Origin of the sequence: Rhodosalinus sp., from assembly GCF_046542825.1 — a bacterium.
Classification (GTDB): domain Bacteria; phylum Pseudomonadota; class Alphaproteobacteria; order Rhodobacterales; family Rhodobacteraceae; genus Rhodosalinus.
The window spans coordinates 1-42591 of the sequence record NZ_JBKHAQ010000009.1 but is presented as its reverse complement, the minus strand read 5'-3'; the positions used below and the strand labels follow the sequence as shown (position 1 = coordinate 42591).

Genomic DNA, 42591 nt, shown 5'->3' with positions numbered 1-42591 from the left:
CTACGCCATCGTCAGGGAGGGCCGGACATGAAGCTGCGCAGTATCCGGCTGGAGAACGTCCGCCGCTTCGAGGCGGCGGTGCGGCTCGACGATATCGGCGACGGGCTCAATGTGCTCAGCGAACCCAACGAGCACGGCAAGTCCACGCTCTTCGACGCGCTGCAGGCGGTCTTCCTGCGCCCGCACGGCTCGAAGGACAAGGAGATCCGCGCGCTGCGCCCGCATTCCGGCGGCGCGCCCGAGGTCGCGGTGGAGATCGAGACGGCCGAGGGCCGTTTCACGCTGACCAAGCGGTGGTGGTCGAAACCCGTGGCGCGTGTCGAACAGGGCGGGCGCCTGATCGCGCAGGCCGACGCGGCAGAGGACTGGATCGGCCGGCTGATGGGCGGCGACGGGGGCGGTCCCTCGGGGCTCTTGTGGGTGCGGCAGGGGCTCACGGGCCTTGCCGACGGGTCGGGCAGGGAACAGCAGGCGGCGCTGGCCGCGCGCCGTGACCTGCTGTCGTCGGTCACCGGCGAGGTCGAGGCGATGACCGGCGGGCGCCGGATGGACGCGGCGCTGGCACAATGTGCGGCCGAGCTTGCGGACTACGCGACCGGCACGGGGCGGCCGAAAGCCGGCGGCCCCTGGAAGGCGGCCCAGGACGAGGCCGAGCGGCTTGCCGCGGAAGAGGCCGAGCTGGCGGAAACCGCGCGCGCGCTGCACGCGGCGCTCACCGAGCGCAAGCGCAAGCGCCGCGAGCTTGCCGAGATCGAGGATCCCGAGGCCGCCGCGGCGCGCGCGGCGCGGCTGGAGGAGGCAGAGGCGGCATTCCGCGCCGCCGAACGCCACGCCGAGCGGGTAGAGGTCGAGCGCCGCCGCGTGCAGGCGGCCGAGGGACAGCTGCGGGACGCAAAGGCACGGCTCGACGCGCTGCGCGCCGCGCTGGCGGAACGCACGGCCGCCGCCAGGGCCGCGGACGCGGCAATGCAGACGCAGGAGACCGCCCGCACCTCTGCGACAGAGGCCGAGGCGGCGCTCGACGACGCGCGCAAGCAACTGACAGAGCGCGGAGAGGCCCTCGCCAGGGCGGAAGCCGCGCATGGCGCCGCGCTGCGCCGGCAGGCCCAACGCGACGGCGCGGCCCGGCGTGCCGACCTGTCGGAGCGCCTGAAGGCGGCGGAGGCCGCACGCGCCGAGATTGAGGCGGCTGCCGCCCACGCCGCCCAGGGACCGGACGCAAAAACACTGCGCCGGCTGGAAGAGCTCGACGCCGGGGCGCGCACCGCCCGCGCCCTGCGCGATGCCGCCGCGCCGCAGATCGTCATGCACTATGCGGCGGACCGGGCGGGCAGCGTCACCCGCGACGGCGCTGCCCTGCCCGACGGAGAGGCGGTGCCGGTCCCGAAGGGCGCGGACCTCGACCTGCGCGGGCTGGGCAGGCTCACCGTGCGCCCCGGCGCGGGTCCGCAGGCGGCCGACGAGGCAGAGAGCGCCGCGCGCGCGCTGGCAAAGGCGCTGGACGCCGCCGGCGCGGCAACGCTTGCAGAGGCGCGCGAGGCGGCCGCCCGGCGGGCCGAGGCCGAACGGCGCGTGGCCGAGGCGAAGGCGCGCGCGGACGCCTCCGCCCCGGAGGGGATCGACGCCCTGCGCGCCGCGCTCGCCGCGATCCCCGAGGCGCCGAAGGGCGCAGACGAGGACGCGCCCGATCCGGCGGAAACCGAGGCCGCGGCCGCCGCCGCGCGCACTGCCCGGGCCGAAGCCGAAGCCCGCCGCGATGCGCTGGAGGCGGCAGCTTCCGACGCGCGCAGCCGCGCCGCGCGCGCCGAGGCCGCGGCAGAAGCCGCAACAGCCCGCCTCGCCCGGGCCGAGGCCGCGCTGGACCGGCTGGACGATCAGGACGAGACCGCGCTGACCGGGGCGCTGACGCAGGCGACGGCCGCCCTGCGCGCGGCAGAGGCGCTCTTCGAAGAAGCCGCAAGCGATGCGCCGGACCTTCCCGCGGCAGAGGCGGCCATGGCCCGCGCACGCTCGGTCGTCGCGCAGGCGCAGGAGACGGCTGCGCGGCTGCGCCCGGAAATCGCCGCCCTCGACGAACGCATCGCGCGCAGTTCGGGCGACGCCGTGGAAGAGCGCCTTGCCGAGACGCGCGACACCCGCGCCGCGGCGGATACCCGGCTTGCCGCGATCGAACGCGAGGTCGCGGTGCTGCAGCGGCTGGAGAGCGCGCTGCAGGCCGCGCGCTCGGAGGCGCGCGAACGCTACTTCGAGCCGGTGGCGCGCGAATTGCGCCCACTGCTCAACCTGCTCTGGCCGGACGCGGAGCTGGTCTGGGGTGACGACACGCTGCTGCCCCGCGCGCTGATCCGCGACGGCCGGGAGGAACCGATCGAGATCCTGTCGGGGGGCACGCAGGAGCAGGTCGCGCTGCTCGTCCGGCTCGCCTTCGCGCGGATTCTGGCCGCCAGCGGCCGCCACGCCCCGGTGATCCTCGACGACGCGCTGGTATTCACCGACGACGACCGGATCGAGCGGATGTTCGACGCGCTGCACCGCCAGGCGGGCGACCTGCAGATCCTGGTGCTGTCCTGCCGGCAGCGCGCCTTCCGCGCGCTGGGCGGCAAGCTGCTGCGACTGGCAGGCGGGCAGCGCACGGAGACCGCGGCCTGACCCTCGCCTCGCGCGGCGAATCATGCTCCCATGACGTCAATTCCTGTCGGGGAGGCACGGATGAGTTTTCGCAAGGCGACCGATCTTCTGCGCCTCGCCGAAATGGCGGGTGCCCGCTACGGCGGCGTCTCGCTCGACGAGATCGTCGAGACCTTCGGGGTGGACCGGCGCACGGCCCAGCGGATGACCCGCGCGCTCGAGGACACCTTCGGCGGTGTCGAGACCCGCAGCGACCCGGACCGGCGCAAGCACTGGCGGCTGGATACGGGCCGGGCGCGCCTGATCTTCGCCCAGGGCCTGCGCGAAAGCGAACTGACCGCGCTGGAGATGTCGATCCGCCGCGCCGAGCGCGAGGGCGCGGCGGCCGATGCCGCCGCGCTCGCCCGCCTGCGCGACCGGCTGCTGGCGGCGATGCCCGGCCCGCACGCCCGCCGCGTGGAGGCCGACGCGGAGGCGCTGCTCGAGGCGCAGGGCTACGCCTCGCGCCCCGGGCCGCGCGTGCGCGTGGACCCGGGACTGCTGGGCGCGATCGCCGAGGCGCTGAAGGCGCCGCAGCGGCTGTCGATCGAGTATGCGGGTGCGCGCGATACCACGCCGCGGACGCGCCTCGTCGAGCCCTACGGGCTGCTCCTCGGCACCCGGCGCTACCTTGTCGCGCGCGAGCCCGAGGGCGACGAACGGATACGCCACTTCCGCCTCGACCGGATCGCGGCGGCGCGGCTCGAGCCGGAGGTCTTCGCGCGCGATCCGGACTTCGACCTCGCCGGCCACGCCGCGTGTGCCTTCGGCTCCTTCCACGACCCGGCCGAGATCGGAGAGGTTGTCTGGCGCTTCGCCCCCCAGGCCGCCCCGATCGCACGCGCGTTCGTCTTCCACCCGCACCAGCAGATGACCGAGGCACCCGACGGGGCGCTGATCGTGCGCTTCCGCGCCGGCGGCCATCTCGAGATGGCCTGGCACCTCTATCAGTGGGGCGACGCGGTCGAGGTGCTGGAGCCGGAGCCGCTTCGCAGGATGGTCGAGGGCCACCAGCGCGCCGATTTCCCTGCCCTGCCCTGAACACGGGCCGCGTCCCTTGCCGCCGGGCCGGCTGGCCGCGGGATCGGGCCGCGGTCCGGAACACCGGGCGCAATCGCTCCCGGGACATGGTGCCGCCCGCCGGCCCTGCCTGTGCAGGCGCACGCACCGGACTGCCCCCGGTGTGCGGCGCCGGGGCCAGACGGCGCCGGCCCGACCGAAGAGCACAGGGAACGCCCGTGTACATCCCCTACAAGGCCTGCTGGAGCCCCCCTTTGCCCGCTGGCAGGGCAGCCTTGCGCAACTGTTCGCCTTCGAGCTTGCGGGCATCACGGTAGAGCCTGCGCGGACGGCGCGGAGCCCGCCGGGTCCGGCACCGGTGTGCCGGGCCTGACCGCGCCGCAGCACATGAGCTTCTAAGGCTTTCCCCGGCTCGCCGGCACATCGGGCGCGCGCCCCTGCCGCGGGCGAGGTTGCAGCGGGTGCGGAGGCGGTACTGGTGCTGGCGGCCGACCGTGTCTCGAACGCGCCGCATGTCTACGATCCCGCGCCTGCCGGGCCGGGGGCACCTGCAAGTCCGAGGACTGGGTGCTGGACAACTTCGGCCGCGCCCCCTTCGCGAGGACTTCGATGCTGCGGAGGGCCGAGAACGTGGCGGCCCGCATCGGCATCCCGACTGCCCGACGCTGCATTATCGTCGACGGACAGGGGGAAGCGTGAGGGGGCGGCGCCCCCTCGCCCGCACGCAGTGCCAGAAGCCTTGCGGCCGCAAGGCCGCTCCGCTTGAAAACCGCCCCTTCAGTCCGCTGGGGCGGCGAAGCGGCGCGCCTCCTGCATCAGCGCGGCGACGACGGGCGTGGCCGGATCTCGCTCGGGCGCGACGAGGCCGATCAGATGCTCCGCCTCCGGCGCCACCAGCGGCACGGCGTCCAGATCGCCGATCCGGGCAAAAAGCTTCGCCAGCGCGGCGGGCAGCACGGTGGCCAGGCCGCCCTCCACCACATGCGTTACCAGCGTGATGACGGAATTCGCTTCCAGCACCGGGTCCGCCTCGGCGCCCGCCTCGGCCATGTGCTGCGACACGAGACGCCGATTCTGCATCTCGGGCGTCAAGAGCGCAAGCGGCAGCGCAGCCAGCTCTGCCCAGCCAAGGCTCTCGCGCCCGGCGAGTGCCCCGCCGGCGGGCGCCAGCGCCATGTAACGCTCGCGATAGAGCGGCTGGCTGCGCACCCGCCCCAGCGGCTCGCTGTCGAGGTAGGTGACGCCGGCGTCGGCCTCCAGATCCTCCAGCATGATGCGGATCTCGGCCGAGCTGCGCGATACGATGCGGAACCGCACATCGGGGTTGCGGGTGCGAAACGGGGTGGTCAGCGCCGTCACCGCGCTGAGCGCCGTGGGAATCACGGCAAGGCGCAGCACCCCGGTCAGCCCTTGGCGCGCCGCGCGCATCTCTTCGCGCATGGCACGGGTGTCGGCGACGATGCGGCGCGCCCAGTCGAGCACGCGCTCGCCCTCGGGCGTCAGCCCCCGGAACCGCGTGCCGCGCCAGACAAGCATCACGCCCAGCTGTTCCTCCAGTTGCTTCAACCCGGCCGAAAGCGTCGGTTGCGTCACCCCGCACTCCTCCGCCGCGCGCCCGAAGTGGCGCGTGTGCGCGAGTGCTATGAACATTTCCAGCTTGTCGATCATGGGCGCTGCGCTCCGGTCGGTTTGCGGCGTCCACCGCGCTCGAACGAGATCGATAGAGGATTTCTATCAAGCCACGAACCTGCGGCATTGAACCGCAGCCCGTCAAGCGGCATCGTGGAGGCGAAACCCTTGACGGAGCAGGCAGATGGCCCTCGACACCGCCGCAAACCCGCGGCTTGCCCGGCTGGAGGCGATCCTCGACGCGCATGACGGGCGCGAGGGGCCTCTGCTGCCCATCCTGCACGACGTGCAGGCCGCCTTCGGCTGCGTGCCCGCGGAGGTCGTGCCGCGAATCGCCGACAGGCTGAACCTGACCCGCGCCGAGGTGCACGGCGTGGTCAGCTTCTACCACGATTTCCGCGAGGTGCCCGCAGGCCGGGTCGTGGTGAAGCTCTGCCGCTCGGAAGCCTGCAAGGCCACCGGCGCGGACGCGCTGGCCGCCGCGGCCGAGGCGCGGACCGGCGTCGCGATGGGCGAGACCGCGGCAGACGGCTCGGTGACGCTGGAGCCGGTCTATTGCCTGGGCCTCTGCGCCTGCGGCCCTGCGGCGATGGTGGATGGCACGCTCGTCGGGCGGCTCGATGCCGACCGGCTCGACGCGATGCTGACGGAGCGCGGGCTGTGAAGGTCTTTCTCCCCCGAGACGCCGCGGCGAAGGCGCTGGGCGCCGAGGCGGTGGCAGAGGCGCTGGCGGCAGAGGCTGCGCGCCGAGGCATTGCGCTGGACCTGGTGCGCACCGGGACGCGCGGGATGATCTGGCTGGAGCCGCTGGCGGAAGTGGAGATCGACGGTGTGCGCCACGGCATCGGTCCGATGACGCCGGCTGACGTGCCCGCGCTGTTCGACGACGCGAGCAAGCATCCCAGGGCGCTGGGGCCGGTCGAGGACCTCGACTGGATGCGGGCGCAGACGCGGCTGACCTTCGCGCGCTGCGGCGTGATCGACCCGCTCGACCTTGCGGATTACGCGGCGCACGGCGGGCTCGCCGGTCTGCGCCGCGCGCTGGAGATGCCACCGGCCGGGATCGTGCAGGAGGTGACCGAAAGCGGGCTGCGCGGCCGCGGCGGCGCGGGCTTCCCCACGGGCATCAAGTGGTCCACGGTGCTGAAGGCCGAGGCGCCGCAGAAATACATCGTCTGCAACGCCGACGAGGGCGATTCGGGCACCTTCGCCGACCGGATGCTGATGGAGGGCGACCCCTTTACCCTGATCGAGGGGATGGCGATCGCCGGGCTCGGCGTGGGCGCCACCATGGGTTACGTCTACCTCCGCTCGGAATACCCCGACGCGATCGAGGTCATGGAGGCCGCCGTGCGGATCGCCCGCGAGGCGGGGCTTCTGGGCGAAAGCGTGCTGGGCTCCGGCCGCGCCTTCGACATGGAGATCCGCGTGGGCGCGGGCGCCTACGTCTGCGGCGAGGAAACCTCGTTGCTCAATTCGCTGGAAGGCAAGCGCGGGATCGTGCGCGCCAAGCCCCCGCTGCCGGCGATCGAGGGGCTCTTCGGCCGGCCCACGGTGGTCAACAACGTCATCAGCCTGGCCACCGTGCCGGTGATCTTGGAGAAGGGCGCGCAGTACTACGCCGATTTCGGGCTGGGCCGGTCGAAGGGCACGATCCCGCTGCAGATCGCCGGGAACGTCGCGCGCGGCGGGCTGTTCGAGACGGCCTTCGGGATGCAGCTCGGGCAGATCGTCGGGGAGATCGCGGGTGGCACCGCCTCGGGCCGGCCGGTGAAGGCGGTGCAGGTGGGCGGGCCGCTCGGCGCCTACATGCACCCCTCGCAGTTCGACACGCCCTTCGGCTACGAGGAGTTCGACGGCGCGGGCGGGCTGATCGGGCACGCGGGCCTCGTGGTCTTCGACGACAGCGCCGACATGCTGGAGATGGCGCGCTTCGCGATGGAATTCTGCGCGGTCGAGAGCTGCGGGAAATGCACCCCCTGCCGCATTGGCGCGGTGCGCGGCGTCGAGACGCTCGACCGCGTCCGCCAGGGCGACGGGGGCGCCGTCGAGGTGCTGACCGATCTCTGCGAGACCATGAAGGACGGCTCGCTCTGCGCGCTGGGGGGCTTCACCCCCTACCCCGTGATGAGCGCGCTGCAGCATTTCCCCGAGGAGTTCGGGTTGGCGCGGGAGGCGGCGGAATGAGGCGCGGCGCGGGGGTCGAGCGGCGGATCGGGGGGCCAGCCCCCCGAACCCCCCGAGGTATTTTCGGCAAGAGGAAGGACCGGACCGGATGAAGGATTTCGTCATTCCCTGGGACGATGCGGACAAGGGCACGCCCGCGAAGAGCGGCGCGCCGGTGACGCTGAGCGTGGACGGGATCCCGGTGACGGTGCCGGAGGGGACCAGCGTGATGCGCGCCGCCGCAGAGGCGGGCATCAAGGTGCCGAAGCTCTGCGCGACCGACAGCCTGGAGGCCTTCGGCTCATGCCGGCTTTGCGTGGTGGAGATCGAGGGGCGGCGGGGCACGCCGGCCTCCTGCACCACGCCGGTGACCGAGGGCATGGTGGTGCGCACGCAGACCGAGAAGGTCGCGAAGCTGCGCCGCGGTGTGATGGAGCTTTACATCTCCGACCATCCGCTCGACTGCCTGACCTGCTCGGCCAACGGCGACTGCGAACTGCAGGACATGGCCGGCATGGTGGGCCTGCGCGAGGTGCGCTACGGCTACGAGGGCGAAAACCACGTCTTCGCCCGCGCCGGCGGCGAGGCGAACGCGCGCTATCAGCCGAAGGACGACTCGAACCCCTATTTCACCTACGATCCCTCGAAATGCATCGTCTGTTCGCGCTGCGTGCGCGCCTGCGAGGAGGTGCAGGGCACCTTCGCGCTGACGATAGAGGGCCGCGGCTTCGACAGCCGGGTTTCGGCGGGCATGGCGGGCGACGATTTCCTGAGCTCGGAATGCGTGTCCTGCGGGGCCTGCGTTCAGGCCTGCCCGACCGCGACGTTGCAGGAGAAGAGCACGATCGAGCTTGGCACGCCCGACCGCAAGGTGGTGACGACCTGCGCCTATTGCGGGGTCGGCTGCTCCTTCGAGGCGCAGCTGAACGGCGACCAGCTGGTGCGCATGGTGCCCTGGAAGCACGGCAAGGCCAACCGCGGGCATTCCTGCGTCAAGGGCCGCTTCGCCTACGGCTACGCGAGCCACCCCGACCGCATCCTGAACCCGATGATCCGGGAGAGCATCGAACAGCCCTGGCGCGAGGTCACCTGGGAGGAGGCGATCGGCTTCGCCGCGGACCGGCTGCGCGCCATTCAGGAGCGTCACGGGCGGCAGGCCATCGGCGGGATCACCTCGTCGCGCTGCACCAACGAGGAGACCTACCTTGTCCAGAAGATGATCCGCGCGGTCTTCGGCAACAACAACACCGACACCTGCGCGCGGGTCTGCCATTCGCCGACGGGCTACGGGCTCAAGACCACCTTCGGCACCTCCGCCGGCACGCAGGATTTCGACTCGGTCGAGCACGCGGACGTCGTGGTGGTGATCGGCGCGAACCCCACGGACGGGCACCCGGTCTTCGGCTCGCGGCTGAAGAAGCGGCTGCGGCAGGGCGCGCAGCTGATCGTGATCGACCCGCGGCGGATCGATCTCGTGCGCATGCCGCATGTAGAGGCGGCGCATCACCTGCCGTTGCGCCCCGGCACCAATGTCGCCGTCCTGACGGCGATGGCGCATGTGATCGTGACCGAGGGGCTGGTGGATGAGGACTTCGTCGCAACCCGTTGCGATCTGGAGGCTTTCGAGGACTGGGCCGCCTTCGTCGCCGAGGAGCGCAACAGCCCCGAGGCGACCGAGGCGCTGACCGGCGTGCCGGCGGCGGATCTGCGCGCGGCGGCGCGCCTCTACGCCACGGGCGGCAACGGGGCGATCTACTACGGGCTTGGCGTGACCGAGCACAGCCAGGGTTCGACCACCGTCATGGCGATCGCCAACCTCGCCATGGCGACGGGCAACATCGGCCGGCGCGGCGTGGGGGTGAACCCGCTGCGCGGGCAGAACAACGTGCAGGGCTCCTGCGACATGGGGAGCTTTCCGCACGAGCTGCCGGGCTATCGCCATGTCTCGGACGACGCCGCGCGCGCGGTCTTCGAGAAGATCTGGGGCGCGACGATCGACGCCGAGCCTGGGCTGCGGATTCCCAACATGCTGGATGCCGCGGTGGCGGGCGAGTTCAAGGGCATCTACATCCAGGGCGAGGACATCCTGCAGTCCGACCCGGACACGCATCACGTCGCCGCCGGCCTTGCCGCAATGGATTGCGTGATCGTGCACGACCTGTTCCTCAACGAGACGGCGAATTACGCGCATGTCTTCCTGCCCGGCTCCACCTTCCTCGAAAAGGACGGCACCTTCACCAACGCCGAGCGGCGCATCAACCGCGTACGCCGGGTGATGGCGCCGAAGAACGGCTATGCCGACTGGGAGGTGACGCTGCTGCTGGCGAACGCCATGGGCGCGGACTGGGACTACACCCACCCCTCCGAGATCATGGAGGAGATTGCCGCGACCACGCCCAGCTTCGCGGGTGTCACCTATGCGCTGCTGGACGAGAAGGGCTCTGTCCAGTGGCCCTGCAACGAGGCGAAGCCCGAGGGCTCGCCGGTGATGCATGCAGAGGCCTTCGCCAACGGCAAGGGCCGCTTCATGGTCACCGAATACGTGGCCACCGAAGAGCGGACCGGCCCGCGCTTCCCGCTTCTGCTGACGACGGGGCGGATCCTGTCGCAATACAACGTCGGCGCGCAGACGCGGCGCACGGCGAACACCGTCTGGCATGCCGAGGACGTGCTGGAGATCCACCCGCACGACGCCGAGGTGCGCGGCGTGCGCGAGGGCGACTGGGTCAAGGTGGCCTCGCGCAAGGGAGAGACCTCGCTCAGGGCGCATCTGACCGACCGGGTCGCGCCGGGGGTGGTCTATACCACCTTCCACCATCCGGACACGCAGGCCAACGTGGTGACGACCGACCATTCCGACTGGGCCACCAACTGCCCGGAATACAAGGTCACGGCGGTGCAGGTTGCGCCCTCGAACGGGCCGACCGAGTGGCAGCGCGACTATGCCGCGCAGGCCGGGCGCGCCCGCCGTATCCTGCCGGCCGCGGAATGACCGCGGCGGGCCGCCAGACACGCCCCGAGGCGCCGGAGGCCCGGCCGCTGGCCGAAGAGGTGCCGGTGGCCGTGGTCTGCAACGGCACGACGCAGGCAGTTATGATGGCCACGCCTGCGGATCTGGAGGATTTCGCGGCGGGCTTCTGCCTGACCGAGGGGATCGTCACGTCGCTGGCCGAGATCGAGGAGATGGAGGTCGTCCGCCACGAGAGGGGCGCGGAGACGCGCGTCTGGCTGCCCGAGCGCGCGGCGGCACGGCTTGCCGCGCGGCGGCGCGCGATGGCCGGGCCTGTGGGCTGCGGCCTGTGCGGGATCGATTCGATCGAGGCCGCGCTCAGGCCCGCCGCACGGGTGGCGACGGACGATCTGAGGCTCACGGCGATGGACCTGCGGCTGGCACCGGACGCGCTGCGCCGCCGTCAGCCGGGCCACGACGCCACGCGCGCGATGCATGGCGCGGCGCTCTGGATGCCCGGCGAGGGCCTGTGCCATCCGCGCGAGGACGTGGGCCGGCACAACGCGCTCGACAAGGTGGCCGGCGCCTGCCTGCGCGCGGGCGAGACGGGGCGCGGCCGCGCCGTGGTGCTGACCAGCCGTGTCTCGGTCGAGATGGTGCAGAAGGCCGCGGCGCTGGGCGCCGAGGCGATCCTGGCCGTGTCCGCCCCCACCGCGCTCGCCGTCGAGATGGCCCGTGCCGCGGGCCTCACCATGGTCGCCGGGCTCGCGGGCGCAGCGCGGGTCCATGCCCATCCCCACCGCCTTGCACAGGGAACGCTGCCATGAGCCCGGAAAAGCTTGCCCGCATGGCCAACCAGATCGCAACCTTCTTCAAGGCGCAGCCCAAGGCAGACCGCGCGGCGCTGGTCGCGAAGCATCTGGAGGATTTCTGGGAGCCTCGGATGCGCCGGCAGTTGCTGAAGCTGGTGCAGGACGGTGGAGAGAATCTCGACCCGCTGGTCATCGAGGCCGCGGGACGGATGCGCGCGCCGGCCTGAGGGCCGCAGCGCTCGGTGCGCCCGTGCGGGCGCGTCTCGCGAAGAGTTCCGGCCTGTGCCGATAGGCGCCGCTGGCCCGTTCGTCGCAAAAAAGATTTGCACAGCCCCCGAGTTTTGATTCAGATCAACGCGACGGCATGCTATCGTATTCCATCTTTGTCATATGATGCGGAGGAGATGCATGACCGATTCCAGGGATTTCGCGGCCAGCCGCCGCGCCTTTCTGGGTCTTGCTGCCGGCGCGGGCGCGCTGGCGCTGGCAGGCCCGGCTCGCCAGGCGCGTGCGCAGGTGCGCACCAACGCCCATATCGTGATCCTGGGCGCGGGGGCCGCCGGCACGTCGCTCGCCAATCGGCTTGTCGGGCGTCTGGACGGCGCGCGCATCACCATCGTCGATGGCCGCGCGGAGCACTGGTATCAGCCGGGCTTCACCCTGATCGCCGCGGGCTTGAAGCCCGCCGGCTATTCCGTCAGCCGCACGACCGAGTGGCTGCCCGACGGCGTCGATTTCAAGGCCGAGTATGCCGCCGAGATCGACCCTGAGGCGAAACGCGTGGGCCTCGCCAGCGGCGAGAGCCTGGATTACGACTACCTGATCGTCGCCCCGGGTCTCGTGCTGGACTGGTCCGGCATCGAGGGCTTCTCGCTCGACATGGTGGGGCAGAACGGCATCGGCGCGGTCTATGCCGGCCCCGAATATGCCGAGGCGACCTGGCGCGCGTTGGACCGCTTCACCGACGAGGGCGGCGAGGCCGTCTTCACCCGCCCGGCGACCGAGATGAAATGCGCGGGCGCACCGCTGAAATACGCCTTTCTCACCGACGACCACGCGCGCCGCAAGGGCAACCGCGGCACCACGAAGATCACCTATGCCGCGCATTCGGGTATCCTCTTCAGCGTGCCCATCGTGAACGAGAAGGTGCGGATGCTCTTCGAGCGGCAAGAGATCGAGACCGTCTACAACCACGAGCTTCGCGCCATCGACCCGGGGAAGAAGACGCTGACCTTCGCCACGGCCGAGGGGCAGGTCGAGATGCCCTTCGACTTCACCAACGTCATCCCGCCGATGCGCGCGCCCGAGGTGGTGCGTCAGTCGGGCCTGTCCTGGGCGGACAGGTGGGAGGGACAGGGCTGGGTCGAGGTCGATCAGTACACCCTGCGCCACCTGCGTTATCCGGAGGTCTTCGCCGCCGGCGACGTGGCCGGCGTGCCCAAGGGCAAGACCGCGGCCAGCGTCAAGTGGCAGGTTCCGGTGATCGAGGAACATCTCGTGGCGCAGATCGCGGGCGACACCACCGACGCCGCCTACAACGGCTACACCTCCTGCCCGCTCATCACGCGGGTGGGCCGGGCGATGATGATCGAGTTCGACTACAACGACAATCTTGTCCCCAGCTTCCCGGGCGTCATCGCGCCGCTGGAGGAGTTGTGGATCAGCTGGCTGATGAAGGAGGTGGCGCTCAAGGCCACCTACAACGCCATGCTGCGCGGCGCAGCCTGAGGAGAGCACGATGGAAGAGCTTACCTTCACCACGATGATCGCCGTGTTCGAAGAGATGTTCGGGCCATGGCTGTTCTGGGCCATGGTCGTCGCCGCACTCGTGATCACCCTGCTCTACGTCTACGTGCTGATCCGCGACCATTCCGTGAGCTGGCGCAAGTTCCTGCTGGCGCAGCTCGCGATGCCGGTAGGCGCCATCGCGGCGGTGCTGTTCGTCTTCTGGGTGACCAATTCCGGCTTCGGCGACCTGGGCGGTCCGATCGATATCATCGTGCTGCTGGGGGTCGCCGCCGCGGGCGCGGTGGGCGCGGCGATCCTCGTCTACACGGTTCAGTCGATGGTCGCACCGCCTGAACGCGAGAGCTGAGTTTCCTCCCGCCGCCGCTCTGTCACTCCCCTCGATCATGGCGGCGGGAGCTTCGCGGCGGGGCCGGGCAAGTCTGCCTGTCCCCTCGGCGCCCCGCCCCGCCGCGGCCCTTTTCGCCTCGGCAACAGCTGCGAGGCCGCAGCCGAAACGCGGGCTTGAGGCCGCGCGCCGGGCTGGCTATGTCCCGCCACACGCAAGGGAGATGCCTGTGCCCCAGTTCCTCGACACGACCGACCCCGATTTCGAGACCGGCTTCAAAGCCCTTCTCGGCGCCAAGCGCGAGGAAAGCGCAGATGTCGGCGCGGCGGTTGCCGGCATCCTGGCCGATGTCCGTGCACGCGGCGACGCGGCGCTGATCGACCTGACCGCCCGCTTCGACCGGCTGGAGCTGACGCCCGACACGCTGGCCTTTTCGGAGGCGGAGATCGACGCGCTCTGCGCGCAGGTCTCGGCAGAGGACCGCGCGGCGCTGGAGCAGGCGGCCGAGCGCATCCGCGCCTACCACGCCCGCCAGGTGCCCGAGGACGCCGAGTGGACCGACCCCGAGGGCGCGACGCTGGGCTGGCGGTGGCGCCCCGTCTCGGCGGCGGGGCTCTACGTGCCCGGCGGGCTGGCCTCCTATCCCTCGTCGCTGCTGATGAACGCGATCCCTGCGCGCGTGGCGGGCGTGCCGCGGCTGGCCGTGGCCGTGCCCACCCCGGACGGGGCGGCCAACCCGCTGGTGATGATGGCCGCGCGCATCGCGGGCGTCGACGAGATCTATCGCGTGGGCGGCGCGCAGGCGATCGCGGCCTTCGCGTACGGCACCGCGACGATCCCCGCGGTGGACAAGATCGCCGGCCCCGGCAACGCCTATGTGGCAGAGGCCAAGCGGCAGGTCTTCGGCCGCGTGGGCATCGACATGATCGCGGGGCCGTCGGAGATTCTGGTGATCGCGGACGGCGAGACCGATCCCGACTGGATCGCGCTCGACCTGCTCAGCCAGGCCGAGCACGACGAGAGCGCGCAGTCGATCCTGATCACCACCGACGCAGGCTTCGCCCGTGCGGTCGGAGAAGCCGTCGAGGCGCGGCTGGAGACGCTGGAGCGGCGCGCCATCGCGGGAGCCAGCTGGCGCGACTTCGGCGCGATGATCGTGGTGCGCGACCTTGAGGAGGCCGCGGCGCTGGCCGACCGCGTCGCGCCCGAGCACCTGGAGCTTTGCGTGGCGGACCCGGAGGCGCTGGCCGACCGGATCAGCCACGCCGGCGCGATCTTCCTTGGCCAGTGGACGCCCGAGGCGATCGGCGACTACCTGGGCGGCCCCAACCACGTCCTGCCCACCGCACGCTCGGCGCGCTTCTCCTCGGGCCTGTCGGTGCTGGACTTCCTCAAGCGCACGACCACCGCGCGCATGAGCCCGCAGGCCCTGCGCGCCATCGGCCCGGCAGCCGAACGGCTGGCGAGGGCGGAAAGCCTGGAAGCGCACGGGCTTTCCGTTGCGGCGCGGCTGGCGAAGCTGAACGGTTAGCCGGCAGCACATTGTGCGCCCCGCGCGGGCGGGCTAGTCAGGGCGCCAGACCCAGGAAAGACCGCGCGCTCATGTCCCGCATCAGCCACATCGAGATCGACGACTCGAACCTGCCGCCGCCCACGCCCGAGATCGAGCAGGAGCGCAAGGTGGCGATGTTCGACCTGATGGAAGACAACAGCTTCGCGCTGCCCCCGCGCGAGGGGCGCGCGACGCCGCCCGGCCCCTATCGCCTGACCCTCGCGATCCGCGAAAAGCGGCTGGTCTTCGACATCGCCACCGAGGCGGGCGAGAAGGCGGCCGAGTTCCACCTGTCGCTCAGCCCCTTCCGGCAGGTGGTGAAGGACTATTTCCAGATCTGCGAAAGCTACTTCGACGCGGTGAAGTCCCTGCCGCCCAGCCAGATCGAGACCATCGACATGGCCCGCCGCGGCATCCACAACGAGGGCTCGCGCATCCTGATCGAACGGCTCGCGGGCAAGGCCGAGGTCGACGAGGACACCGCGCGCCGGCTCTTCACCCTGATCTGCGTGCTGCACTGGGGGGGCTGATCCGGTGGTGCGGGACCTGCCCCAGTCGGTCCTCTTCTGCTGCGATCACAACGCCGTCCGCTCGCCCATGGCGGAAGGCATCATGAAGAAGTTCTATGGCTTCGAGACCTACGTGCAGTCCGCGGGCGTGCTGTCGGAAATGGACATCGACGGCTTTGCCATCGCCGTCTGCGCCGAGATCGGCGTGGAACTGTCGCGGCATCGGGTGCGCAGCTTCGACGAGATGCAGCAATGGGGCGACGACCTGTCGTCCTTCGACCTTGTCGTTGCACTGTCGCCCGCGAGCCGGCACAAGGCGCTGGATCTCACGCGCTACTTCCACCTCGAGGTGATCTACTGGCCGATCATGGACCCCACGGGCATCGGCGACACGCGCGAGACCAGTCTCGCCGCCTACCGCCAGAGCCGCGACCAGATCGCGGCGAAACTGATCGAAACCTTCGGCCCCCCCATGGAGCACCCAGACGCATGAGCGAGACCGTCAGGCGCTATTTCGAGGCCTTCAACGCGGGCGACGTGCCCGCCATGCTCGCCTGCCTCGACCCGGACGTGGAGCACCACGTCAACGAAGGCCGCGTGCGGGTGGGCAAGATCGCCTTCGCCGAGTTCTGCGCGCACATGAGCCATTGCTACGAGGAGCGGCTGACCGACATGGTGCTCTTCGAGGCCGAGGGCGGGACGCGCGCCGCGGCGGAATATGTGGTGGAGGGCCGGTATCTGGCGACCGACCAGGGCCTGCCCGAGGCACGCGGCCAGACCTACCGCCTGCCGGCAGGCTCGTTCTTTTCGCTGAAGGACGGGCGGATCACGCGGGTGGTCACCTACTACAACCTCGCCGACTGGGTCCGGCAGGTCTCGTGATGCGGGTGGAGGCACTCACGGGACCGGCGCTGGAGGCCGCGCTCGACGATGTGGCGCGGCTGCGGATCGAGGTATTCCGCGCCTTTCCCTACCTCTACGACGGAGACCTCGACTACGAGCGGCGGTATTTGGAGCCCTACCGCGACAGCGCGGATGCGATCCTCGTGGGCGCCTTCGACGGCGACCGGCTGGTGGGGGCCGCGACCGGCACGCCGATGCAGGACCACGCCGAGGATTTCGCGGCGGCCTTCGCGGACAGCGGCCTCGACCTCTCGACGCTCTTCTACTGCGCCGAATCCGTCCTGCTGCCCGAGTATCGCGGGCGCGGGATCGGGCACCGCTTCTTCGACCTGCGCGAGGATCACGCGCGGCGCCTGGGCTTCGCGCGCTGCTGCTTCTGCGGGGTCGTGCGGCCGGAGGATCATCCGCTGCGCCCCGCAGGCTACCGCCCGCTCGACGCCTTCTGGCGCAAGCGCGGCTATGCGAAACTGCCCGGCGTGGTCGCGCATTTCGCATGGAAGGATGTGGACCAGGCGGAAGAGACCGAAAAGCCGCTCCAGTTCTGGATGCGCGACCTCCGAGCCGGGGCCGGGCCCGTTGGAACGGGCGTGGCTCAGCGGCTTGCAAGCCGCTTGCCCGGCGCGACCCAAGGAGACCCGAGATGAAGATCGCCACCGCCGCCTATCCGATGGATTTCCTCGATTCCTGGGCGGCTTACGAAGACAAGCTCGCGCGATGGGTGAGCGAGGCCGCGGCGCAGGGCGCCGACCTGCTGGTCTTTCCCGAATACGGCGCGATGGAGCTTGCCACGCTCGCGGGGAAAGAGGCGGCATGGGATCTGGAACGCTCGCTGCACGCGGTCTCGGAACGGATGCCCGAGGCCAACGCGCTGCACGCCCGGCTGGCCGCCGGGCACGGCGTGCATGTCCTTGGCGCTTCTGCCCCGGTGTTCGACCCCGCGCTGGGCGCCCGCCCGGTCAACCGCGCGCATCTCTTCGCGCCCTCGGGCGCCACGGGCCACCAGGACAAGCAGATCATGACCCGCTTCGAACGCGAGGAATGGTCGGTCGCCCCCGGCGGGCCGCTCACGCTGTTCGACACCGCACTGGGGAAGATCGGCATCCTGATCTGCTATGACGCCGAATACCCGCTCTTCGCCCGCGCGCTGGTCGAGGCGGGCGCGGAGATCATCCTCGTTCCTTCCTGCACCGAGAAGCGGCGCGGCTACTGGCGGGTGCGCATCGGCGCCATGGCGCGCGCGCTCGAGCAGCAGTGCGTCACCGTCATGTCCTCGACCGTGGGCGAGGCCGCCTGGTCCTATGCGGTGGACACGAATTCCGGCGCGGGTGGCGTCTTCGGCCCGCCGGACACCGGCTTTCCCGAGGATGGCGTGCTGGCGGCGGGGGCACTCGACCGCCCCGGCTGGACCTTCGCCGAGGTTGATCCCGCGGCCATCGCCCACGTCCGCGCCGACGGCGTGGTGCTCAACATGACCCACTGGGCCGAGCAGCATCCGCGCATCAGTGATGTGACGCGATTCGCGCTGACGTGATTCGCATCTTGAAAAACGCGCGGTTTGCGCTCATTTACACGGCGTCCGCGGCTCGCGCGGGCGGCGAAGACAGGAGAGACCATGGCCAAGGAAGACACGCTCGAATTCCCCGGTGTCGTCAAGGAACTCCTGCCGAACGCGACATTCAGGGTCGAGCTTGAGAACGGCCATGAGATCATCGCGCATACGGCAGGAAAGATGCGCAAGAACCGGATCCGCGTTCTTGCCGGCGACAAGGTGCAGGTCGAGATGACCCCCTACGATCTGACCAAGGGTCGGATCAACTATCGCTTCAAGTAGGCCCTTGCGGCTGATCCTGGGTTCGGCAAGCCCGCGCCGGCAGGAGCTTCTGGCGCGACTGGGCGTCGTGCCGGATGCCGTGCGCCCCGCCGACATCGACGAGACCCCGCGGCGCGGCGAACTGCCCCGGCCCTACACCGCGCGCATGGCGCGCGAGAAGGCCGCGGCGCTCGACGCCGGGCCGGACGACCTGATCCTCACCGCGGACACCACCGTGGCCGCCGGGCGCCGCATCCTTGGCAAGCCTGCGGACGCGGCCGAGGCGCGCGCGTTTCTGGAGCTGCTGTCGGGACGCCGGCACAGGGTCATCACGGCCGTGGCGCTGCGCCACGGCGACCGGCTTTGGGAACGGCAGGTGGAAAGCGCGGTGAAGATGAAGCGCCTCTCCGAGCCGGAGATCGCAGGCTATCTTGCCAGCGGCGAATGGCAGGGCAAGGCCGGCGGCTACGCGATCCAGGGGCTGGCAGAGGCCTTCATCCCCTGGATGCAGGGCAGTTACTCGGGCGTCATGGGCCTGCCGCTGGCGGAAACGGCGGCTCTGCTGCAAGGTGCCGGCTGGCCGCTCTGGGCGGGGCGGGCGTGAAGGGCCGGACGGTCGTCCTGGGCGATTGGCAGGGCCGCGAGGCGGCGGCGCTGATGGTGGACGGCCGGCTTGACGACCTGATCGTGGACGCCGATGCCCCCCGCCCCGGCACGATCTATCGCGCCCGTCCCGACCGGCCGATGAAGGGACAGGGCGGGCTGTTCCTGAGCACGCCGGAGGGCCGCGTCTTTCTGCGGCAGGCGAAGGGCGCGAGCCCGCGCGCGCCGCTGCTGGTGCAGGTCACGGGATACGCCGAGCCCGGCAAGGCGCCGCCGGTGACCACCCGGCTCGCGCTCAAGGGCCGCTTCGTCGTGCTCACGCCGGGTGCGCCGGGGGTGAACCCCAGCCGCGCGATCCGCGACCCCGACCGGCGCGCGGCACTGGTCGCGCTGGCAGAGGGCGCGCTGCCCGGCGAGACGGGCCTCATCCTGCGCTCGGCCTGCGCCGCTGCGGAAGATGCCGAAATCGCAGAGGAACTGGGCGCCCTGGCCGATGCGCTTGGACAGATTCTGAGCGATTCGAACAAGGACACCGCCCTTCTGCTCGAGGGCGACGGACCACACGCGCTGGCCTGGCGCGACTGGGTGGATCCGGCAGAGGTGGAACGTGGCACGGGCGTCTTCGAGCGGCTGGGCTTGGCCGAGGCGATCGAGGCGCTGGCCGACCCGACAGAGACGCTGACCGGCGGGGCGCGCATGACGGTCGAGGCCACGCGCGCCCTTGTCGCCGTGGACGTGGACACCGGGACCGACACCTCGCCCGCTGCCGCGCTGAAGGCGAATCTCGCGATGGCGCAGGCCCTGCCCCGTGCCTTGCGGCTGCGCGGACTGGGCGGGCAGATCGTCGTCGATCCTGCGCCCAGCCCCAAGCGCGACCGGCGGCAGGTAGAGACCGCGCTCAAGGCCGCGCTGCGCGACGATCCGGTGCAGACGGCCCTGCTGGGCTGGACCGCGCTGGGCCACATCGAGCTTCAGCGTCAGCGCGCCCGCCCGCCCCTGCCGCTCTGAGGCGGGGTTGCGCAACGGGTCCGGCGGGGCCAGTTTGCCCCCGATGACCTGCCCGATCTGCGACAAACCCACCGATCCCGCCTACCGCCCCTTCTGCTCGAAGCGTTGCGCGGACGTGGACCTCGCCCGCTGGCTGACGGGCCGCTACGCGGTGCCCGGTCCGCCGCTCGACGAAAACGACGCCGAAGACCCGGCCGACCCGGAACGATAAGCATCTGCAGCCGGGTGACGCTCTTCGGTCCCTCCGGTCCCTCATCGCGAGAAGCGCCCGCACGGGCGCGACCGAGCGGCGCCTCAGCCCCGCGATGCCCCCGGCGAGGGCAGCGGCGCCGGCACCTCCGGGATCGTGACGCGGCGCTCCTCGGTACAGAAGGCCTCGGCAGCCAACCCTACCCCTCGCGCCCCACGCCGGAGGCCTCGTGGTCGCCGAAGGGCGCACGCAGCTCGCGCATCATCGGCGTGTTCCACCAGAAGACGCCAGCGCTTAGCGCCTCGGTCATCGTCATCACCGTAGGCAGGTGATCGGACCAGACATTGGCCACCAGACCGCAGGCCGATTTGATCGCGATCGCCTCTTCGGCCGTGTCGAAGGGCAGGAAGGTCGCGAAGGGTCCGAAGATTTCCTCCTGCGCGCCCTTCGCGGCATTCGACGGCGCCATGCGCGTCTACCGCGAGACGACCGGCCGGGAGCCCGGGGCTGGCTCTCCTCCAGCCTGCGCTTTCCGCCCGCCATGGTCGACCTGATCTCCGAAGAGGGGCTGAACTTCACCTGGAACCTCTTGAACGCCGACTGGCTTATCCTCGTGCAGACCCGCTCGGGCACGCCGATCGTTTCGATCCCCTGCTCCTCCGACGTCAACGACTTCATCGTCTTCATGCGGCAGGGCCAGGACGCCGACGGCGGCTTCGCGGTCTTCCGCGAACAGGTCGATCGGCTCTGCAAGGAAGCCGCCACCGGCGCGCGGCACATCTGCATCGGCCCGCACCCGCATGTCATCGGGCAGCCCTTCCGGATGCGCGCTCACCCGGTTCCCCGACCACGCGCGCCGGTTCGACGACACCTGGTGGACCACCGGCAAGGAAATCGCCAAATGATACCTGCGGCACCACGCAGACCACATCTGCCGGCGGCCTGCCCCCGCGTCCAGCGCCCGCCCCTTGCCACACCCGTGACAGCGCCCCGGTCCTTCCTCTTGCCGGAAATACCCTCGGGGGGTGAATGCCGCGACAGCGGCAGAGGGGGGCAGACAGCCCCCCTTCCCCCCTCAGCCTTCGGGCGGCCCCGCCTGGGTCAGCCGCGAGCGATAGACGAAGCGATCCCTGTCGGGGTGCCAGTTGAACGAGGCGATGAGCACCCGCTGCGCGGTCTCGTAGCGGCGCAGGATGCACAGCGTGATCGCCCCGGCCTCCAGTCCCAGCGCGCGCGCTACGTCCCCGGGCATCTCGCCTGCGGCCACCTCCTGCACCATCTCGGTCACGCGCTCGCCGATAGCCTCCTCAAGGAAGGGGTAGAAGGGCGGCTTCACCTTCTCGATCGCCGCAGCATGGGCGCGCAAGGCAGGCGGCACGTAGCTTTCGATGAGCGCCAGTGCCTCGCCGGTGTCGCGCCGGAGGCGAAGGCCGCGCAGGCAGGTCCAGACCTCGCCCTCCGCCCCGCCGATGCGCGCGGCCAGATCCGCGTCGATGCGTTCCTCCGTGCAGGAGATCCGGCGATAATCGGTCTCGCGGGCGAACTGCAGGATCTGGTCGATGGTGCCGTAGCTTTGCACGAAGGCGCCGCGCGCGCTCTGGCGGATCACGGTGCTGCCGGCGCCCTGCCGGCGCGCGACCAGCCCCTCGTTCTGCAGCCGGCGCAGCGCCTCGCGCACGGTGAAGCGGCTGGCGCCGAACTCACGGCAGAGCTCGGCCTCCGACGGCAGGCTGCCGCCCACGGCATAGTCGCCTCGTCCGATGCGCGCCCGCAGGGTGTCGAGGATCTCCTGGTAGCGTACGGTCCTGCGTTCCCGTTCCATGGTTCCGGCCCCGGAGCAGACCGATTTCTGCCCGCATCCGCGCGATATCCGCCCGCAGGCGCGATGGCAAAGCAGTTTCGCGCCGGCAGACCGGCGCTCAGGCCATCGCCGCCAGGTCGCTCAGCGACTGGATCATCGAGGGGCGCATGATGTCCATCGCCCCCTGCCTTCGCCCCGGTCATCCTTGCATCAGCGGCCATCGTATCTTGCGACCCGGGGGTGTCAAAGGAAAAATTGTCTGGACAAGTTTGCGGAGATGTCGACGATGAGGTCAAGCACAAGCGGCAGGGCGCCGCGGGGAGGCAAGATGCGCAAGGCACAGGCGACATGCTGATCGTGCAGCAGGCCCTGAACGGGGTGATGCTGGGCGGCATCCAAAGAGGGCTTCGTGACCCTCGCGGGCTTTCACACCCGCGTGACACCGCTGGAAGAGACGACGGCAGACGCGGTCGACGGGGTCATGGCCGACAACCTCCGCAGCGCCTCTCTCGCCGCGCGCGCCGCCCTGCCCGGCCTCCGCGCGGGGCGCGGCGCGATGGTCAACAAGGTGGTCTCGGGCCTTGCCGGGAACGTGCGGTCGGGCTGCGGCCTTTACGGTGCCAACAAGGCCGCGACGGTGCATTTGACCGGGACGCGCGCCGGAGGCCGCGCCGCCGGTGCGCGTCAACGCCATGGGACCTGCCGCGGTGGACACGGCCTTCCTGTGCGGCGGCACGGGACGCTCGGACGAGGATGCGCACACCGCGCGCGACGTCGAGGCCCGAGCGCGGATGACGCCGTTGGGCCGGCGCGCGCAGCCGGCGGATGTGGTGGGGCCGATCCTGATCCTGCTCGGGCCGGAAAGCGCCTTCATGCCGGGACAGCTGCTCTGGGTGAACGGCGGGGGATACATGCAATGACCGATGCATCGCTGAAGGGTCGGGTGGTCCTGATTACCGGGGGGTCGCGGGGGCTGGGGCGCGAGATGGCGCTGGCGCTGGCGGAAGCGGGCGCGCGACTCTGCGTCACCGGCGCCGCCCCCACGCCGGAACTCGACAGCACGGCGGAGGAACTGGCGGCGATGACCGGCGCGCACAACGTGCTGGCCCATGCCGCCGATGTGGCCGACCCGCGGGCGGCAGAGGCCGCGGTCACCGCCTGCGTCCGCCGCTTCGGGCGGATCGACGTGCTGGTCAACAACGCCGGCCGGGGGATGCGCCTGATCTCGGAAACCTTCAACACCGCGCCCACGAAGTTCTGGGAGGCGACGCCGGACGCCTGGCGCACCATCGTGGACATCAACGTGAACGGCCCCTTCCTGATGACGCGGGCGGCGGTGCCGCGCATGATCGCGCAGGGCTTCGGCAAGATCGTCAACGTCTCGACCTCCGACCGGACGATGGTGCGGCGGGGCTATTCGCCCTACGGGCCGTCGAAGGCCTTTCTCGAGGCCGCCTCGCGCGTCTGGGCGCAGGATCTCGACGGAACCGGCGTGGACATCAACGTGCTGTTGCCCGGCGGCGCGGCGGACACCGACCTGCTGCCCCCCTCGCCCGACCGCAAGGGCGCCGACGGCAACCTGCTGTCTCCGGCCGTGATGCGCGAGGCGATCCTCTGGCTCGCCTCGGACGCCTCGAACGGTGTGACGGGCGCACGCTTCATCGGCAGGCTCTGGGACGGGCCCGAGGCCGCGCGCGACCGGCCTGTCGAGACGCCGAAGATCATGTGAGGGCGCGATGGACCGGCTGACCCTGGGCGCGCTCCAGATCGCGGGGGCTGACCGACCTCGCGCGCTTCGACATCCCGCCCGCGCAGATCATGCCGGGCGCGGATGCTGCCGCGCTGGAGGGCCTCGACAGGATCGGGGCCGAGGTGCCTTCTGACGGTATCCTGCACCTTGCGATGCGCTCATGGCCCGGAGCTTTCCAGCCCGATGCCCCCGGCCCGTGACGCTGGCGATAGAGCTGGCCCATCGTCAGGATCGCGGTCCTCAGGATCGCCGTCATCACGAGGCCCACGATGAGCCAGAAGAGATCCGACTTGCCACCTGAGTGGTAACCGAGCCCTCGCGATAGCCCTGGTCGGAGAAGGTCAGGAACAGCATATCGAAGGTGTTGCCGCCGATGATCCCGCCCACGGCCAGTTGCAGCGCGCCCCGGCGCACCGCAGCCAATGTGGTGACGGGTTCCGGCAGCGAGGCGACGACGGCGGTGGCCAGCGCGCCGGTCAGGGTGGCCGACAGCTCCAGCCGGTCGATCGGGATGCCGGCGCACCGGGCAATGCCGAAGCCTGCGGTGCCCATGATCGCCATCGGCCCGGCAAAGAGCAGCGCGGGCGGCGATCCCGAAGACGGCAGACAGGAGGGAGGTCAGCAGGTCGAACATGACTTTCCAACACGCAGGGCTGAAACACTATTCCTCCGGAGAGCACGGAACCGGCCGTGCGACACCGGGCTTCCCCTTTGACCTGGGTGCGAAAGGAGTCTGCGGGTGAAGGGACAGGCCGCCGTCACATGGCGCGCCCGGCCGGATCGGGTGCTGCGCGCCTCGCTGGGCGAAGCGCATGTGGTCGGCATGGTCTTTGCGCCGCCGCTGGGCGTTGCACTGGCCGAAAGTGCCTGGCCCCTTGCCGCGGTGCTGGGGCTGGCGATCCTGCCGCCGCTCGCGGGTGCTGCCCTGGCGATCCGCTATCCCGCGCCGCGCGACCTGCGGCAGATCGAGGCGGTGGCGGTGCTGGTGCTGCTGTTTCTCGGCACCGCGGCGCTGGCCGCGCCGGCCTTCGTGACACTGGGCATGACGCCGGTCGACGCGGTCTTCGAAAGCGTTTCGGGCATCACCTCCACCGGCCTGACGCTTGCGCAGGGGACGACGGAGTGGCCGCTTGCCGGCCATGTTCTGCGTGCCTGGATGCAATGGTGCGGCGGCTTCGCCATCGCGCTTGCGGGCGTTGCGCTGATCCTTGGCCCCGGGTCGTCGCGGGGGGCGGCCAGTTCGCTGGGCCGCGCCGGGCTGAACGAGCGCGACATCCTGAGTTCGACCCGCGCGCAGGCTCGCGCGCTGCTGCTGGCCTACAGTGTGCTGACGGCGGCGGCGGTGCTGGTCTTCCTGCCGCTTTTCCCCAGCTGGTGGGAGGGGCTGCTGATCGCGCTGACCGCCGTCTCGACCGGCGGTTTCACGCCCCGCGCAGACAGCCTTGCCAGCTATTCGCGGGCGGCGCAGGGCGCGGCGCTGCTGGTGTGCCTGGCCAGCGCATTCTCGCTGATGTTCTACGTTCGTGTGCGCCGGGACGGGCTGCGCGCGGCCTTCTTCGGCACGAACGCGGCGGCCATGGTGGGCTTTGCGCTGGGCGTTGCCACCGCTGCCGCGGTGCTGCGCCTCGCCACGGGGGGCGATGCCGCGGCAGTGCTCGACAGTCTCTTCAACATGCTGAGCGCCGTGACGACGGCGGGCTTCTCGGTCGCGCCCGTGGTCGAGGCGCCGCCGCTGCTGGCGCTGATGCTGGGTGCGATGCTGGTGGGCGGCGGCGCTGGCTCGACGGCCGGCGGGCTGAAGCTGGAGCGAGCGCTTACCCTCGCGCGCGCCGTGCGCCTTGCCCTGCTGCGCCTCAGGGTTCCGCCGGAGGCGGTGACCCCGCTGATGGCGAACGGGGCGCGGATGCAACAGCGACGGCTGGTGGCAACAGTGGCGATCGTGGCGCTCTACGCCGCGACCGCCCTGCTGTGCTGGATGGCTCTTCTGGCGGGGGGCGTCCCCGCCCTGCCCGCGCTTTACGACACCATCTCGGCGCTCTCCACCGTGGGGCTTTCGGCGGGCGCGGTCACGCCGGACCTCTCCTGGCCGCTCAAGCTGGTGCTGACGGTAGCGATGCTGCTGGGGCGGCTCGAATTCCTGGCGCTGATCGCGGTGGTGCTGCCCGCGACCTGGGCGCCGCGGCACAAGTGACGCGGCACAAGCATCGGAGGATCAGACATGCGGATCGTGATCGTGGGCGCCTCGCGCTTCGGCACCGCCACCGCCGAGGAACTGACCGGCGCGGGCCACGAGGTGGTGCTGGTGGACCGCGACGGCGACAAGCTGGAGCGGCTGGCGGAAGAGCTCGACTGCGGGTTCCTCGAAGGCGACGGCTCGCTGCCCTCGATCCTGCGCGACGCCTATGGTGACGGCGCAGACGCCCTGGTGCTGCTCACCAACGCGGACGACGTGAACATCCTTGCCGCGCTGGTGGGGCGCTCGGTCGGCTATCCGCGGGTGGTGCCGCAGATCGTGCGCAATCAGCTGCTGGCGGTCTGCGAGGAACTGGGGCTGGAGAACCTGATCACGCCGCATGCCACGGTCGCGCGGTCGATCGTCCGCTCGCTGGAAGACCGATCCGACGCCGCGCTGGACCTGCGCAGCCATTCGGGTTTCGACGTGCTGGGCTATCGTGTGGGCACCGAACAGCAGGGCAAGGCCTTGTCGGAGCTAAACCTGCCCAGAGGGTCACGCCCCATCGCCGTGACGCGCGAGGGCGAGAACCATCTGGTGACCGACGAGACGGAACTGCAGGAAGGCGACCTGCTGATCGTCGCGGTCGCCGAGGACGCGCGCGACAAGATGGACAAGCTCTTTCCCAACGCGGAAGAGTAATGGAAAACGCCCCGCAATCCAAAGATGTAGGGGGCGTTTTTCACGTTCTTGACGAACAGCGCGCCTATTGCTCGTCCATACCGCGCCGGGCGCCTTCGGCGACGCGCGATGCGCCCTCGCGCAGGCGCCGCTGGGCCTCGTCCACCGCCTCCTTGCCATCGGGCACGTGTTCACGGACGCTTTGCGCGGTCTCGGCGGCCATCTCCCGGCCCTCGTGCAGCGCGCCGCGTGCCGCCCCTTCGAGCCGGGCACGTTCACGGCGATAGATCGCTTCTGCCTCGTCCATCAGCCGATGCGAAAGGTCGCCCAGCCGTTCGTCCTCGACCCGGCTGCGGGGCAGCGCGGCGCCGATCATGGCGCCGACGCCAAGCGCCAGCGCGCCGGCAAGCAGCGGATGCTCGCGAAAGTTGTCACGCGCCTGGGCCGCGCCATCGTGCATCGCGCGGTCGGCCCTGCGCCGCGCTTCGCGCGCGGCGGCATTCGCCCGATCCCGCGCCTCGATTGCACGTTGGCGCGCGGCGACGACGCGCTGGCGGGCTTCTTCGCCCAGCTCCTCCGTGCCGGCGTCGATACGGTCGCGCAGCGCGTCGAAGCGATCCTCGATCCGCTCCCCCCAATCCTCGACCCGGTGGCGCGCATCCCGCAGGCGATCTTGCAGATGCGCCTTGCCCCCCGCGGCTGTCGAACGGTGCGCACCATTGCTCCTGACGCGAGCGCGGGCGCGATCATAGGCGCGTTTCGCATCCTCGCGCTCGATCCGCGGGGCCAGCATCAACGCGATGCCGGCCGCGGCCAGAGCGGTGCCGACCGGATTGTTGCGCGCAATATCGAGCAGCGCACCGCCCGGCGTGCCGTCGGCGCCGCCGCGCCGGTCGAAGTCCTCGTCGTAAAACGCGTCCATGTCGCCAAGCTCCCTCAAATCCGGTTCGTAATACTCGTGCACCTCGAGAACGGCATAGGGATCGACGGCGGGCTCCGCGTCCTGCGGGGGCCAGGGGCGGTTGGTGTGCGGGTCGCTCATGGTGTCCTCTCTCGTTCGCTTGAAATCGCTCGGGGCAGCCTGCCCCGTCTCGCGCCGCCCTGCCTCTGCAGGCGCAGACGGTTTGCGACTCAACGGCGGAACGCTTCGGCCAGTTCCGCCAGAGGTCGGGACGGCCGGCAGAAGTCCGCGCCCCGGCTCCCGCAAGCCCGGGTCCTTGCAGGTCCCTCTGGGCGTCCCTGCCCCCAGGTCTCCGGAACCTCCCTCTGCCGCCCGCGTTCCTGTGTCGATGGAAAGCAACCAGAAGGAGATCACGATGAAACGTTTCACGCTTCTCGCATCGGTCGCGGCACTCGCTGCAGCGCCTGCTTTTGCCGACAATGACAGCGACGAAGAGGGCATGCACCAGCAGGCCAGCGCCGGGAACGACGAATACGAAAGCGGACGCATCGCCGACAACATGGACGAGATGCTGCGCACCTCTGAAATGACCGATGCCGACGTCTACGTCATCGAGGAGGAATGGTCCGAGGACGAGTGGCTTGAAACCGAGGAATTCGACGAGATCGGCGCCGACTGGGAGGATGTGGGCGACGTGACCGACGTGGTGCTCAGCCGCGACGGCCAGGCCGTCGGGATCGTCGTTTCGCACGGCGGCTTTCTCGACATCGGCGACGATACCCTGCTGCTGTCGATGAAGGACGTGCGCCGCATCGACGACGGCTCGGGCAACATCTCCTACGTGACGAACATGACCGAGGACGAAATCGAAGACATGCCGGAGGTCGAAGAGAACTGGTGGTGACGCCGGCGCGCCTCGGTCTCCCTCGGCCGGCGCGTCATGCGCAGGACCCCGTCGGCGACGCCGGCGGGGTTTTCCCTTTTTCGCTTGCCGTCACACGCGAGCTGCGTCGTCCGCCCTCATCCCGCACGCCGCGCACCCTTGCGCGAACGAGGTTACGGCGCCGATGGCTGGGCGTCGGGTCGACGCGCAGACTTTCGAAAGCGAGGCAGAGGCGCTCTGGCGTTTGTGCGCGCAACCCAACCCCGGATCCCGCGATGCGTGCGGAACCTTGCGGGCGTTTCGCGGGTTCGTCTTCACAACCTGTCCCTGTCAAGGAAACAGATCTCATGCACAGCATTTTCTACATCATCGGCGTCGTCGTCGTCGTCCTGGTGGCGATCAACCTGATCATGTAAGCGCCGCCCGCCGCCCCGGCGACGGGGAAAGCGGCATCAACGACGGCCTCGCCCGAGGGAGCATTTCATGACCGATCCAGACCCGAAGCACGAAGCCCGACAGACCGCGCGGACGGTCGCGGAAGAGGCCCGCCGCGCCGAGAGCGAAGCGGAAACCCTGGCCAAACGGGCGCGCGCCGGCGCCGGCCGCCGCTTCGACCAGGCCCGCCAGTACGCCCAGCACGAGGCCAACGCCCGCGTGTCCGAGGCCACCGACGGCGCAGCGCGGGAGGCCGAGCGCGCCGCGCGGGCGGCCAGCGATGCTGCGGCGGACTATCCCTCCGACCGGCTGGAGGTGCGCGCGCTTGAAGGCGTCTCGCGCCTGCTGGAGGATACGGCGAGCAGCCTCCGGTCAACCGATCTCGACACCGTGTCGCGTGAGCTGACGCGCTTCGCCCGGCGCAACCCGGTCTCCTTTATGGCGGGCGCGGCCGCGGTCGGTTTCGCCGCCGCGCGCTTGTTGCGTGCGGGGCCCGAGTTCGGGGAACGCTTCGAGGAGGACGAGGACTTTCCCGAACCCGGTTCGGCGGGGATGTCCGCCGACTATGCCGAGGCGACCGGGGCGGAAGCGCGCGCCTCGTCGCCGGTCGAGCGAGACGACGGATGAACGCGGAGACGCCCCCGCCCCGCCCCTCGATCGCCGCGCTGCTGCTGCAGGCGCTGGACGAGATCCGCGGCCTTCTGCGCCGCGAACTCGATCTCGCGCGGGCCGAGGCCGACCAGAGCCTGCGCAAGGCCGGCGCCGCGCTTGGCCTTCTGGCCGCCGCGCTGGTCGTTGCGCTCGTTTCGCTCAACGTGCTGGCCGCCGCGCTTGTGGATGCCGTGGCCGCGCTGGGCATTGACGTCGGCTGGGCTGCGCTGATCGTGGGCCTTGGCCTTGCCGCCATCGCGGGCGTCTTCGCGGCGCGCGCGATGCGCGATCTGCGCGCCGTGCGGCTGATGCCCGAGCGCGTGGCAGAAAACCTGCGACAGGACGCGCGGAGCGTGAAGGAGGCCGCCCGTGGCCCAGAGTGAGACCCCGGAGGCAATCGAGCGCGACATCGCCGAGCGGCGCGATGCGCTTGCCCGCACGCTGCAGGAGGTGCAAGGCCGTGTCGCGCCGGGCGCGCTGGCGGAAGAGGCCGGTGCCGCGCTGCGCGGCAGCGGCGCGGAGCTTGCCGGCAAGGCCGGCCGCGTCGCTGCGCGCAATCCTCTGGCCATCGCGCTGATCCTGGGAGGCATCGCCTGGCTCGCGCTGAACGAAAGCGGGGCGGCGCCGTCGGGCGGGTCGGCCCGCAAGGCGGTGGACCGCGCAAAGCGCGGAGTTTCCGACCATCCCGTTGCGGCAGGCGGTGCCGCGGCTGTGGCTGCAGGCGCCTCCATCGCCGCGGCGCCCCCGGTGCGCCGGCGGCTGCGGCGCGCGGCGGGCAGCGGGAGCCCAGCCGCCCTGCACCGCCATGCAGAGGCCGAAGCCGCCCGTGCCGAGGCGATCCTCGTCTACGAATGCGCCCGCGCGGCGCACGAGGCTGAGCTTGACCGCGCGGCGCGCGAGGCGGGCACGGCCAGCCACGCGCCTCCCCCCGCCCCGGGGCCGGGTTCGGGGCGCTGAGCGCGACAAAACGGCCTGTCCCAGCGCGCTGAGCGCCACCGCCCCGCGGCCCGCTTTGCTGCGCCCGCGAGGGTGCGCTGGTGCTTCGCCAGGATGCCGAAACGACCCGCGTGATGCCGCAGGAAACCGCCGTTCGCTTGCGCAGAGCGGGAACCGCGCGTGCCGCACAAAGTTGATCATCGAGGCCTGAAGGACGACGCGACCGCTCGCCGCCTGCCGCCTCGCAGGAGGAGCGCAAAGAGCCTGCTGCCCGAACGCGTCGTCCTTCAGCCGCCTGCCGGACGAGCAACCTGCCGGACGAGCAAGGAGGGCCCGATGAACGCGAGCAGTCTTGGCACCACGGTCGAAGAGACCGCGCGCAGCGCGGTAATGCGCCCCCGCCGCGCCACACCCGATCCTGCCGCCCGCGAGCGGCTTGCTGCCGAGATGCTCGAGAACATCGGCGCGCTCAGGGCCTTCGCCATCAGTCTGACCCGTGACGGCGCCCGTGCGGACGACCTTGTGCAGGAGGCGCTGATGAAGGCCTGGGCCAATCTGGGCAGCTTCACGCCCGGCACCAACATGCGGGCCTGGCTCTTCACGATCCTGCGCAACACCTTCTACTCCGAACGCCGGAAGGCGCGGCGCGAGGTATCGGACACCGATGGCGAACTGGCCGGCGACCTTGCGGAGAAGCCCGCGCATGACGGCCGGCTGACGATGCGCGATTTCCGCCGCGCCTTTGCGCAGTTGCCCGACGAACAGCGCGAGGTGCTGATCCTCGTGGGCGCGCTGCAGCATTCCTACGAGGACGCCGCGGCGATGTGCGGCGTGCGCATCGGCACGATCAAGAGCCGTCTCAACCGCGGCCGCGCCCGACTGGCCGCACTGATGGACATGGAGACCAGCGACGCGATGGAGGCGACCGACCAGATCACCAGCGCGATCGTGGCCCGCAACGGGCGCAACGCCGGATGAGGGCTTTGGGTCAGGTGCGTGCCAAGCACGCACCCTACGACCCGTCCGCGATCCAGCGGTCGAGATTGTTCACCGCTTCGCGACCAACCGATTGCAGATCCTCCAGTTGCGCGGCGTAGGGGCAGTCCTGCGTCAGCCGGTCCGCCATGTCGCCCATTCCGAAGGCAGCGGGCGAGTCGATATCCTCCAGTTCCTCCCATGTCACCGGCACGGCCACCGGCGCGCCGGGCCGCGCCCGCAGCGAATAGGGCGCGATGGCAGTGGCGCCGCGCTCGTTGCGCAGCCAGTCCACGAAGATGCGGCCCTTGCGCTTCGACTTCGACATGGTGGCGGTGAAACGGCGCGGCTCGCGATCCGCGAGCGCATGGGCGAAGGTGCGGGCGAAGCCCTTCACCGTGTCCCAGCCGGAGATGCGGCGCAGGGCCATCCAGACGTGCAGCCCCTTGCCGCCGGTCAGCAGCACGCCCGAATCGAGCCCGATCTCGCGCAGGTGGCCGCGAATGTCGAAGGCGGCCTGCCGGATGTCGGACCAGCCCATCCCCTCGTCGGGGTCGAGGTCGAAGACCATGCGGTCGGGCCGCTCCAGCCGATCCGCGCGCGCGCCCCAGATGTGGAACTCCAGCGTGCCCATCTGCGCCGCGGCGACCAGCGCGGCGGTGTCGCCGGCGGTCAGATACTCGGCCGTCCCGCCATCCTTCTCCTCGATCTCGACGCGCCCCAGCGCATCGGGAAAGCCCTTGCGCCCGTGCTTCTGGAAGAAGCACTCGCCCTCGATCCCGTCGGGGCAGCGCACCAGCGACAGGGGGCGGTCGGCAACGAGCGGCGCCATGCGTTCGCCCACCCGTTCGTAATGCCGTGCAACGTCGCGCTTCGTGCAGCCTGCCTTGGGAAACACCTGCCGGTCCGGGTGGGTGATCCGCACCCCGGCGATCTCGGGCTCTTCGCTCATCTCCTCGACCTCGTGCTCGGGCTCGTCGCCCACCTCCTTCGCCGGCTTGTCGTGCCGTTCGCCCAGGTAGCTCGCGTGGCGCACCGCGCCGTCCTTGGTGAACTCGGTAAAGGCGACCTCGACCACCATCTCGGGGCGCACCCAGCGGGCGTTGCGGCGCACCGATTTCGGCACCTCCGCGAAGGGTGAGGTCCTGCGCGCATGGAAGCGTTTCGCCAGCCGCTCCAGCTCGTCGTCGGAAAAGCCGGTGCCCACCCGGCCCCGATAGACCAGATCGCCCTCGCGCCAGGTGCCCAGCAGCAACGAGGAAAAGGGCCTCCCGGGCTTGTCCGAGGGCGAATAGCCGCCCACGACGAACTCCTGCTGGCGGGCGCATTTCACCTTGAGCCAGGTCTTCGTCCGGGTGCCGCGATAGGGGGCGTCGGCCTTTTTCGAGATGATGCCCTCCGCCCCCGCGCGGCAGGCGGCGGCATGCACCTCCGGCCCGTGCCCCTCGACATGCTGGCTCATCCGCAGGGGGCCGCCCCCCCCCGGCAGCCCCTCGAACAGCTCGGCAAGACGGCCGCGCCGTTCCGACAGCGGCGCGTCGGTCAAGTCCTCACCGTCGAGCGACAGAAGGTCGAAGGCGAAAAAGACCAGCGGCCTGCCCTCGGAGAGCGCGCGCTGCAGCGAGGAAAAGGGCGAGCCCTCGATCTTGGCCGCCATCACCTCGCCGTCGATCAGCGCCGCGTCGCAGTCGAGCGGGTCGAAGGCGCCGTCGAGCGCGGCGAAGGTGTCGGTCCAGTCCTTGCCCGAGCGGCTGAAGATCCGCACGCCGCCCCTGCCGATCGAGACCAGCGCGCGGTAGCCGTCGAACTTGGTCTCGTGCCACCAGTCGTCGCCCCTGGGCGCGTCCTTGACCAGCGTGGCAAGCTGCGGCTTCCGGAACGGGGGCGGCTTGAGCTTGCGCTCTTTCGGTCCGCCCTTCGGCGTGGCCCCGTCGGCGATCTCCTTCATGCTGCGGCCGGTCCTGACAGAGGTTGTGTTGTCGTCGGTCAGCGTGTCGGCCGCCCCGGCGTGATTGTCCCGTTCCTTGATCAGCAACCAGTTCTCGCGCTTGCCCTCGGTGTTCATGTGCACGAGCATCCATTTGCCCTGCATCCGATGGCCGTGAAGGGACATCTTCAGTTCGCCCTCCTTCAGCCCCTCGCCCACGTCGCCGCGCGGCTCCCATGTGCCCTCGTCCCAGAGCATGACCGTCCCGGCACCGTATTCGCCCTCGGGGATGGTGCCCTCGAAATCGGCGTAGGACAGCGGGTGGTCCTCGGTCCGCACGGCAAGGCGCTTTTCCGACGGATCGCGGCTGGGCCCCTTTGTCACGGCCCAGCTCAGCAGTGCGCCGTCCCATTCGATGCGAAAGTCGTAGTGCAGGCGGCTTGCATCGTGCTTCTGCACCACGAAGCGCAGATCCTCGCCGCCCGGGTCGCCGGGCAGGCCCTGCGGCTCGTCGGTGCGGGCGAAATCGCGCCGGGCGTTGTAGTCGGCAAGGCGGTCGGGCGACGCCATCACGAGGCCTTTCGCCGGCCGCCGCCCTTCTGGCCGCTCTTGCCGCCGGAGGATTTCGATTTGCCTCGGCCGCCCTTGCCGCCGCCTTCCTTCAGGCTTTCCTTCAGCGCGCCCATCAGGTCCACGACATTTTCGCCCTGCGGTCGGCGGCCGCCCTCCTCGCGCTCGACGCGCGGGGCCTTGCCGCTCTTGCGCTTGCGCGCGATCAGGTCGCGCAGTGCCGCGGCGTAGCGGTCCTCGTAGGCGGAGGCATCGAAGCGGGCCGTCTTGCGCTCGATGAGCGAGGTGGCGAGGTCCAGAAGCTCCGGATCTGCCTCTTCGTCCTGTATCGAGGCGAACAGGGGCTCTGCCTTCCGTATCTCGTCGGGGTAGTGCAGCGTCTCCAGCAGCAGACCGTCGCCGCAGGGGCGCAGCGCGGCGAGGTATTCGCGTCCGCGCATCGCCATCTGTCCCAGCCCCGCCTTGCCGCTCTGGCGCAGCGCGTCGCGCAGCACGCGATAGGCTTCCTCGGCAAGCTCGTCGGTGGGCACGACGTAATAGGGCTTGTCGAAATAGAGCGGCGGGATCTCGCAGGCGTCGACGAACTGCACCAGGTCCAGCGTCTTCTTCGTCTCGAGGCGGATCGCGTCGATCTCTTCGGGCTCGATCAGAATCCACTCGCCTTCGCCCGTGTCATAGCCCTTGACGATCTCGTCAGCCTCGACAGGCCCCACGCCGGGCACTGTCTTTTCGTAGCGCACGGGCTTGCCGGTGGGCTGATGGATCTGCCGGAAGGAGGGACGCCCGCCGCTGTTGCGCGCCGAGTAGACCTCGACCGGGATCGAGACCAGGGACAGGCGAATCTGCCCCTTCCAGATCGGTCTGGCCGCCATGTCATCTCCCCTTCTGCACTCCGGAAATCCCCGGTGTCGCAGGTTTGTTCCGCGCCGTGCCTGCCCTGCGAGCCAGGTGCGCCTTGCGGAACCGGCTCTGCCGGCAATCGTTTCCGCAAGGATAGCACAGGAGGGGCGGATGCCCGCGACACCCACAGTCGAGCACGAGACGGCCCCTGCCGGATCGTCTGCGGGCCGAAAGCGCGCGCGCGCGGCAGAGATGGCGCGGCTGGATCGGCTGGGTCGTGCGCTCGACGCGCAATGGCGGGTGCCGGGCACGGGGTTCCGCGTGGGCCTCGACGGGTTGATCGGCCTGATCCCGGGCGTTGGCGACACGCTTGCCGCGCTGCCTTCGGCCTACATCATCCTGCGCGGCTGGCAGCTTGGCGCGCGTCGCAGGACGCTGGCGCGGATGGCGCTCAACACCGGCGTCGATTACGTCATCGGCACGATCCCGCTGCTGGGCGACCTGTTCGACTTCGGCTTCAAGGCCAACCTGCGCAACCTCCGCCTGCTCCGCGAGGAGTTCGGCGGCGACGCAAAAGGGGGGCGCTGACCGATGGCCGACACGCATGACCGGGAGAAAAATGCCGATGCGGGCAAGAGTGCGGGCGCCCACCGCCACGAGGATCCGTTGACCGTCTCGGAACACGAAGCCGCCCGTAGCGCGCGCGGGCGTGCCGCTACCCGACCCACCGCCATTCCATTGTCGGGCTGGCGTGACATCCTTTGGCGTATCGGAATCCGGGTCGGGCGCGACTACGTCTCGCTGATGGCGGCCGGCATCGCCTTCTTCGCGCTGCTGGCGCTCTTTCCGGCGCTTGCCACGCTCACCGCGCTCGCGTCCATCGTCTTCGACCCGGAGCTCTTGACCGCGCAGATGGACACGCTGCGCAACATCGCGCCCGACGCGGCACTGGATGTGCTTGCCGAGGAGAGCGACACCTATACCGAGGAGGAGAGCACGCTTGGCATGACCGCGCTGATCAGTCTGGCGATCTCGCTCTTTCTGGCCTCGCGCGGGATCAACAACCTGATCGACGGGATCAACATGGCCTATGGCGAGGCGGAGACGCGCGGCATCCTGCGTCGAAACCTCGAGGCGGTCGCGCTGACCGCCGTGCTGACCGTGCTGACGCTGCTCGCGCTGGGCGCCGCGGTGGCGCTGCCCATGGTGACCGCCGCTGCCGGAATCGAGGGCTGGACCGACCGGCTGGTGACCTGGGCGCGCTGGCCGCTGCTGGCGCTGTTCTCGATGATCTCGCTGGCGCTGATCTACCGCTACGCGCCCGCGCGCAGGTCTGCGCAATGGAGCTGGGCCACCCCCGGCGCCGTGGCGGCGACCGCCGTCTGGCTGGCGGCCTCGGTGCTCTTTTCGATCTACGTGCGCAATTTCGGCAGCTACGACCCGACCTATGGCGCGCTTGCGGGTGTGGTGATCCTTCTGCTCTGGATGTGGCTGACATGCTTCGTGGTGCTGCTGGGCGCGCAGCTCAACGCAGAGATGGAGCACCAGACGCGCCACGACACCACCCTGCCGCCCGAGCGGGAGATGGGCCAGCGCGGCGCCTACATGGCGGATACGCTAGGGCGCCGTCCGTGACACCGACAGGAACCTCGGGCGCGGCCGGTTGCTCCGGGAGCCTGGAGCGCGCCCGCCCGGCAACCGGAGAGCAACCGATGACGCACCCGCGCCGACCCGTCACGCATGGCGGCACCACCGCCCGCTGATGGACGTGTCCCGCAAGCCAACGCCTGACGGACGCACGGCACTGCGACGGCTCGGCAGGACGCCGCGCATTCTGAGACGGCAATCGCGCCTCACGAACTGGCTGCTGGGCGCGATCTTCGTGCTGCTTCTCGGCTGGACGCTGCGCGCGACGGCCGTGGTCGCGGTGCCGCTGGTCAGCGCGCTCTTCATCGCCCTCGTGCTCGCGCCGCTCGACCGCTGGATCGCAGAGCGGCTGCCCTCCTGGCTCGAATGGCTCGGACGCGCGGCGGTGGTCGCCGTGCTGCTGCTGGTCCTCGCCGCCTTCTTCGCGGGGCTCGTCTACAGCGCGCGGCAGGTGATCGAGGAGATGCCGGACGTCACCGAAAGCCTTGCGGACCTGATGCCCGAGGGCGCGCCGATGATGGAGTTGGTCGAACGGTCGCTGGAACGGCAGTTCTCGACCGACACGGGGACACAGGCCCCGCCGGACGGTGAAGAAGGCACGCAGGGGGACGAGACGGGCGACAACGGCGAGCAAGCCGACGAGGGCACGGCACAGGGGGGCCGGAACGAGCAGGACGAAAACGGGCAGGACGAAGGCGGCGAGGCACGCGAGGCACGCGACGCAGAGGACTCCGGGGACGGCACGGGGCAAGCGGACGAGACGCCGGTGGCGCAGGGATCCGAGGCGCTGCGCGACCTGGTGAACCAGGCCGGTTCGGTGGCCGGAAGCTGGGTGGCGGGCGCGGCCTCGGGGCTTGCCCAGAGCATCCTCGCGGCAATCGGCACCTTCATCGCGACGACGATCATCGTCGTCTTCATGGTTCTGCTGGCACTGGGCGAGACAAGCCTCTGGACGCGCAAGCTGCACAGCCTGTGGCCCGGCGCGGGCGAGCGGAACTGGCGACAGGGGATCGAGGTGCTGTCGGTCAAATTGCGGCAATTCCTCCTGATGCGGCTGGCGATGGGGGCGCTTTCGGCCACGCTCTACGTCGTCTGGCTCTACCTCTTCGAGGTGCGGCTGCTGCCGGTCTGGGCGATCCTGACGCTTCTGCTGAGCTTCATCCCCAATCTCGGCTCGGTGCTCTCGGGCGTGCTGCCCACGCTCTACGCGCTTGTCACCAAGGATTTTCAGACCGCGCTGCTGATCGGCGCGGGGCTCTTCGCGATCGAGCAGATCGTCGGCAATTTCGTCGACCCGCGCCTGCAGGGACGCCAGATCGCGATTTCACCGCTGGTGGTGCTTGCGGCGATCCTGGTCTGGGGGTGGGTCTGGGGGATCGCGGGCGCGCTGCTGGCCGTTCCGATGACGATCGCGATCATGGTGGCCTGCGCGCAGGTTCCCGAGCTGCGGCCCATCGCCCTCATTCTGTCCGACCAGAGCGAGCAAGAGGAACTGATGGCCGAACTGGAACTGTAGGGCCGATGCTGCGGCCCCGCGCCGGCGACGGCGCGTCCGCGGCCCTACGTCAGGGCGTAGAGCCCCAGCATCAGCAGGGCGCCCACCGCCATCACGACAAGGACACGCCGCCATCCGTCCGTGTCGCGCGCGTTCAGGCGTTCGGGCAACACGCGGGGCTTGTCCTGTGCGCCCGCGTCGCCCGGGCCTGCGCGCACGTCGCTGGGATCGCGCCGGGCTGCGGCCTCGCGCGCGGGATCCTCCGGTCGCCCGTCGGCATCGCGCGGCACGGGCGCGCCGGCATGCCGGCCGGTGGGGTTGCCGGCCTCTCCGTCGGCCTCGATCGGGGCTGCGGCGGGCTCGTCCCGGCGCCGCTCGCGATACCGCTGCTGGATTTCCTCGCGCGGCGTCGGGCCATGCTGCTTCTCGGCGGTCATCCCGGAATCTCCTGCTGACTGGATATGTCCGCTGCGAAAACGCCGCAGCGCCCCGTTGGGTCCGGCACGCAGCCGCGCGCGCCCCTTGACCTGCGTGCGCGAACGCGCTCCACCTTGCGGAACGACGCGACCGACACCTTATGTCGCGGATGAGAGGCCGACCGCGCCGAAGAGGAAGCAGGGCCATGCAGCCGATCCGCCAGACCGTCAAACTCGACACCGTGCCGCTCAGGCCGAAGCGCTTCGTCTTCGTCCCGCTCGAGGGCTTTTCGCTGCATTGCTTCTCCTCGGCGGTGGACTGCCTGCGGATCGCCAACCGGATGTCGAACCGCAGTCTCTACAGCTGGCGGCTGCTGGGCGAGGGCGGACAGGAAGTGACCAGCTCGGCCGGCATCACCTTTCGCCTCGATGGCGATCTCGAAGAGCTTTCGCGCGAGGATACCATGCTGATCTGCGGCGGCATCGACGTGCGCGCCGCAACCACAAGGCGCGTGCTCGGCTGGCTGCGGCGCGAGGCGCGCAAGGGGCTGACGGTGGGCGGACTGTGCACCGCGAGCTACACGCTGGCCGCGGCCGGCCTGCTCGACGGCAAGCGCGCGACCATCCACTGGGAGAACCAGGACAGCTTCGCCGAGGAATTCGACGAGGTGACGCTGACCAAGTCGATCTTCGTGATCGACGGCAACCGGATGACCACGGCCGGCGGCACCGCCTCGATCGACCTGATGCTGAAGATCATCGCCAACGACCACGGCGAGGAACTTGCCAATGCCGTGGCGGACCAGCTGATCTATTCCACCATCCGCAGCGATCAGGACAGCCCGCGGCTGTCGATCCCCACCCGCATCGGCGTGCGCCATCCCAAGCTCAGCCGCGTGATCCAGATGATGGAGGCCAACATCGAGGAGCCGATCAGCCCCTCGCTGCTGGCCAGGGAGGTCGGCATGTCCACCCGCCAGCTCGAGCGGCTCTTTCGCCGCTACCTGAACCGCAGCCCCAAGCGCTATTACATGGAGCTTCGGCTGCAGAAGGCGCGCAACCTGCTGATGCAGACGGACATGAGCGTGATCAACGTGGCGCTGGCCTGCGGCTTCGCGAGCCCGTCGCATTTCTCGAAATGCTACCGGGCGCATTACGACACGACACCCTACCGCGAGCGTGGCAGTCAGGCGGCAAGGCTGTCGATCTGAGGCTCAGAACTCCGCCATGATCTGGGCCGGATCGCTGTGGAGCACGAACATCGCGACCACCAGCTCGCTGTCTCGGTCGTGCAGCAAGGCGTAGAACCACGCATAGCTGACGCCTGTCCAATAGGCGCGCGCCTCCTGCCGGAAGCCGCCGCCCAGGTCAGTTTCGCGAAAGACGGAAACCTCGAAGAAGTTGACCGGGAAGGTTGCCAGAAGCTGGTTGTTCAGGGCGTGCAGATCATCCTCCCGGTATTCGTCGCGACCCCCGAGGCGGAGCACGAGCGGAACGAAATCGCGTCGCATGATATGGCGGTCAACGAACGCGGAATACTCCGCGTAGGACGCGAAGACCGAATCCATTTCCTGTGCGGCGGCGGGCAATGCGCAGACCTGTGCCGCAACAAGAGAGAAGGAAAGGGCGAAGGAACGTAGGCTCGACATGGCGGCGCTCCGGAGCAAAGGCCTGGGTAACGCCAGATTACCCGGTCCTGCGCATCGCGCGACGCAAAATTGCGCCGCGAGGTGCCGGCCGGGGCGGTGCCCCGGCGGGACTCGCCATGTGAGCGGGCTGTTGCGCGCGCCCCGGCTCAGCCGCCCGGCGCGGGCGTCATGCGATAGACCGCGCCGTCGGTTTCCGACAGGAACCACAGCGCGCCGTCCGGCCCCTCTGCCACGTCGCGGATGCGGCCGGTCTGGGGGCCGCTGATACGCTCCAGTTCCCTCAGCGGCTCTCCGCCCACCCGCGCGATGAAGTCCGAGTTGAGCGAACCCGCGAAGATGTGACCGCGCCATTCGGGCCAGAGCGCGCCGGAATAGAATACCATGCCGGAAGGCGCGATCGACGGGTCCCAGTAGAATTCGGGCTGCATCATGCCCGGCTTTTCAGTCCCCTCCCCGATCGGCGCGCCGGAATAGTGGGTGCCGTAGGAGATCACCGGCCAGCCGTAGTTCTCGCCGGCTTCGATTCGGTTGATCTCGTCCCCGCCGCGCGCGCCGTGTTCGTGCGCCCAGAGATTGCCGTCGAGGTCGAGCGCCATGCCCTGCGGATTGCGGTGGCCGTAGGACCAGATCTCGGGCTGCGCGCCCGGCTCGTCGAGAAAGGGATTGTCGGCGGGCACCGAGCCGTCGCGCTCGATGCGCAGGACCGTGCCGATATGGTTGGAGAGGTTCTGCGCCTCCGGCCGGTCGCCCCGGTCACCGATGGTGAAGAACAGCGTGCCGTCCGTCGCCTCGACGATGCGCGACCCGTAGTGCTGCCCCTCCATGCTGCCGGGCGTCATCCGGAAGAGCACGCGCAGATCCGTCAGCCGGTCCGCGCCTTCCGCCAGACGCGCGGCGGCGACCGCGGTGCCGCTTTGCCGCCGAAGCAGCCCCATCCGGGTCGAATAGGTGAAGAACACCTCGCGGCTTTCGGCGAAATCGCGCGGCAGCATCACGTCGAGCAGCCCTCCCTGCCCCCAGGCGGCGATGTCGGGCAGGCCCTCGATCTCGTGTCGCGTGCCGTCCGGATCGACGCGCCACAGACGGCCGCCCCGCTCGGTCACCACAAGCCCGCCGCCAGGCAGGAAATCGAGCGCCCAGGGCACCTCGAAGCCGTCGGCGATCCGCGTCACCTCGGCCGGACCGGCCTGCGTCTCGACCCGGCCGGCGGGCTCGACCCCCTGCCCTGCCCCGGCTGCCGCCATGGCCAGGGCCGCGGCGAAAAGAATTGCGCGCATCGTTGCCTCCCGTCTGTCCGCTCCGGAGATAGGCACGGGATCGCGGCATTCCAGCGGCCCATTGACCTCAAGGCACTTCACTGGCGGCGGCGTCGGAACAGACTTTTCTTTCCAGACCAAAATCCCTAAGTTCGCGCGGGACACGCGTCCAACAAGGGAGTAAAGACATGAAAAAACTTCTGCTGGCTTCCGCCGCGAGCCTTATCGCCGGCACGGCCGCCGCCGAGGATGTTCCCATCGGCATCATCCTGGGCTTCACCGGCCCGATCGAATCGCTGACGCCCATGATGGCCGAAAGCGCCGAGCTCGCGCTGACGGAAGTCAACGAGAGCGGCAACTTCCTCGACGGAATGACGCTGGAGCCCGTGCGCGCGGACTCCACCTGCATCGACAGCGCCGCCGCCACCGCCGCGGCAGAGCGGCTGATCAGCGACGACGAGATCGTGGCCATCATGGGCGCCGACTGCTCGGGCGTGACGGGCGCGATCCTGTCCAACGTCGCGGTACCGAACGGGATCCCGATGGTGTCGCCCTCGGCGACATCTCCGGGGCTTTCGACCGCAGAAGACGAGGGGCTGTTCTTCCGCACCGCGCCCTCGGACGCCCGGCAGGGCGCCGTGATCGCCGAGATCCTGATCGATCGCGACATCGAGGAAGTGGCCGTCACCTATACCAACAACGACTACGGCAAGGGCCTTGCCGACAGCTTCCAGGCCTCCTTCGAGGAGATGGGCGGCAGCGTGACGCTGGCCGCGCCGCATGAAGACGGCAAGGCCGACTACTCGGCAGAGGTCGGCGCGCTGGCCTCCGCCGGCGGCGAAGTGCTTGCGGTCTTCGGCTATTCCGACCAGGGCGGCAGGGGCATGATCCGGGCCGCGCTCGACAGCGGCGCCTTCGACACCTTCGTGATGGGCGACGGCATGTATGGCGACGCGATGCTGGAAGAGCTGGGCCAGGACATGGAAGGCTCCTTCGGCGCCGTGCCATGGGCCGAGGGCGAAGGGACCGAAGCCTTCTCGGCGCTGGCCGAAGAGGCGGGCGTGAACGGCGAAAGCTCCTTCACCCGCGAATCCTACGACGCCGCGGCGCTGATCGCGCTGGCCATGATGGCGGGCGGCGAGGCGACCTCGGAAGCGGTGGCCGAGAACCTGATGGACGTGGCGAACGAGCCGGGCGAGAAGATCCTGCCGGGCGAACTGGGCCGCGCGCTGGAGATCCTCGCCGAGGGCGGCGAGGTCGACTATGTCGGCGCCTCGAACGTCGAGCTGATAGGGCCGGGCGAAGCCTCTGGCACCTATCGCGAGTACAACGTCACCGACGGCACGCAGGAAACGGTGAAGTTCCACTGAGGCCGCGCGCCTGACACGACAGGAACAGCCCGGGGACCGCTCCCGGGCTGTTTGTCCGAAACCAAGACCGCGGGATACGCGGCGGGGGGTGGCGTTTGATCGAAGTCGAGGACCTGCACAAGCATTTCGGCGGCTTTCATGCCGTGGATGGGGCGACGCTGTCGATCCGGCCGGGGTCGATCACCGGGCTGATCGGCCCGAACGGCGCGGGAAAGACCACGCTTTTCAACGTGATCGCTGGCGTTCTTCCACCGACTTCGGGGCGCGTGACCATGGCGGGCGAGGATATCACCGGCCTGCCGCCGCACGCGCTTTTCCACAAGGGCCTGCTGCGCACCTTCC

At 70.2% G+C, this 42591-nt stretch carries 45 protein-coding genes and 1 pseudogene; 35 read left to right on the top strand and 11 right to left on the bottom strand.

Annotation, left to right across the window (positions count from 1 at the left end; genetic code table 11):
• The first annotated feature begins 27 nt into the window (after positions 1-27).
• The gene (locus ACLFOB_RS02545; RefSeq protein ID WP_410924699.1) at positions 28-2649 is read left to right on the top strand and encodes an AAA family ATPase; all 2622 of its coding nucleotides are present in this window, start codon (positions 28-30) and stop codon (positions 2647-2649) included.
• Positions 2650-2709: 60 nt separating this feature from the next.
• Positions 2710-3708, top strand: a complete 999-nt coding sequence (locus ACLFOB_RS02540; RefSeq protein WP_410924698.1) for a helix-turn-helix transcriptional regulator — start codon at positions 2710-2712, stop codon at positions 3706-3708.
• A gap of 756 nt (positions 3709-4464) precedes the next feature.
• On the opposite strand, the gene ACLFOB_RS02535 is transcribed toward ACLFOB_RS02540, so the two are convergent.
• Complete coding sequence (locus tag ACLFOB_RS02535) at positions 4465-5355, bottom strand: LysR family transcriptional regulator (protein WP_410917637.1); 891 nt, start codon at positions 5353-5355, stop codon at positions 4465-4467.
• Positions 5356-5500: 145 nt separating this feature from the next.
• Between ACLFOB_RS02535 and ACLFOB_RS02530 the strand changes: the two genes are divergently transcribed.
• From ACLFOB_RS02530 to ACLFOB_RS02450, 17 genes are all read left to right on the top strand, one after another.
• Positions 5501-5980, top strand: coding sequence for a formate dehydrogenase subunit gamma (locus tag ACLFOB_RS02530; RefSeq protein ID WP_410924696.1), 480 nt, complete (start codon positions 5501-5503; stop codon positions 5978-5980).
• On the top strand, positions 5977-7503 hold the full coding sequence (locus ACLFOB_RS02525; RefSeq protein WP_410924695.1) for an NADH-ubiquinone oxidoreductase-F iron-sulfur binding region domain-containing protein: 1527 nt from the start codon (positions 5977-5979) through the stop codon (positions 7501-7503). The genes ACLFOB_RS02530 and ACLFOB_RS02525 overlap by 4 nt, the downstream gene beginning before the upstream one ends.
• An 88-nt stretch (positions 7504-7591) precedes the next feature.
• Entirely contained in the window at positions 7592-10474 is a 2883-nt protein-coding gene (gene fdhF, locus ACLFOB_RS02520) for a formate dehydrogenase subunit alpha (RefSeq protein WP_410924693.1), read from the top strand.
• Entirely contained in the window at positions 10471-11259 is a 789-nt protein-coding gene (fdhD, locus tag ACLFOB_RS02515) for a formate dehydrogenase accessory sulfurtransferase FdhD (RefSeq protein WP_410924692.1), read from the top strand. Before fdhF ends, fdhD begins: the two co-directional genes overlap by 4 nt.
• Positions 11256-11471: a formate dehydrogenase subunit delta gene (locus ACLFOB_RS02510; RefSeq protein ID WP_410924690.1), complete on the top strand. Its 216-nt coding sequence runs from the start codon at positions 11256-11258 to the stop codon at positions 11469-11471. Before fdhD ends, ACLFOB_RS02510 begins: the two co-directional genes overlap by 4 nt.
• Positions 11472-11652: 181 nt before the next feature.
• Entirely contained in the window at positions 11653-12972 is a 1320-nt protein-coding gene (locus ACLFOB_RS02505; protein WP_410917455.1) for an NAD(P)/FAD-dependent oxidoreductase, read from the top strand.
• A gap of 10 nt (positions 12973-12982) precedes the next feature.
• Positions 12983-13339, top strand: a complete 357-nt coding sequence (locus ACLFOB_RS02500; protein WP_410924689.1) for a DUF5368 domain-containing protein — start codon at positions 12983-12985, stop codon at positions 13337-13339.
• A gap of 208 nt (positions 13340-13547) precedes the next feature.
• Positions 13548-14849: a histidinol dehydrogenase gene (gene hisD / locus ACLFOB_RS02495; RefSeq protein WP_410924687.1), complete on the top strand. Its 1302-nt coding sequence runs from the start codon at positions 13548-13550 to the stop codon at positions 14847-14849.
• A gap of 71 nt (positions 14850-14920) precedes the next feature.
• The gene (locus tag ACLFOB_RS02490; protein WP_410917453.1) at positions 14921-15400 is read left to right on the top strand and encodes a UPF0262 family protein; all 480 of its coding nucleotides are present in this window, start codon (positions 14921-14923) and stop codon (positions 15398-15400) included.
• A 4-nt stretch (positions 15401-15404) separates the two neighbouring features.
• A complete protein-coding gene (locus ACLFOB_RS02485; protein ID WP_410924685.1) occupies positions 15405-15872 on the top strand; it encodes a low molecular weight phosphatase family protein in 468 nt (155 codons plus the stop codon).
• Positions 15869-16261: a ketosteroid isomerase-related protein gene (locus ACLFOB_RS02480; RefSeq protein WP_410924683.1), complete on the top strand. Its 393-nt coding sequence runs from the start codon at positions 15869-15871 to the stop codon at positions 16259-16261. The genes ACLFOB_RS02485 and ACLFOB_RS02480 overlap by 4 nt, the downstream gene beginning before the upstream one ends.
• Complete coding sequence (locus ACLFOB_RS02475; RefSeq protein ID WP_410924681.1) at positions 16261-16926, top strand: GNAT family N-acetyltransferase; 666 nt, start codon at positions 16261-16263, stop codon at positions 16924-16926. Before ACLFOB_RS02480 ends, ACLFOB_RS02475 begins: the two co-directional genes overlap by 1 nt.
• Positions 16923-17813, top strand: a complete 891-nt coding sequence (locus ACLFOB_RS02470; RefSeq protein ID WP_410924679.1) for a carbon-nitrogen hydrolase family protein — start codon at positions 16923-16925, stop codon at positions 17811-17813. Before ACLFOB_RS02475 ends, ACLFOB_RS02470 begins: the two co-directional genes overlap by 4 nt.
• 81 nt (positions 17814-17894) lie before the next feature.
• Positions 17895-18113, top strand: a complete 219-nt coding sequence (infA, locus tag ACLFOB_RS02465) for a translation initiation factor IF-1 (RefSeq protein WP_005978431.1) — start codon at positions 17895-17897, stop codon at positions 18111-18113.
• A 4-nt stretch (positions 18114-18117) separates the two neighbouring features.
• The gene (locus tag ACLFOB_RS02460; RefSeq protein ID WP_410924677.1) at positions 18118-18696 is read left to right on the top strand and encodes a Maf family protein; all 579 of its coding nucleotides are present in this window, start codon (positions 18118-18120) and stop codon (positions 18694-18696) included.
• Positions 18693-19703, top strand: coding sequence for a ribonuclease E/G (locus ACLFOB_RS02455; protein ID WP_410924675.1), 1011 nt, complete (start codon positions 18693-18695; stop codon positions 19701-19703). The genes ACLFOB_RS02460 and ACLFOB_RS02455 overlap by 4 nt, the downstream gene beginning before the upstream one ends.
• A 43-nt stretch (positions 19704-19746) precedes the next feature.
• Positions 19747-19914: a DNA gyrase inhibitor YacG gene (locus ACLFOB_RS02450; RefSeq protein WP_410917446.1), complete on the top strand. Its 168-nt coding sequence runs from the start codon at positions 19747-19749 to the stop codon at positions 19912-19914.
• Between the two features lie 178 nt (positions 19915-20092).
• On the opposite strand, the gene ACLFOB_RS02445 is transcribed toward ACLFOB_RS02450, so the two are convergent.
• From ACLFOB_RS02445 to ACLFOB_RS02435, 3 genes are all read right to left on the bottom strand, one after another.
• Positions 20093-20362, bottom strand: coding sequence for an aldehyde dehydrogenase family protein (locus tag ACLFOB_RS02445; RefSeq protein ID WP_410917445.1), 270 nt, complete (start codon positions 20360-20362; stop codon positions 20093-20095).
• Positions 20363-20368: 6 nt separating this feature from the next.
• A complete protein-coding gene (locus ACLFOB_RS02440; RefSeq protein WP_410924673.1) occupies positions 20369-20794 on the bottom strand; it encodes a hypothetical protein in 426 nt (141 codons plus the stop codon).
• Positions 20795-20968: 174 nt separating this feature from the next.
• Positions 20969-21715, bottom strand: coding sequence for a GntR family transcriptional regulator (locus ACLFOB_RS02435; RefSeq protein WP_410924671.1), 747 nt, complete (start codon positions 21713-21715; stop codon positions 20969-20971).
• A 388-nt stretch (positions 21716-22103) separates the two neighbouring features.
• Between ACLFOB_RS02435 and ACLFOB_RS02430 the strand changes: the two are divergent.
• From ACLFOB_RS02430 to ACLFOB_RS02420, 3 genes and pseudogenes are all read left to right on the top strand, one after another.
• A pseudogene (locus ACLFOB_RS02430) lies at positions 22104-22337 on the top strand (SDR family oxidoreductase); the annotation flags it as partial.
• Positions 22338-22371: 34 nt separating this feature from the next.
• On the top strand, positions 22372-22614 hold the full coding sequence (locus ACLFOB_RS02425) for an SDR family oxidoreductase (RefSeq protein WP_410924703.1): 243 nt from the start codon (positions 22372-22374) through the stop codon (positions 22612-22614).
• Entirely contained in the window at positions 22611-23423 is an 813-nt protein-coding gene (locus ACLFOB_RS02420) for an SDR family NAD(P)-dependent oxidoreductase (RefSeq protein WP_410924702.1), read from the top strand. Before ACLFOB_RS02425 ends, ACLFOB_RS02420 begins: the two co-directional genes overlap by 4 nt.
• A gap of 276 nt (positions 23424-23699) precedes the next feature.
• On the opposite strand, the gene ACLFOB_RS02415 is transcribed toward ACLFOB_RS02420, so the two are convergent.
• Positions 23700-24005, bottom strand: coding sequence for a hypothetical protein (locus ACLFOB_RS02415; RefSeq protein ID WP_410924669.1), 306 nt, complete (start codon positions 24003-24005; stop codon positions 23700-23702).
• 178 nt (positions 24006-24183) lie between these two features.
• Here ACLFOB_RS02415 and ACLFOB_RS02410 point away from each other — a divergent pair, with 178 nt between their 5' ends.
• Positions 24184-25635, top strand: a complete 1452-nt coding sequence (locus ACLFOB_RS02410; protein WP_410924667.1) for a TrkH family potassium uptake protein — start codon at positions 24184-24186, stop codon at positions 25633-25635.
• Positions 25636-25662: 27 nt separating this feature from the next.
• The gene (locus tag ACLFOB_RS02405) at positions 25663-26319 is read left to right on the top strand and encodes a potassium channel family protein (protein WP_410924665.1); all 657 of its coding nucleotides are present in this window, start codon (positions 25663-25665) and stop codon (positions 26317-26319) included.
• A 64-nt stretch (positions 26320-26383) separates the two neighbouring features.
• Here the strand turns inward: ACLFOB_RS02405 and ACLFOB_RS02400 are convergent, their stop codons facing one another.
• Complete coding sequence (locus ACLFOB_RS02400; RefSeq protein ID WP_410924663.1) at positions 26384-27340, bottom strand: hypothetical protein; 957 nt, start codon at positions 27338-27340, stop codon at positions 26384-26386.
• 274 nt (positions 27341-27614) lie between these two features.
• On the opposite strand from ACLFOB_RS02400, the gene ACLFOB_RS02395 reads away from it, so the two are divergent.
• The 5 genes from ACLFOB_RS02395 (at position 27615) to ACLFOB_RS02375 (ending at position 31082) form a co-directional block, all read left to right on the top strand.
• The gene (locus ACLFOB_RS02395) at positions 27615-28103 is read left to right on the top strand and encodes a PRC-barrel domain-containing protein (RefSeq protein WP_410918071.1); all 489 of its coding nucleotides are present in this window, start codon (positions 27615-27617) and stop codon (positions 28101-28103) included.
• A 462-nt stretch (positions 28104-28565) separates the two neighbouring features.
• Positions 28566-29144: a hypothetical protein gene (locus ACLFOB_RS02390; protein WP_410918070.1), complete on the top strand. Its 579-nt coding sequence runs from the start codon at positions 28566-28568 to the stop codon at positions 29142-29144.
• Entirely contained in the window at positions 29141-29551 is a 411-nt protein-coding gene (locus ACLFOB_RS02385; protein ID WP_410918069.1) for a phage holin family protein, read from the top strand. The genes ACLFOB_RS02390 and ACLFOB_RS02385 overlap by 4 nt, the downstream gene beginning before the upstream one ends.
• The gene (locus ACLFOB_RS02380; RefSeq protein WP_410924661.1) at positions 29538-30125 is read left to right on the top strand and encodes a DUF3618 domain-containing protein; all 588 of its coding nucleotides are present in this window, start codon (positions 29538-29540) and stop codon (positions 30123-30125) included. The genes ACLFOB_RS02385 and ACLFOB_RS02380 overlap by 14 nt, the downstream gene beginning before the upstream one ends.
• A gap of 369 nt (positions 30126-30494) precedes the next feature.
• Positions 30495-31082 (top strand): RNA polymerase sigma factor, encoded by a 588-nt coding sequence (locus ACLFOB_RS02375; RefSeq protein ID WP_410924701.1) that lies wholly within the window; start codon positions 30495-30497, stop codon positions 31080-31082.
• Positions 31083-31116: 34 nt separating this feature from the next.
• Here ACLFOB_RS02375 and ligD read toward each other — a convergent pair whose 3' ends face one another.
• Entirely contained in the window at positions 31117-33576 is a 2460-nt protein-coding gene (ligD, locus tag ACLFOB_RS02370) for a DNA ligase D (protein ID WP_410924659.1), read from the bottom strand.
• On the bottom strand, positions 33576-34448 hold the full coding sequence (locus ACLFOB_RS02365; RefSeq protein WP_410924657.1) for a Ku protein: 873 nt from the start codon (positions 34446-34448) through the stop codon (positions 33576-33578). Before ACLFOB_RS02365 ends, ligD begins: the two co-directional genes overlap by 1 nt.
• A 139-nt stretch (positions 34449-34587) precedes the next feature.
• On the opposite strand from ACLFOB_RS02365, the gene ACLFOB_RS02360 reads away from it, so the two are divergent.
• From ACLFOB_RS02360 to ACLFOB_RS02350, 3 genes are all read left to right on the top strand, one after another.
• A complete protein-coding gene (locus ACLFOB_RS02360; RefSeq protein WP_410917185.1) occupies positions 34588-35004 on the top strand; it encodes a DUF4112 domain-containing protein in 417 nt (138 codons plus the stop codon).
• 3 nt (positions 35005-35007) lie between these two features.
• Entirely contained in the window at positions 35008-36051 is a 1044-nt protein-coding gene (locus tag ACLFOB_RS02355) for a YihY/virulence factor BrkB family protein (RefSeq protein WP_410924655.1), read from the top strand.
• Positions 36052-36178: 127 nt separating this feature from the next.
• Positions 36179-37579 carry an AI-2E family transporter gene (locus ACLFOB_RS02350; RefSeq protein WP_410924654.1) on the top strand — a complete coding sequence of 467 codons (1401 nt, stop codon included), beginning with the start codon at positions 36179-36181 and terminating at the stop codon, positions 37577-37579.
• Between the two features lie 44 nt (positions 37580-37623).
• On the opposite strand, the gene ACLFOB_RS02345 is transcribed toward ACLFOB_RS02350, so the two are convergent.
• Positions 37624-37995 (bottom strand): hypothetical protein, encoded by a 372-nt coding sequence (locus ACLFOB_RS02345; protein ID WP_410924652.1) that lies wholly within the window; start codon positions 37993-37995, stop codon positions 37624-37626.
• A gap of 185 nt (positions 37996-38180) precedes the next feature.
• Here ACLFOB_RS02345 and ACLFOB_RS02340 point away from each other — a divergent pair, with 185 nt between their 5' ends.
• Positions 38181-39185: a GlxA family transcriptional regulator gene (locus tag ACLFOB_RS02340; protein ID WP_410917189.1), complete on the top strand. Its 1005-nt coding sequence runs from the start codon at positions 38181-38183 to the stop codon at positions 39183-39185.
• A gap of 3 nt (positions 39186-39188) precedes the next feature.
• Here the strand turns inward: ACLFOB_RS02340 and ACLFOB_RS02335 are convergent, their stop codons facing one another.
• Together ACLFOB_RS02335 and ACLFOB_RS02330 are read right to left on the bottom strand one after the other, a co-directional pair.
• Complete coding sequence (locus ACLFOB_RS02335; RefSeq protein WP_410917190.1) at positions 39189-39623, bottom strand: hypothetical protein; 435 nt, start codon at positions 39621-39623, stop codon at positions 39189-39191.
• Between the two features lie 146 nt (positions 39624-39769).
• Complete coding sequence (locus tag ACLFOB_RS02330; RefSeq protein ID WP_410924651.1) at positions 39770-40900, bottom strand: PQQ-dependent sugar dehydrogenase; 1131 nt, start codon at positions 40898-40900, stop codon at positions 39770-39772.
• Positions 40901-41067: 167 nt separating this feature from the next.
• On the opposite strand from ACLFOB_RS02330, the gene ACLFOB_RS02325 reads away from it, so the two are divergent.
• Together ACLFOB_RS02325 and ACLFOB_RS02320 are read left to right on the top strand one after the other, a co-directional pair.
• Complete coding sequence (locus ACLFOB_RS02325) at positions 41068-42249, top strand: ABC transporter substrate-binding protein (RefSeq protein ID WP_410917192.1); 1182 nt, start codon at positions 41068-41070, stop codon at positions 42247-42249.
• A gap of 95 nt (positions 42250-42344) precedes the next feature.
• Positions 42345-42591, top strand: a 247-nt coding sequence (locus ACLFOB_RS02320) for an ATP-binding cassette domain-containing protein (protein ID WP_410924649.1), incomplete at its 3' end; no start/stop codon positions are given.

What these genes read in the sequence shown, in the direction of transcription:
- ACLFOB_RS02545 (WP_410924699.1), top strand. Translation starts at nt 28, where the DNA reads ATGAAGCTGCGCAGTATCCGGCTGGAGAACGTCCGCCGCTTCGAGGCG.
- ACLFOB_RS02540 (WP_410924698.1), top strand. Translation starts at nt 2,710, where the DNA reads ATGAGTTTTCGCAAGGCGACCGATCTTCTGCGCCTCGCCGAAATGGCG.
- ACLFOB_RS02535 (WP_410917637.1), bottom strand. Translation starts at nt 5,355, where the DNA reads ATGATCGACAAGCTGGAAATGTTCATAGCACTCGCGCACACGCGCCAC.
- ACLFOB_RS02530 (WP_410924696.1), top strand. Translation starts at nt 5,501, where the DNA reads ATGGCCCTCGACACCGCCGCAAACCCGCGGCTTGCCCGGCTGGAGGCG.
- fdhF (WP_410924693.1), top strand. Translation starts at nt 7,592, where the DNA reads ATGAAGGATTTCGTCATTCCCTGGGACGATGCGGACAAGGGCACGCCC.
- fdhD (WP_410924692.1), top strand. Translation starts at nt 10,471, where the DNA reads ATGACCGCGGCGGGCCGCCAGACACGCCCCGAGGCGCCGGAGGCCCGG.
- ACLFOB_RS02510 (WP_410924690.1), top strand. Translation starts at nt 11,256, where the DNA reads ATGAGCCCGGAAAAGCTTGCCCGCATGGCCAACCAGATCGCAACCTTC.
- ACLFOB_RS02505 (WP_410917455.1), top strand. Translation starts at nt 11,653, where the DNA reads ATGACCGATTCCAGGGATTTCGCGGCCAGCCGCCGCGCCTTTCTGGGT.
- ACLFOB_RS02500 (WP_410924689.1), top strand. Translation starts at nt 12,983, where the DNA reads ATGGAAGAGCTTACCTTCACCACGATGATCGCCGTGTTCGAAGAGATG.
- ACLFOB_RS02490 (WP_410917453.1), top strand. Translation starts at nt 14,921, where the DNA reads ATGTCCCGCATCAGCCACATCGAGATCGACGACTCGAACCTGCCGCCG.
- ACLFOB_RS02480 (WP_410924683.1), top strand. Translation starts at nt 15,869, where the DNA reads ATGAGCGAGACCGTCAGGCGCTATTTCGAGGCCTTCAACGCGGGCGAC.
- ACLFOB_RS02475 (WP_410924681.1), top strand. Translation starts at nt 16,261, where the DNA reads ATGCGGGTGGAGGCACTCACGGGACCGGCGCTGGAGGCCGCGCTCGAC.
- ACLFOB_RS02470 (WP_410924679.1), top strand. Translation starts at nt 16,923, where the DNA reads ATGAAGATCGCCACCGCCGCCTATCCGATGGATTTCCTCGATTCCTGG.
- infA (WP_005978431.1), top strand. Translation starts at nt 17,895, where the DNA reads ATGGCCAAGGAAGACACGCTCGAATTCCCCGGTGTCGTCAAGGAACTC.
- ACLFOB_RS02450 (WP_410917446.1), top strand. Translation starts at nt 19,747, where the DNA reads ATGACCTGCCCGATCTGCGACAAACCCACCGATCCCGCCTACCGCCCC.
- ACLFOB_RS02445 (WP_410917445.1), bottom strand. Translation starts at nt 20,362, where the DNA reads ATGGCGCCGTCGAATGCCGCGAAGGGCGCGCAGGAGGAAATCTTCGGA.
- ACLFOB_RS02435 (WP_410924671.1), bottom strand. Translation starts at nt 21,715, where the DNA reads ATGGAACGGGAACGCAGGACCGTACGCTACCAGGAGATCCTCGACACC.
- ACLFOB_RS02420 (WP_410924702.1), top strand. Translation starts at nt 22,611, where the DNA reads ATGACCGATGCATCGCTGAAGGGTCGGGTGGTCCTGATTACCGGGGGG.
- ACLFOB_RS02415 (WP_410924669.1), bottom strand. Translation starts at nt 24,005, where the DNA reads ATGGCGATCATGGGCACCGCAGGCTTCGGCATTGCCCGGTGCGCCGGC.
- ACLFOB_RS02405 (WP_410924665.1), top strand. Translation starts at nt 25,663, where the DNA reads ATGCGGATCGTGATCGTGGGCGCCTCGCGCTTCGGCACCGCCACCGCC.
- ACLFOB_RS02400 (WP_410924663.1), bottom strand. Translation starts at nt 27,340, where the DNA reads ATGAGCGACCCGCACACCAACCGCCCCTGGCCCCCGCAGGACGCGGAG.
- ACLFOB_RS02395 (WP_410918071.1), top strand. Translation starts at nt 27,615, where the DNA reads ATGAAACGTTTCACGCTTCTCGCATCGGTCGCGGCACTCGCTGCAGCG.
- ACLFOB_RS02390 (WP_410918070.1), top strand. Translation starts at nt 28,566, where the DNA reads ATGACCGATCCAGACCCGAAGCACGAAGCCCGACAGACCGCGCGGACG.
- ACLFOB_RS02385 (WP_410918069.1), top strand. Translation starts at nt 29,141, where the DNA reads ATGAACGCGGAGACGCCCCCGCCCCGCCCCTCGATCGCCGCGCTGCTG.
- ACLFOB_RS02375 (WP_410924701.1), top strand. Translation starts at nt 30,495, where the DNA reads ATGCGCCCCCGCCGCGCCACACCCGATCCTGCCGCCCGCGAGCGGCTT.
- ligD (WP_410924659.1), bottom strand. Translation starts at nt 33,576, where the DNA reads ATGGCGTCGCCCGACCGCCTTGCCGACTACAACGCCCGGCGCGATTTC.
- ACLFOB_RS02365 (WP_410924657.1), bottom strand. Translation starts at nt 34,448, where the DNA reads ATGGCGGCCAGACCGATCTGGAAGGGGCAGATTCGCCTGTCCCTGGTC.
- ACLFOB_RS02360 (WP_410917185.1), top strand. Translation starts at nt 34,588, where the DNA reads ATGCCCGCGACACCCACAGTCGAGCACGAGACGGCCCCTGCCGGATCG.
- ACLFOB_RS02355 (WP_410924655.1), top strand. Translation starts at nt 35,008, where the DNA reads ATGGCCGACACGCATGACCGGGAGAAAAATGCCGATGCGGGCAAGAGT.
- ACLFOB_RS02350 (WP_410924654.1), top strand. Translation starts at nt 36,179, where the DNA reads ATGGACGTGTCCCGCAAGCCAACGCCTGACGGACGCACGGCACTGCGA.
- ACLFOB_RS02345 (WP_410924652.1), bottom strand. Translation starts at nt 37,995, where the DNA reads ATGACCGCCGAGAAGCAGCATGGCCCGACGCCGCGCGAGGAAATCCAG.
- ACLFOB_RS02340 (WP_410917189.1), top strand. Translation starts at nt 38,181, where the DNA reads ATGCAGCCGATCCGCCAGACCGTCAAACTCGACACCGTGCCGCTCAGG.
- ACLFOB_RS02335 (WP_410917190.1), bottom strand. Translation starts at nt 39,623, where the DNA reads ATGTCGAGCCTACGTTCCTTCGCCCTTTCCTTCTCTCTTGTTGCGGCA.
- ACLFOB_RS02330 (WP_410924651.1), bottom strand. Translation starts at nt 40,900, where the DNA reads ATGCGCGCAATTCTTTTCGCCGCGGCCCTGGCCATGGCGGCAGCCGGG.
- ACLFOB_RS02325 (WP_410917192.1), top strand. Translation starts at nt 41,068, where the DNA reads ATGAAAAAACTTCTGCTGGCTTCCGCCGCGAGCCTTATCGCCGGCACG.